Below are 57,671 nucleotides of genomic sequence, written 5' to 3'. Positions count from 1 at the left end.
GTACAGAACTTGACTATTTGGCTGAAATCGTTGAAGCGGTCATTCAAGCTGGTGCCAAGGTCATTAACATCCCGGATACTGTAGGGTATGCAGCTCCAATCGAATACGGAAACATTTTCAGGTACCTTCGTGAACATGTTCCTTCTATTAATAAAGTTAGTTTATCCGCACACTGCCATGACGATCTTGGAATGGCGACAGCCAATTCATTGGCTGCCATCGAAGGCGGGGCTACGCAAGTCGAAGGCACAATCAACGGAATTGGAGAACGTGCCGGAAATGTGGCGCTCGAAGAAGTGGCTATGGCACTCTACATCCGTAAAGATTTCTATCAAGCGGGAACGGATCTTGTATTGAATGAAATTAAAAGGACCAGTGATTTAGTCAGCCGCCTTACGGGAATGCAAGTTCCTGCTAATAAAGCCATTATTGGTGCCAATGCATACGCACATGAATCTGGCATTCACCAGGATGGCATGTTAAAAGAAAAAACGACATACGAAATCATATCACCTGAGCTCGTCGGTGTTTCGTCCAATTCACTTGTTTTAGGAAAGCATTCAGGACGCCATGCTTTCAAAGAAAGATTACAAGAGTTGAACTTTACGGTAACAGATGAGGAATTGAACTCGTTATTCGTCCAATTCAAGGAATTGGCCGATAATAAAAAGACGATGACAGATGAAGATATCGTTGCGCTGGTGCTTGAAGAGAAATCGACGGATATCAGTTTTTATGACATGGTTTCCTTACAGATTTCCCACGGTACCCATCAGACGGCGACAGCTACGGTCACACTGAAAAAAGGCGATAATGAAGAGATTCAGGAAGCGGCTACAGGTGCCGGCAGTGTTGAAGCCCTATATAACACGCTTGAAAGATGTTTGGGCAGCGAGATCAGCTTGCTGGACTATCGAATTCAATCGGTGGGCGGCGGAATGGATGCCCTTGCCCAGGTTTTTGTGAAAATTGATTATAACGGAGTGGAAACAAGCGGCCGCGGTCTCGATCAGGACGTCTTGGAAGCATCCGCCAAAGCATATTTGAATGCTGTGAACCGTGTGATCATCATGAAGGAACTAGAAGAAAAAGCAGTATCACTATAGGAAGGGGAGATTTCGATGAAAAGGAATATTGCGGTGCTTCAAGGAGATGGCATCGGGAAAGAAGTAACAAGAGGCGCTGTAGAAATCCTCGAAGCCGTTGCCCAAAGATATGGACACGATTTTGAATTTCAATATGGTGAGATTGGCGGCGGGGCCATCGATAACACAGGTTCACCCCTGCCGGATGAAACAGTGGAGATTTGTAAAAACAGCGATGCGGTATTATTAGGGGCCGTTGGAGGACCTAAGTGGGATGACCAGCCTGCGCACCTAAGACCGGAACGAGGTTTGCTGAAAATCCGAAAAGATTTGAATCTTTATGCTAACATCCGTCCAATCAGCTATTATTCCAGCTTGTCGGAATCTTCTCCTCTTAAAAAGGAATTCATTGAAGATGTGGATTTCGTGATTGTCAGGGAACTAACTGGCGGCCTTTATTTCGGAAAGCCAAGTGAGCGCGTTGAAAAAGAGGGGAAAGAGGCGGTCGTCGATACACTTTTCTATCAGAAAAGCGAAATGAAGCGCATCATTGAACTTGCTTTTGAAATAGCATCGGATCGCAAGAAAAAAGTCACATCCGTGGATAAAGCGAATGTTCTTGAATCCAGCAGGATGTGGCGTGAGACGGCTGAAGAAATTGCCAAGGACTATCCGGATGTAATTCTTGAACATATGCTTGTTGATAATGCAGCCATGCAATTGATCAAAAACCCGAAACAATTTGATATTATCGTGACGGAGAATATGTTCGGTGATATTTTAAGCGATGAAGCGTCGGTATTGACTGGCTCGCTTGGAATGCTTCCTTCCGCCTCTATATCAACAAAAGGGCCAAATCTATATGAACCGATTCATGGCTCTGCCCCGGATATCGCGGGAAAAAATCTGGCCAATCCGATTGGGACGATTTTATCGGCGGCTTCCATGCTGCGTCTATCCTTTGGTTTGGAAGATGAAGCGCAAGCCGTTGAGCAGGCGGTGGAAACGGTCCTTGAATATGGTTTGAGAACAGGCGATATCGCAAATGGCCAACCGAATATTACGTCTACTTCAGAAATGATTGCAGAAATTAAAGCAAATCTTTTAGACCAGGAAGCCATTTCCAACATCATGGGAGCTTACGCATAAACTTCTTTCACGGCCTAACATTAGGCCGTGTTTTTTAAAAAAATACAAGATTGATCGAGGTGGGATAAAGATGGGAAAGTCGATTATAGAGAAAATATGGGATCGCCATATTGTAAATGAAGAGGAGAATAAACCGGATCTAATTTATATAGACCTTCAATATATTCATGAAGTGACCTCTCCGCAAGCATTTGAAGGATTGAGATTAAAAGGACGCACAGTCAGGAGACCCGACCGTACTTTTGCGACAATGGATCATAATGTGCCAACAGTTAATCGCTATTTCATCGAGGATGATATTGCAAGGAAACAATTAGAGGCGCTTGCGCAAAACTGTAAGGAGTTCGGTATCCGTCTTGCTGATTTAGACAGCCCGGATCAAGGTATCGTTCACGTTATCGGGCCCGAATTAGGGCTTACACAGCCAGGGATGACGATTGTCTGCGGAGACAGTCATACTTCCACACATGGTGCGTTTGGCTCGATTGCGTTTGGAATCGGTACGAGTGAGGTCGAGCATGTATTGGCCACACAAACCCTATGGCAAACAAAACCCAAAACATTAAGGCTTGAGGTTAATGGCAAGCTTGGTCATGGCGTGATGGCGAAAGATGTCATTTTATATGTGATTTCTAAATTCGGTGTCGATTTCGGTACGGGACATATCATTGAGTATTGTGGGGAAGTTTTCCGGGATATGTCAATGGAAGAGAGAATGACGGTTTGCAATATGTCGATCGAAGGCGGGGCAAGAGCGGGGCTGGTAGCTCCCGATGAAACAACTTTCTCTTATTTGAAAGGTCGTAAATATTTGCCGAAAGGAGAAGAGTTTGAGCGCTGTGTCCAGGATTGGAAGTCACTTTCCAGTGATGAGGATGCTGTATATGACCAAGAAATCATTCTTGATGGCAGTCTGATTTCACCAATGGTCAGCTGGGGGACAAATCCTGGAATGGCTAGTGGAGTGGACGGAAAAGTACCTACCTTCGCAGAAGATATCATGGATGCTAAGGAACTGAAACGGGCCATTGAGTATATGGGTCTTGAGGAAGGCATGCCAATCACGGAAATTCCCGTACAACATGTATTCATAGGGTCGTGTACCAATTCACGCATTGAGGACTTACGGCAAGCCGCAGAAATGATCGAAGGCCAAACTGTTCATAAAGGGGTTCGGGCGATGGTCGTTCCCGGTTCACAAAGCGTCAAAAGGCAAGCGGAAGATGAAGGGTTGGATGAAATTTTCAAATCTGCGGGCTTCGAATGGCGTGAATCGGGCTGCAGCATGTGCCTGAGCATGAATCCTGACGTTGTTCCGGCCGGTGAGCATTGTGCCTCCACAAGTAATCGGAACTTTGAAGGCAGGCAAGGAGCTGGAGCAAGAACACACCTGGTTAGTCCGGCCATGGCTGCCGCGGCCGCCATTCATGGGAAGTTTGTCGATATCAGGAATTTGAAAAGAACTGAACAAGTCCATTAAGAATACGAATTAACTGGAGGTGCAGAGAATGGAACCTATTACTATATATAAAGGAAGAGCGGCGGCACTTGACCGTAAAAACGTGGATACGGACCAAATCATTCCAAAGCAATTCTTAAAACGGATTGAGCGAAGCGGATTTGGCGAGTTTTTATTCTATAACTGGCGTTTTGATGAAAATGGAAAGGAACGTCCTGATTTTGAATTGAATCAGCCCCATAATCAAAACACGTCCATTTTAATAGCCGGTGAGAATTTTGGCTGCGGTTCTTCGCGTGAACATGCCCCTTGGTCATTGAAAGACTACGGATTCGATATCATCATCGCTCCTTCTTATGCTGATATCTTTAAAAGTAATTGCATGAAAAATGGCATGGTCCCGATCGCTTTAACCCAGACTGAAGTAAACTATTTAATGGAGAGGGTGTCGGCACCTGATTATGAGTTGACGATCGACCTTCCCAATCAGACATTGAAAGATGGTCAAGGGTTTGAAACAAACTTTGAAATTCATCCATATTGGAAGGAAATGCTCATCAAAGGCTGGGATGAAATTTCTATAACGCTTCAATATGATAAAGAGATTTCTGCCTATGAATTTCAAAAAAAGGCTGTATCGAATATTTAGTCGAAGAAGGTCATTTCCCGTTTTCCTTTCATAGTTGAAAGGATGCGGGATTTTTTTTATCGGGGAAAGACGAAAAGGCGTTCATAAGGCATATAATTTTTTGTGTTTCCTGCTATTACATGCTAAACTGTTTCTCAAAAAGCGAACGGTGAGGCGGAAAATAGGATGGATGATGAGAACTACGAAAAGAAGGCCGGAGAAACCAAAATTATCGCCTTTCCAAATCTCGGTGAAAGGCTGATTGTAAAAGGACTGGATGAGCTTGGAAACAGAAACTTTAAAGCGGCTGCACAGCTTTTCAGCCAAGCCAGGGAGTATGAGCCCGAAAATGATGAAGTTTGCATGGGACTAGTGGTCTCATTAGTCGAACTTGAGTATTACGAGGAGTCAAAAGAGTTGTGTATAGAGATGCTGAATAAAGGCATCGGCGACTATTTTCAACTGATTAATATTTATTTGATGGTACTGCTGCAATTAGGCGAGCATCAGGAAATGGTCACGACGATCGAACTGCTATTTGAAGAAAGCCAAATTCCTTTTGATAAAGAGGAGCATTTCGAAAAGATGCTTCAGTTCAGTAAAAGGGCCCTTGAGGATAAAAAAGAGGAGAAGGAAAGGCAAAATCAGCAGCTTTCAGAGGAATTGCAGGAGGATGAACTTTTTGAAGGGAAAACGGATAATGAACTGCTTATGGTCATTTCAAAACTCACGAATATCAATATTCGACCATTTATCCCTCAAATCGCAGAATTTCTACAAAAAGATGAGGGACACCCTTTCTTTAAAACGATGCTCCTTAACATCCTTTTCGACCAGGAATATAACGAGGAAGTGACGTTGAAAAAATTCAATCAATCAAAGACGGTCATACCAAGGGAATTGAAAAGTTTGAAGGATACGGACTTCTATAAGAAGGTAACCGGACTGACCGAAGAGGAAATCAGTCAGGATAATCCGAGCTTATTTGAAATGGTCCATAGTTTGATTGAACGTCATTCTTTTTTATTGTTTCCTTTTGAACCCGGACCAGAAAGCTTGCCTGCATGGGCAGCTGCCTACCATGCCTTGGCGGAAGAATACATGACCGGGGAAGTTTTCATGAGGGAATTAGCGGACCTTTACCAGGCTGATGAGGAAAGCGTTACGGATATTCTTTCCTATATAAAAGAAATTGAAGAAATTTCTTATCCCATTATTTAAGCTATTGCTGTTGTAACAGATTAATCCTGTGGTATAATGTAGTGGTTGTAATGTATAATCGTCTAATTTTGACGATTTCCCCAATATTTTTTGGGTATATTTGAAGGATGACTTGTTAACACTTGCAAAGCATATTCATCCAATGCTTATTATTGAAGTATATAGATTTTTTGGAGGGAAACACATGTCTGTAAAATGGGAAAAACAAGAAGGTAATCAAGGCGTACTAACAATCGAAGTTGACGCTGCAAAAGTAAACGAAGGTTTAGACGCAGCTTTCAAAAAAGTAGTGAAACAAGTAAATGTACCTGGCTTCCGTAAAGGTAAAATGCCACGTCAAATGTTCGAAAAAAAATTCGGCGTAGAATCACTTTACCAAGATGCGCTTGATATCATCCTTCCGGATGCTTATGCAAATGCTGTCGAAGAAGCTGGAATTCAGCCTGTAGATCGTCCAGAAATCGACATCGAGAAAATGGAAAAAGGCGAAAACCTGATCTTCACTGCAACTGTAACAGTTAAGCCTGAAGTTAAATTGGGAGATTACAAAGGTGTTGAAGTTGAAAAATTCAATACTGAAGTAACTGACGAAGATGTTGAAAACGAATTGAAAACTTTGCAAGAGCGTCAAGCTGAGCTTGTCGTTAAAGAAGAAGGACAAGCTGCTGAAGGCGATACAGTTGTTCTTGACTTTGAAGGATTCGTTGATGGTGAAGCATTCGAAGGCGGAGCTTCAGAAAACCATTCATTGGAAATCGGTTCAAACTCTTTCATTCCAGGATTTGAAGAGCAGCTTGTCGGTCTTGAAACTGGCGCTGAAAAAGATATCGAAGTTACATTCCCTGAAGAATACCATGCTGCTGAACTTGCAGGTAAACCAGCAGTATTCAAAGTGAAAATTCACGAAATCAAAACAAAACAACTTCCTGAGTTGGATGATGAATTCGCGAAAGATGTCGACGACGAAGTTGAAACTTTGGCTGAACTTAAAGAAAAAACAAAACATAAATTAGAGCATGACAAAAAACATGAAGAAGAAAACTTCATTCAAAACACTGTAATTGGTAAAGCAGTTGAAGGTGCAGAAATAGACGTTCCTGAAGCAATGATTTCAAACGAAGTTGACCGCATGATGAATGAGTTCTCTCAACGCATTCAATCTCAAGGTCTTAATTTGGAACTTTACTACCAATTCTCAGGTCAAGACGAAGAAGCTTTAAAAGCGCAAATGAAAGAAGAAGCTGAAGGACAAGTTCGTACGAGCCTAACTCTTGAAGCGATCGCTGAAGTTGAAAAACTTGAAGCTACTGACGAAGATGTAGAAGCTGAACTTGCACAAATGGCTACTATGTACAATATGGAAGTTGACGCGATCAAACAAGCTCTTGGAAACTTAGAAGGAATCAAAGGCGATCTTAAAATTAAGAAAGCAATTGACTTCTTGGTAGAAAACAGCAAAACAGTTGACGCAAAATAATTTTTATTAAATAAGTAGATTAAAATATTTTCTTTAAAAAAACAAGGCGCGAGTAATCGTGCCTTGTTTTATACATATTGAGAATTAGTGTAAATTTCAAATATCGGATATTTCCTGATTGATTTTTTTTGGATTTCGGTGTAGATTAGTTCTAATACCGCATATACATATTTATACAGCAAATCCTGCTTTTAAAAATCCAAAGTTTTGGGCATACTGGTAATGGGCAAATACATATTGATTGATTATTGTACTTATTTAACAACTCGGACCGTGAGCATTTTTGTTACTAAACTTCCAAGAACATGATAAAATGCAAAACATACTAGGGATTTTGGAATGTTTAAGTAGATGTGTGCCTAGTTTTTTTCATTACGATTGGGTACCGCTATGTAATAGAGTTGGAAGAGTATTTAAAGGGGTGAACGTACATGTTTAAATTTAATGATGAAAAAGGACAGTTAAAATGTTCTTTTTGCGGTAAAACACAAGAACAAGTCCGTAAACTGGTTGCTGGTCCAGGTGTCTATATTTGTGACGAGTGTATAGAACTTTGTACGGAAATCGTTGAAGAAGAGCTGGGCACTGATGAAGAAGTAGAATTCAGAGATGTTCCTAAACCTATGGAAATCCGTGAAATTCTTGACGAATATGTGATTGGACAAGAACAGGCAAAGAAATCTTTGGCTGTCGCTGTTTACAACCATTATAAACGTATCAATTCCAATAGCAAAGTCGACGATGTAGAGCTTTCTAAAAGTAACATTGCCCTAATCGGACCGACGGGAAGCGGGAAAACCCTTCTTGCTCAAACACTGGCGCGATTACTGAATGTTCCTTTTGCCATTGCTGATGCCACTTCTTTGACGGAAGCTGGATATGTTGGGGAAGATGTCGAAAACATCCTGCTAAAATTGATCCAAGCAGCTGATTATGATGTGGAAAAAGCGGAAAAAGGCATCATCTATATTGATGAAATCGATAAAGTTGCCCGTAAATCGGAAAATCCTTCCATTACACGTGACGTGTCTGGTGAAGGTGTGCAACAAGCTTTATTGAAAATACTTGAAGGAACGGTTGCAAGCGTTCCGCCTCAAGGTGGACGTAAACATCCACATCAGGAATTCATCCAAATCGATACGACCAATATTTTGTTCATCTGCGGCGGTGCCTTTGATGGCATCGAACCGATCATCAAACGCCGTCTTGGTCAAAAAGTCATTGGCTTTGGCTCTGACGTGAAAAAGGATGATATTGCAGAAAAAGAATTGCTTTCCAAAGTCCTTCCTGAAGACTTGCTTCGTTTCGGATTAATTCCGGAATTCATCGGACGTCTTCCGGTAATTGCGACTCTTGAGCAATTGGATGAAGCTGCTTTGATTGAAATCCTTACAAAGCCGAAAAATGCCCTTGTTAAACAATATCAAAAATTGCTTGAGCTTGACGATGTTGAATTGGAATTCGAACAGGAAGCGCTAAGTGAAATTGCTAAAAAGGCAATTGAACGTAAAACTGGTGCACGTGGTCTGCGTTCCATCATCGAAGGCATCATTCTTGAAGTGATGTTCGATTTGCCTTCACGTGATGATGTTGCAAAATGTGTAATCACAGGCAGCACGATTTCGAAAAATGAATCTCCAAAGCTCGTCCTAAAAGACGGTACAACCATCAAAGGACAAGAAAAGAAAACATCTGCTTGATTTATATGAAAAGCAAGACTGCCAGTTCATCCTGGCAGTCTTTTTCTTTGTCTTTTTTTCAAATTGTTGTTTTTTAGGATAAAAACGCCAAAATTTTCAACACGAATTTCTTGGATAATTTCGCCCTTCCAAAGGAGATACTAACAGAAATGATAAACTAGGAGAGTGCAGGAGGGAATACGATGAATTGGACAGGATTGGCGTTGTTTATCCAGCTGTTTTTTGGGATCATTATTGGATTGTATTTTTTGAACTTATTGAAAGGCCAGCGAACACAAAAAGTTTCCATTGACCGTGATTCACGTAAAGAGATGGACCAATTACGGAAGATGAGATCGATTTCGTTAACAGAGCCATTGGCAGAAAAGGTTAGACCAAGCACATTTAATGAAATCATCGGTCAAGAAGATGGGATTAAATCTTTAAAAGCTGCTTTATGTGGGCCTAATCCCCAGCATGTGATAATTTACGGTCCTCCAGGGGTAGGGAAAACGGCAGCTGCCAGACTTGTTTTGGAAGAGGCGAAGAAAAATGGCAAGTCCCCCTTTAAGAATTCGGCCGTTTTCGTTGAATTGGACGCCACCACAGCCAGGTTCGATGAACGAGGGATTGCCGATCCGCTCATTGGTTCTGTGCACGATCCAATCTACCAAGGAGCTGGGGCAATGGGACAGGCTGGCATTCCGCAGCCAAAGCAGGGTGCCGTCAGCAATGCTCATGGTGGCGTACTGTTCATAGATGAAATAGGGGAGCTTCATCCAATACAGATGAATAAACTGTTAAAGGTGTTGGAGGATCGTAAGGTTTTTCTTGAAAGTGCTTATTATCAAGAGGAAAATCAAAATATTCCCACTCACATCCATGATATTTTTAAAAATGGACTACCGGCTGACTTTCGGCTGATTGGAGCCACAACAAGAACGCCAAATGAAATCGCGCCTGCGATACGTTCAAGATGCATAGAAGTGTTTTTCCGTGAACTTGACCGGGAAGAAATAATCACCGTGGCTAAGAATGCCTCTGATAAAGTGGGGATCACCATCAGTGAAAAAGGCTTGCAGTCGATTTCGGATTATGCCCGAAATGGCAGGGAAGCTGTCAACATGATTCAGACTCTTGCAGGAATATCAATTAATGAAAACAGGACTTTTATCAGAGAAGAAGATATAGATTGGATGGCCCATAGTAGCCAGCTGTCCCAAAGAATGGACAGGAAAATAGAATCGAATTCTAAAATAGGCCTTGTCAACGGTCTTGCAGTCTATGGTCCCAACAGCGGGGCGTTGCTGGAAATCGAGGTTACGGTCATGGCTGCCTCTGATGAAAAAGGTTCGATAAACATTACCGGCATCGTTGAAGAAGAAAGTATTGGCGGCGGGAGTGGCAAATCGATTCGCCGCAAGAGCATGGCAAAAGGTTCGATAGAAAATGTCATTACGGTTTTACGGTCGATGGGAGTGCCTGCCGATCACTTCGATATCCATGTGAACTTTCCTGGCGGAAGTCCAGTAGATGGTCCTTCTGCAGGAATTGCAATGGCAACAGGCATATATTCGGCCATATATAAAATCCCTGTTGATCACACCGTGGCGATGACTGGTGAAATAAGCATTCATGGCGGCGTTAAACCGATCGGCGGTGTCATTCCGAAAATCAAGGCGGCTAAACTTGCCGGGGCAAAGAAAGTAATCATCCCAGCCGAGAACATGCAGTCACTTCTATCTGAAATCAAGGATATAGAAATCATTCCCGTTTCGAATGTAAAAGAAGTGCTGGATCATGCACTGAAAAAAGAATTGATGTCGGAACAAATCCTTACAACCTTGGACCTATCAAAAAAAGAAAGTGTATAAAGGAAATGCCCCGGCTAAAAATAGAACCGGGGCATTTTAAGGACCATATTGGCGTTCCCGACAAACCTGACATAAAAATAAACACGCATTCAGACGTGCTTTTTTATCTAATATTGGAGATAATAATAGCAGTGAAACGTGTTAAGGTAAACGAATAGACACTTCTATATAAATAGGATAGAATTGTTAAAAGGTTGAGAACATGGGTAAATAGTTTACAACGACGATACTAATTAGATGGAGGTGTCAGGAAATGACTGATAAAGAAATCATCGTCCCCCTCCTGCCGCTTAGAGGACTGCTTGTATATCCAACGATGGTACTTCATTTAGATGTAGGCCGAGATAAATCAGTGCAAGCCCTTGAGAAAGCAATGGTGGAAGACCATCTTATATTTTTGACGACACAACAAGATGTTTCGTTGGACGAACCAGGTGAAGAAGATTTATTTACAATGGGAACTTTAACAAAGGTAAAACAGATGTTGAAGCTTCCGAATGGTACAATCCGGGTGTTGGTGGAAGGGTTGAACCGCGCAGAAGTCATTGAATTTTACGATTATGAGACACATTATGGTGCCAAGATTAAAATATATGAAGACAGTGATGAAAAGGATGCTGAACATCAAGCATTAATGCGCACACTACTGGATTATTTTGAACAATACATAAAAATGTCCAAAAAAATAACCGGTGAAACATTTTCGTCCACTTCGGATATTGAAGAGCCTGGTCGATTAGCGGATATAATCGCTTCACATTTGCCTTTGAAATTGAAGGAGAAGCAAGAAGTGCTTGAGACCATTGATATGAAAGAGCGTTTAAGCCGTGTAATCGAGATCATCAATAACGAGAAAGAAGTTCTTTTTCTCGAGAAAAAGATCGGCCAGCGTGTTAAGCGTTCGATGGAACGGACCCAAAAGGAATATTATTTACGGGAACAAATGAAAGCGATCCAAAAGGAATTGGGCGATAAAGAAGGAAAAACAGGGGAAATTGAGGTCCTCAACGAAAAGATAGAAGAAGCGGATATGCCTGAGCACATCAAAGAAACGGCATTAAAGGAATTGGACCGTTATGAAAAAGTTCCTTCGAGCTCAGCCGAGAGTTCTGTCATCCGCAATTATATCGAATGGTTGATTTCTCTTCCTTGGACCAAAGCGACCAAAGATGACTTGAATATTCATAAAGCCGAAAGAATCCTGAACCGGGACCATCATGGTTTGGAAAAGGTGAAGGAGCGGGTGCTTGAGTATTTGGCCGTCCAGCAATTGACCAATTCATTGAAGGGACCGATCCTTTGTTTGGTGGGACCTCCAGGGGTCGGGAAAACCAGTCTGGCTAAATCGATCGCTTCATCCCTGAACAGGAATTTCGTCCGTATATCTTTAGGTGGAGTGCGCGATGAATCAGAAATCCGCGGACATCGCCGCACATATGTAGGGGCGATGCCGGGACGGATCATTCAAGGCATGAAAAAGGCCGGAACGATCAATCCTGTCTTTTTACTGGACGAAGTGGATAAGATGTCCAATGACTTTAGGGGAGATCCATCCGCAGCGATGCTGGAGGTGCTCGATCCGGAGCAAAATCATAATTTCAGTGATCATTATATTGAGGAAACCTACGATCTTTCCAAAGTCATGTTCGTCGCGACGGCGAATAATTTGGGGTCGATTCCAGGTCCGCTTCGTGATCGTATGGAAATCATTTCGATTGCAGGTTATACTGAGATAGAGAAACTTCATATAGCCAAGGATCACTTGCTGCCTAGACAGCTGGAAAACCATGGTTTATTGAAGACACAACTGCAAATCCGTGAAGAAGCTCTAACAAAAATCATCCGTTACTATACACGGGAAGCCGGTGTTCGGAGTCTGGAGCGACAGCTTGCAAGCATCTGTCGGAAGACTGCAAAAATCATCGTGTCCGGAGATAAAAAGCGGGTCGTCATTTCTGAAAAGAATGTCGAGGAGTTTTTAGGGAAAACCATGTTCCATTATGGACAGGCGGAAGTCGAGAACCAAGTCGGTGTAGCCAATGGTTTAGCGTACACGTCGGTAGGTGGCGATACGCTGCAAATCGAGGTTTCCTTATCACCAGGTAAAGGCAAGCTGATCCTGACAGGAAAGCTTGGCGATGTAATGAAAGAGTCAGCCCAGGCTGCTTTCAGTTATGTCCGTTCAAAAACCGAGAAACTTCAGATTGATGCGAACTTCCATGAAAAATATGATATTCATATTCATGTCCCCGAAGGTGCGGTCCCAAAAGATGGCCCTTCTGCAGGCATCACGATTGCAACAGCGTTAATATCGGCACTTACAAATAGGCCGATCAGAAAAGAGGTAGGCATGACAGGCGAAATTACATTACGCGGACGGGTTCTTCCGATCGGCGGGCTTAAAGAAAAATCTTTAGCGGCCCATCGCGCAGGACTTACGAAAATCATCATCCCGCAAAATAACGAAAAGGATATTGATGATATCCCGGAAAGTGTCCGTAAAGCATTAACATTTGTTCCAGTTTCACACGTCGATGAAGTCCTTGAGCATGCATTGGTAGGTGTGAACGAATGAAAGTGACGAGTTCAGATATTGTCATCAGTGCTGTGAAGCCTGAACAATATCCAAATACCCCAATACCGGAATTTGCCTTGGCAGGCCGTTCCAACGTTGGGAAATCCAGTTTCATCAACAAAATGATCAATCGAAAAAACTTGGCGCGCACATCCTCTAAACCGGGTAAGACGCAGACCTTGAATTTTTATATCATAAATGAAGCACTCCATTTTGTGGATGTACCGGGTTATGGTTATGCAAAAGTATCTAAGACGGAGCGTGATGCTTGGGGAAAGATGATCGAAACGTACTTCACTTCCCGTGACCAGCTCCGCGCTGCGCTTCTGATCGTCGATTTGCGTCATCCGCCGACAAAGGATGATATCGCAATGTATGGATTCCTGAAGCATTATGACTTGCCCCGGATCGTCATTGCCACCAAAGCGGATAAAATCCCGAAAGGCAAATGGCAGAAGCACTTGAAAATCACGCGCCAAACGTTAAATATGGAAAAAGAAGATGAATTGCTTCTATTCTCTGGTGAAACAGGCGAAGGTAAGGAACAAGCATGGGGCGTCCTTAAGAAATATATGTAAAAGAAAAGGGTATTCCGCATCTGGAATACCCTTTTTCATTATGGAATTCGAAAAAATTGCCAATCAAAAATTTTCACTTTTTTCGAACCAAAAAATAAATGCCGATTGCCATCAAGGCAAATGGCCAAAACCTTTCGATGTTCGCAGTAGTTGAATCAACAAACCCGAAAGACGTTTTGATTTTATCATAGAATAATAAAGTGATCGAGATGATGAATATTACCATGCCGTGAAACATTCCAGAATTTGTTTTACGTGCCCGGAGAATAAATCCCAGCGAGATGATTAAAATAAAGATACCTATATTATCCGGCCAAATATCCAGGTTCTCGACGATGTGGAAGTGAGCCCCGAACCCCAGTAATATGACGCCTGGCAGGATGGACTCATATTCATTACCGCTATATGCCTGAATCAGGAAGGCGGCACCAACTATACATAATAAAGTTGGCCAGGTGAAAAAGCCTGGAAAGATTTCGATTTGGGAATGTTCAAGAAAAAAATAGAGCCCGAAACCGATTAAAACGATTCCTGGGAAAATACGCTGCGTTTTCATTTTATCCTCCTATGCAATTCGATTACTTGAAGTTTTTTGCCATTTTTGATATGGTACTTTTGTACACAATGTCGAAATATGTATGTAACTTACACCGCTTAGACACCTTTTGTACAATTCAGGCGTTTTGGCTGTCTTTTCCATGGTAGCATACGTTTTCATAAACTGTTCATATTATTTGCGTGAAACCATTTTAGTACATGGTATAATAAATTTACATGAAAAATTTTGGGGGTGCAAAACAAAAGGATGCATATTCTAGCGGTTGGTATAAATTACAAAACTGCCCCTGTAGAAATTCGGGAAAAACTATCGTTTAACGAAGCCGAACTTGCCGAGGCAATGAAAGCTCTTAAAAATAAAAAAAGCATCTTGGAAAACATTATTATTTCAACATGCAACAGGACGGAAATATATGCGGTCGGTGACCAGCTTCATACAAGCAGGTATTATATAAAGGAATTTCTTTCGGAATGGTTTAATATCGATAAAGAAGAATTTTCTAAATATCTGTACATTTATGAAGGCGATGGGGCTTTCGAGCATTTATTTTCAGTTACCTGCGGCTTGAATTCCATGATACTGGGAGAAACTCAGATTTTGGGACAAGTACGTTCAAGCTATCTGTTAGGTCAGAAGGAAGATACGATCGGTACCGTTTTTAACCATCTCTTCAAGCAAGCCCTTACATTAGCTAAAAAAGCTCATTCGGAAACCGAAATCAATACCAATGCCGTTTCCGTCAGCTATGCGGCAGTCGAGCTTGCAAAAAAAATCTTTGGAGGCCTGAACGGCAAGAATGTCTTGATTCTTGGGGCCGGTAAGATGGGTGAGCTGGCCATTCAAAATCTTCATAGCAATGGTGCCGACAGCATTACAGTCATTAACCGTACCTTACAGAAAGCGGTCGACCTTGCCGAGAGATTCAATGGTACGGCGAAACAGCTTCAAGAGCTGCAATGCGCTTTAGTGGAAGCTGATATCCTGATTACTTCCACTGGATCAAAAGATCTTCTTGTAACAAAGGAAATGATGTCATTCGTCAATAAGCTTCGTAAAGGCCGTCCTATTTTCATGGTCGATATCGCCGTGCCGCGTGACCTCGATCCGACATTGGCGGAGCTTGAAAATGTCTTCTTGTATGACATTGACGATCTTGAAGGGATCGTGCAAGCCAATATCGAAGAACGTAAAAAAGCTGCCGAGAAAATAGAATTGATGATCGAATCGGAAATTGTGGACTTCAACCAATGGATTAATTTGCTTGGTGTGGTTCCAGTCATTTCTTCTTTACGGGAAAAATCCCTATCGATACAGAAGGAAACGATGGAAAGCATCGAAAGAAAGCTTCCTCATTTAAGCGAACGTGACAAAAAAGTTCTGAACAAGCATACGAAAAGCATCATCAACCAAATGCTGAAAGATCCGATACTTTATGCAAAAGAGCTGGCAGATGAGCCGAATGCAAAAGAGCAATTGAATAATTTCGTGAAAATCTTCCATTTAGAGGAATTGATTGAAGACCAGCTGGATGCGGATGAAAAAGAACGGAACAGCTCCAAGTCATCCCTATTGAATCCAGTTCCTGTCCAGTAATGGGGTAGATATGGAATTACTAATGACAAGATTGCATGAAGCCACTGTTTTGTTGTATGCCATCAGTATGCTTTTATATTTTATCGATTTCCTTAATAATAACCAGAAGGCGAATAGGGTCGCCTTCTGGTTGCTTTCTATTGTTTGGGTACTGCAAACAATTTTTTTGTTTCTGTATGTGTTGAAAACGGGAAGGTTCCCGGTATTGACGATTTTTGAAGGCTTATATTTTTATGCATGGGTCCTCATATCGCTATCTTTAATCATAAACCGATTGCTAAGAGTCGATTTTACGGTCTTTTTTACGAATGTATTAGGTTTCATGGTCATGGCCATCCATACCTTTGCACCTGTTCAGATAGAATCTCAAGTGCTTGCACAGCGCCTGGTTTCGGAGCTATTGCTCATACATATCACTTTTGCCATCCTATCATATGGGGCATTCACGCTTTCTTTCGTTTTTTCACTTTTATACTTAATTCAATATGATTTACTGAAAAGGAAGAAATGGGGAAAACGCCTGCTTCGACTCGGCGATTTAACAAAGCTCGAGCATATGTCTTATGTCCTCGCAGTAATAGGTGTTCCATTATTAGTGGTCTCCCTTATCCTGGGGATTCAATGGGCTTATATAAAAGTGCCTGGGGTATCCTGGCTGGACATGAAGATCATCGGCTCATTCATTTTGCTTATCGCTTACAGTGTGTTTTTATACTTGAAAATTCGGAAACAAATGTATGGAAGGACGCTAGCCTTTCTGAATATTGGATCTTTCATGATTGTGTTAATTAACTTTTTCCTTTTTGGAAGCCTTTCAACATTCCACTTTTGGAATACATAGGAGGAAACTATGAGAAAAATAATTGTCGGTTCTAGACGTAGTAAATTAGCGATCACCCAAACGAACTGGGTAATCGATCAACTTAAAGAGCTTGGGGTCCCATACGAGTTCGAGGTGAAGGAAATTGTCACAAAGGGTGACCAAATCCTTGATGTAACACTTTCCAAGGTAGGCGGAAAGGGCTTATTCGTTAAAGAAATCGAACAAGCGATGCTTGATAAAGAAATTGATATGGCCGTACATAGTATGAAAGATATGCCTGCTGTGCTGCCTCCAGGCTTGACGATTGGCTGCATACCACCGAGGGAGGACCATCGGGATGCCTTGATTTCAAAGAACCATGAAACCCTTTCCGAACTGAAGCCCGGTTCCATCATTGGTACGAGCAGCTTGCGACGCGGCGCGCAAATTTTGGCTAGAAGGCCGGACCTTGAAATTAAATGGATTCGCGGTAATATCGATACCCGTCTGAATAAGCTGAAAACGGAAGATTATGATGCTATCATTTTAGCAGCGGCCGGTTTATCAAGAATGGGATGGGAGCAGGACATCGTAACGGAATTTTTAGATGAAGATATTTGCATTCCGGCAGTTGGACAAGGAGCACTTTCCATTGAATGCCGGGAAGACGACAAAGAACTGCTGGCGGAACTTGCGAAATTGACCTGTGAAAAGACGAAAAGAACGGTTGAAGCGGAACGTGCCTTTTTGGATAAAATGGAAGGCGGATGCCAGGTGCCGATTGCCGGATTTGCGGTGGCAAAAGATAATGGATCCGTTTCGTTGACTGCTTTGGTTGCTGCCCCGGATGGAAAGGTGATTTATAAAGAAATGGTTGAGGGTGCTGATCCCGAGGCGGTTGGGCATGCTGCTGCCAAACAGATTAGTGAAATGGGCGGGAAAGAATTGATCGATCGCGTAAAAGAAGAGCTTGATCAGTAATGAATCCCGTTCAACCTCTTAAGGATTATCAGGTATTAATCACCAGAGGGAAAGGACAGGCAGATGGTTTAAAAGAGTCGATCGAAAAAAATGGCGGAACGCCGCTTCTTGTGCCATTGCTTGAGTTCACTCTTCCTGATCATATGGAAGATGTACAACAGCGGTTAGGAGAGTTGCTTACATATGACTGGATCATTCTGACCAGTCAAAATGGGGTGGATTTCTTCTTTAAGCTACTTGGAAACCAGCCTTTAAAGCTTCCGAAAATAGCCGTAATCGGCTCCAAAACAGAAGCGGCCCTGAAACGGCATGGATATAAGGCGGATTTCGTTCCAGCTCAGTTTGTTGCCGAAGGGTTCGTGGCGGAGTTCAATACCCGGCTTAATCCGGGGTCACGCGTACTGCTGGCAAAAGGAAATCTCGCAAGGGCGGTCATTGCCGAGGCGATCAATGAAGCTGGTGCATCATGTGATGAAGTGATTATTTATCATACAGTGCTTCCCCGAAGCAGTGAAAAAAAACTGGTGCATCTTATAAAGAACCATGAAATCGACATCATAACCTTTACGAGTTCATCGACGGTCAATCATTTTTTACAGATCGTGAAACGCCATGAATTGGATACATACATAGACCGGATCATCATCGCCTGCATCGGGCCGATTGCCGCTAAAACGGCTGAAAAACATGGGCTATCCGTCGATGTCTGTCCAGATGTTTATACGACGGATGCCATGGTTGCGGAGTTAATGCGCTTCATCTTGAAAAGAAGTAAAAAGGGAGGAACTTTAAAATGAAAAACATTCCATTCAATCGCCATCGCCGCTTGCGTGCAAGTGCTGGCATGAGGGCATTAGTCCGTGAAACACAATTGCATAAAGAGGATTTGATCTATCCGATCTTCGTCATCGACGGGGAAAATGTGAAAAATGAAATCAACTCTATGCCAGGCATCTATCAGCTTTCCATGGATAATCTGGGGGCCGAAATGGATGAAGTCGTGAGTCTGGGAATTAAATCAGTCATTTTATTCGGTGTCCCTTTTGATCATGATAAGGACGAACAGGGCACAGGGGCATTTCATCACAACGGACTTGTGCAAGAGGCAACCCGCTATATTAAAAAACAATATCCTGAAGTTATTGTCATTGCGGATACCTGCCTTTGTGAGTATACAAGCCATGGCCATTGCGGGGTCGTTGAAGGGGAAAAAATCCTCAATGACGCTTCTCTTGACCTTCTTGCCAAAACGGCAATCAGCCAGGCAGAGGCCGGCGCCGATATCATTGCGCCTTCCAATATGATGGACGGTTTCGTTGCGGCCATCCGTACAGGTCTGGATGAAGCGGGTTATGAAGATATTCCGATCATGTCCTATGCGGTGAAATATGCTTCGGCTTTTTACGGCCCATTCCGTGATGCTGCGAATGGTGCTCCACAATTTGGCGACAGGAAAACTTACCAAATGGATCCCGCCAATCGCCTTGAAGCGTTCCGTGAGGCTGAATCCGATGTTGCTGAAGGTGCGGACTTCCTAATCGTGAAACCAGCCCTTTCCTACATGGACATCATCAGGGACGTTAAGAATAACTTTAATCTTCCGGTTGTTTCCTATAATGTCAGCGGTGAATATTCAATGGTTAAGGCCGCTGCCCAAAATGGCTGGATTGATGAAAAAGCGATAGTGATGGAAATGCTGACATGCTTGAAACGCGCAGGTTCCGACTTGATCATTACGTATTTTTCAAAAGAGGTAGCACGCTGGATAAACGAAGATAATCAATGATATAAAAAATATAACCTGTAATGGAAAAAGGGGATTGAATCATGCGGTCATATGAAAAATCGAAAAAGGCGTTTGCCGAAGCAAAAAATTTGATGCCAGGCGGCGTGAACAGCCCGGTACGTGCCTTCAAATCTGTGGACATGGATCCCATTTTCATGGAGCGTGGAAAAGGCTCAAAAATGTATGATATCGATGGAAATGAATATATCGACTATGTTCTTTCATGGGGACCGCTTATCCTGGGTCACACGAATGACCGTGTCGTGGAATCATTGAAAAAGGTAGCGGAATCAGGTACAAGCTTTGGAACTTCTACGCTAATAGAGAATGAACTGGCCAAGTTGGTCATTGAACGGGTGCCTTCGATTGAAATGATCCGGATGGTATCTTCAGGAACCGAAGCGACGATGAGTGCACTAAGGCTGGCACGAGGCATTACAGGCCGTGATAAAATCCTTAAATTCGAAGGCTCCTATCATGGCCATGGCGATTCATTGCTAATCAAAGCAGGTTCCGGCGTAGCAACATTAGGTTTACCGGATAGCCCTGGAGTACCGGAAGGCATTGCAAAAAATACGATTACCGTAGCATATAATGATCTTGCTGCAACCAAATATGCGTTTGAACAATTTGGTGAAGACATCGCTTGCATCATCGTAGAACCTGTTGCAGGGAATATGGGAGTGGTTCCGCCACAACCTGGTTTCCTCGAAGGCTTGCGTGAAGTGACGACCCAATACGGGGCTCTATTGATCTTTGACGAAGTTATGACAGGGTTCCGTGTCGGCTATAATTGTGCACAAGGCTATTTTGGCATCGTACCTGACCTGACTTGCCTTGGGAAAGTAATTGGCGGCGGCTTGCCTGTCGGAGCATTCGGAGGCAAGCGCGAATTCATGGAACAAATTGCCCCGAGTGGGACAATCTATCAAGCAGGGACATTGTCTGGTAACCCTCTTGCGATGACGGCCGGCCTTGAAACGCTGAGCCAATTGACTCCAGAATCCTATGATGAGTTCACCCGAAAAGGGGATATGCTCGAAAAAGGAATTGGAGAAGCAGCGGAAAAGTACGGAGTTCCCCATACATTCAACCGTGCCGGTTCCATGATTGGACTTTTCTTTACTAATGAAGAAGTCGTAAACTATGATACAGCTAAAACATCCGACTTAGAGTTCTTTGCTTCTTACTATAGGGAAATGGCGAATCAAGGCATCTACTTGCCGCCGTCACAGTTTGAAGGTTTATTCCTTTCCACTGCACATAGTGATGAAGATATCGAAAAGACCATTGCAGCGGCAGAACAGGCTTTTGCAAAATTAAAAAAATGATGCAAGGCTTCATGAACTACCGCTATATTCAAAAAACTGGCTACCATTTTTCCAAAGGCTTTTGGAGAAAGGTAGCCAGTTTTTTTGAATTCAATCCGTAAATGGAAGAAACGAATCAAAAGTTGAAGGGCGAATTAATTGGTAGAAGAACGAATTAATACGAAATAATTGGTACAAGTCCCGAATGAAGATAGGCCGAATCATGCCGGATTTTTCAGGCAGATTGATACAATCCAGCTTAATTTTAGCCTGAAAATTGAATCTCCTTCTTTTTAAAAGGCTTATGAAATATGAGGAGTATTGCAAATTAATTTAAGGAATAATCAGCTTCCTTCCTTCATAGATTGATATTGGTATAGGTACCGTTTCCTGAAGCTGAAAGGAGGAGTTGTCTTGTCGCAAGAAAATGAATCGTATTTACGATTTTCTTTAGAGGAATCCGTTTGGTTCCAGAAGGGACAGGAAGTGGCTGAGCTATATTCCATTTCCCTTGATCCAAATGTGGCGATTCAAGAAAGTGATCAATATGTTTTTATACGAGGCTCGTTAGATTTAAGCGGTGAATACAAAGGCTCGCAAAATGGTGAAGAAGAGGAGTTTTCGCAGACCTTTTTGCCAAAAGCGGTTCAAAAGGTCGAGAGGCATCTCGATGGACTTAATGAGTTCACGCACCGTTTTCCGGTTGATATAACGATTCCGAATAATCGGATTGCCTCATTGGATGAGGTCGATGTCTCGATTCAAAGCTTTGATTATGCCATGCCAGAGCATAACTGTTTGAAATTGCAGGCGGACCTTTTGATAACCGGAATCTATAATGATTCATTTGTGGAAGAACGTTTCGATACCGGGCAGGAAGTTGGGGAAACAGAGGAACAGGAAGAAACGGATGGGGAAAATGAGTCATATATTCCTTATGCAGCTGCAGTGCCGCCAATTCCGGATTTTCAGCCTGTTTTCCGTGATGAGGAGGAAGAAGAGTTATATGCGCCTTTTTCTGCGGAGGCAAAACGAGTTTCTGAAGCAAACGAAGAAGAAGAAGAAGAACCGATTTATTTAAGCGATCAGCATAATGCCCCAGTTTTTGAAATGCCCGTTTCACCATATCCTGAAGAGGAGGAGTGGGAAACGGAAGTGCATAGAGAGGAAGAAGCTGTAGAAGAAGAAGTAATTGGCGATCCGCCTGACTCCACGGAAAAGGTACCTTCAATGGGAGAGGCGAAACTGGAGGAAGTACCAAGCAGGCAGGATTCCATGGAGAAGATGGAGATTCCTAGGGTGACATTGAGGGAAGAAGTAGTAGAAGAGCCAAGTCTTGCAACCAAGCATCAAAATAGCCCAGTTTCAAATTTAGAAACAGAGGATGTCATCCGGCAGGGAGAAGATGACGTTGCAGCGGGTCCTATCCTTAATGAGAATGTGAAGGTGGAGCAGGAAGAGGAATCCACTTCGTCCATAAGCGATCTATTCAAAAAGAGGGAAAGACCTGCGCCTCCGGCTAAGGAGGGTAAGAATTTCAAAGGCAGGAAACCAGCCGCGGAACGTGATGATAAAGAAACGGCCGATCATGATGAAAAGCAGCTATCCATCATGGATTTATTCGGACGGAAACAAGAAGAAGAATTGGTAAGGATGAAAGTTTGCATTGTTCAGCAAGGGGAAACGCTTGATGACTTGGCTCAACGATATGATGTTACGGTTCAATCGATACTTTTCAGCAATGAATTGGAGTCGAATCAGAACGTGCATGAAGGGCAAGTCATCTATATACCGAAGGCGGTTGCATATAAGAATTGACCAGGACAGAGAGCAGAGCATATGGTCTGCTCCTGTTTTTTAGGTGCTAGAGAAACGGATCGTTTAGTTTTTTCAGAGAAAGTGAGTGAGTCTCGTGAGGGAAAACGAGAATCAGCAGCCTGCCAATCGGGATCGGGACACGGAGACCGTATTGAAGGAATATGCCCTGTATGTACAATATATTGAGGACTTCGGACGTGTAAAAAAAATATACAGTGATCGCGGTACATTTGCCTTGAAATCCATGTTACCGCAGAACGGCATTAATTTTATCAAAAATGTTCAAAAATTGTACCATCGAGGCTATAACCGGATCGTTCCCATTTATCAAACGATGGATCAGCGTTACGCCGTTCTTCATAATGGACGTTTGTATTACTTGATGCCCTGGCTCAATAATGAAAAGGACGGGGAGCGTGATGAAAAACATAAGCAAATGTTCAGGGAGCTTGCTCGAATGCATACACTTTCCGTTAAGGAAATACAAGTGGATATCGAGGAACGGGAAGCCCATTATGAGCGGACGCTTGATGCTTGGAATAACGAGAAGGACTTTATGGATGAGTATATTGTCAGCTGTGAAAAGAAGTGGTATATGTCTCCATTCGAACTGACGGTTTGTTCTTTCTACACTGATATTTCACAGGCACTGAAGTACTCGATCAAGAAGTTTGAAACCTGGTATGAAAAAACGAAGGATAGTGAAAAGGTTCGAACCGTGGTCACGCACGGAAAGGTTTCCATGAAGCATTTCGTTTATGATGAGCGGGGATATGGCTACTTCATCAATTTTGAGAATTCGAATACGGCTCCGCCGCATTTCGATTTACTGCCATTTCTCGTTAAATCGGCAAGGACCTATCCTGTCCAATGTGATGACTGCGTTGACTGGCTATATAACTATTTTCGTTATTTTCCGTTGAAAGAAGAAGAATTGCTGCTCATGCAAAGTTATCTGGCATTCCCTGGGTCAGCGTTGGAATTAGTGAAGGGTTACTCCGATGGCAGGGGTCATCGTTCAGAGCTTGATAATGTTACACAACTGCAGCGGCAATTTTGGCTTTTGAAAAATATTGAATATATGGTGATGAAAATCGAAGAAATCGAACAGCAGAAAAAGGCTGCTGCCGAGGCTGCCAAAGAAGAACAATCCCCCCCAAGCTAAATATACATGATTGGATCATCTCCAGTCATGTATATTTTTTTGCTGTAAGGGAATACTTAAATCCAGTCGAAATACAAAGACAAGGCCAGGAAAATAAAGGCGATTAACAGGAGCATATCGAAGAAAGTCGGGAAAATCAACGTACGTAATCCTTGGAACACAATAAAGGGGACGATGAACTGCTGGCAGACACCGCGGAATTTCTTCACCCAAGGCGGTAAAGTATAGGGAGTATATCTTCGCTTCATATTATTACCTTCCTTTTTAGGACTTATTATATTCTATGGGTGGGCAGTGGAAAAGGTGAAACAGCCGTCACATTCACTGTTCCTGGAGGATAAAATAAAGAAAATGAACTTGAATGGTATCAAATGGGATGATTCCTGAGAAAGTAAGCGAAAAGATGATTGACTGGAGCCACATGTTTTCTATATACTATATGCATTCAATGATTTTACATATGAATATAAATCAACGCAAAGACCGGAAATAGTAAGATGAAATGCGCTTTTCAGAGAGGAAACCAAATTGGTGCGAGGTTTCCAGGCGGCAGCATCCGAAGTCGTCCGCGAGCAGTCTTCGTGAACCTCTTAGTAGCGAAGGCCGGTGAAGAGCCGTTATCCGATTTGAGAGCCGAAAGAGATTTTTTTCTTTTTCGGAAAAAAGGTGGCACCGCGAACAACTTCCTTCGTCCTTTTGTGATGATGGAAGTTTTTTTTATGCCCAAAAAGGAGGAAATGATATGGAAGAGAACCAAATTTCTATGCCGACTAAATATGATCCGCAGACGATAGAGAAAGGCCGCTACAAATGGTGGCTTGATGGAAAGTTTTTCGAAACGACGGGTGACGATAAAAAAGAACCATATACGATTGTCATCCCGCCGCCTAACGTGACAGGTAAGCTTCATCTTGGCCACGCTTGGGATACGACGCTTCAAGATATATTGACACGCATGAAGAGGATGCAAGGCTATGACGTTTTATGGTTACCGGGCATGGACCATGCCGGTATCGCCACTCAAGCGAAAGTAGAACAGAAACTTCGTGCGGAAGGCGTGAGCCGTTATGACCTTGGGCGAGAAAAATTCGTCGAAGAGACATGGAAATGGAAAGAGGAATATGCGAGCCATATCCGTGAACAATGGTCAAAGCTCGGTCTTGGACTTGATTATACACGTGAACGCTTCACTCTTGATGAAGGGCTTTCAAAAGCTGTGCGCGAAGTGTTCGTTTCGCTTTATAACAAGGGCTTGATTTATCGCGGCGAATATATCATTAACTGGGATCCATCAACGAAAACGGCGTTATCCGATATCGAGGTTATTTACAAAGATGTGCAGGGCGCCTTTTACCATATGAAATATCCTTTGGTTGACGGATCAGGTGAAATCGAAATTGCCACCACCCGTCCAGAAACGATGCTTGGCGATACGGCTGTTGCTGTACACCCTGAAGATGACCGTTATAAACACTTGATCGGCAAAATGGTCCGCTTGCCAATTACAGGCCGGGAAATCCCGATTGTCGGTGATGATTATGTCGATATGGAATTCGGTTCAGGCGCGGTCAAAATTACTCCGGCTCATGATCCGAATGACTTCGAAATCGGGAACCGTCACGATTTGGAGCGCATCCTTGTCATGCATGAAGATGGCTCGATGAATGAAAAGGCTGGTAAATATGAAGGCATGGACCGTTTTGAATGCCGGAAACAAATCGTCAAGGACCTTCAGGAAGAAGGAGTGCTTTTCAAAATCGAAGATCACCTTCACTCAGTAGGCCATTCAGAGAGAAGCGGTGCTGTTGTTGAACCATATCTTTCGACTCAATGGTTCGTTAAAATGCAGCCGTTGGCTGATGCATCCGTTGAGCTTCAAAAAGGAACCGATGAGGAAAAAGTTCATTTCGTACCGGACCGTTTCGAAAAAACGTACCTGCATTGGATGGAAAATATCCGCGACTGGTGCATTTCCCGTCAGCTTTGGTGGGGTCACCGCATTCCAGCCTGGTACCATAAAGAAACAGGTGAAGTGTATGTAGGTCACGAAGAGCCTGCGGACGCTGAAAACTGGGAACAAGATACAGATGTTCTTGATACATGGTTCAGCTCGGCATTATGGCCGTTCTCGACTATGGGCTGGCCTGACAAGGACAGTGTCGATTTCCAACGCTACTATCCAACCGGGGCACTTGTGACAGGCTATGATATCATTTTCTTCTGGGTATCACGGATGATTTTCCAAGCTCTTGAGTTCACGGGCGAACGTCCATTTGAAGATGTGCTGATCCACGGACTGGTTCGTGACGAACAAGGACGTAAGATGAGTAAATCGCTTGGCAATGGTGTCGATCCGATGGATGTCATCGATCAATACGGTGCCGATTCCTTGCGCTACTTCTTATCCACGGGCAGCTCGCCAGGGCAGGACCTTCGTTATAGCACGGAAAAAGTGGAAGCGGTTTGGAACTTCTCCAATAAGATCTGGAACGCATCCCGTTTTGCTTTGATGAACATGAATGGCATGACTTATGACGAAATCGATTTAAGCGGTGAGAAGTCTGTAGCCGATAAATGGATCTTGACGCGTTTGAATGAAACGATTTCAAACGTAACCAGACTTGCGGACCGTTATGAGTTTGGTGAAGTGGGCCGTGTGCTTTACAACTTCATTTGGGATGATTTCTGTGACTGGTATATTGAAATGGCGAAGCTTCCGCTATATGGCGAAGACGAAGCAGCTAAGAAAACGACGCGCTCGATCTTGGCTTATGTACTGGATAACACGATGAGATTGTTACACCCGTTCATGCCATTCATTACGGAAGAAATCTGGCAGAACCTACCGCATCAAGGTGAGTCCATCACTGTTGCCGCTTGGCCGGAAGTGAATGAAGAGTTGACGGATACAGCTGCAGCCGAGGAAATGAAGCTGCTTGTTGAAATCATCCGCTCCGTCCGTAATATCCGTGCTGAGGTGAACACACCGCTAAGCAAAAAAATCAATTTGATCTTAAAAGCGAAAGATGAGTCCATCTTAGGGACATTACAGAAAAACAGCAGCTATATCGAGCGTTTCTGTAATCCTGAACAATTGACGATTGGAATCGAAGTCGAAGAACCTGCTCAAGCCATGACAGCTGTCGTAACTGGCGTAGAACTAATCCTTCCGCTTACAGGACTGATCAATATTGACGAAGAAGTGAAACGTCTTGAAAAAGAACTCGACAAACTTAATAAAGAGGTTGAGCGCGTACAGAAAAAATTGGGCAATGAGGGCTTCGTTAAAAAGGCGCCGGCAAGCGTCATCGAAGAAGAACGTGCCAAGGAAAAAGACTATAGCGAAAAACGCGACTCTGTAATCCACAGGATCAGCGAACTGAAACAACTGTAAAACAAAAGGATGAACCAGCTTGAAGCCGGTTCATCCTTTTTGTGTTTACACGCTATTTAAGAAAAATATTCCGTTAGGAGGATATTCTTTCTTTTATGAATGTAAGGTACTCCCGTACGATATTCATATCACTTAGTGCACTTAATGTCCGGCTGCCGACGACATCCTCGATTTCGTTGAGCATGAGGCTGCCATCTTCCGCAAAAATGAAATCGATACCGACCATGCCACAATCAAACGACCTCATTACTCTTTCAACAAGGGCTAATTCAGAAGCAGTCAGCTCATATAGAGAAGCCGATCCGCCCAGCGTATAATTTGCCTTGAAACTGGAAGCGGATTCCCTAAGTACAGCACCCATCACTTTGTTCCCAACCACAAAGACGCGGATATCCCTTCCGAATATGCCAGGTTTTTGGACTATCCAGTTTCCATCATTCAGTTCGGCAAGATCATCGGCATGCTCGATTAAATATACTTGTTTCCCGCCGCGGCCACGTGTTTCTTTAGCAATGAAAGGGAACTCCATGTCATCGGCACTCGGCCTTCCGTTACAATATACGGTATCGGCCATTGGAATCCCGAGCGAGGACAAATATTGATGCGTCTTTGCTTTGTCATTCGCGATTTCCGATACGAAGGAGGAGTTAAAGCAAGCAATCCCCAGTTGCTCAAGTTGCTTTGTGAAAAAAGGGTCGATGGTCCGGACGATAGCAAAGTCCGGCAATGAAATTGGATGTTTCCCATGTTCCACGTACAACTCGTTGAAACGATGACCGATCCTAAGGTCTTCCCGAAAGTGAAAGTGTAAATCAAGATCAAGCTTACTTGCTTCGTCAAGCATCCAATCTATGTATCCCTTATTTTTCAAGGCATCCTCACGGTTATAAATCAACCAGCCTGCTTGTTTTTTCATCAGATGCACTTCCTTTTCCTAATTCTTTCAAGATATAATCGAACATGCTATCAGCGATGTTGATGCCTGTACATTCATAAATATTCAGTAAATGCGAATTCGAATTCACTTCGCACAAAAGAGGACCTTCTTCACCGAACAACAAATCGACGCCAGCGAAGTCGGCACCCAGAAATTGCGCACATCGGATGGCAAGTTGTGCTTCTTCACTGGTAGGTATATATGGTGCAGCCTGCCCCCCGGCAGTCATATTAGCTCGGAAGTCTTGCTCGGAATGGCGTTGCATCGCTGCTATGACTTGATTGCCCACGACATTCACACGAATATCCCGACCTTTACTGTGCTCGATGAATTCCTGGAGTATAAATGGTTTGTGGCCAAGATTACGGATCGTCTTTAGTAACTCATCCTCTGTTTGGATTAAATATACTTGTTCCCCAAAAGAACCGTATGCTTCCTTAACGACAAGGGGATACCCAAGTTCATTGCCGATTTGTATGAAAGCATCCATATTGACCCTTTCAATCCCTTCGTACGTAAAAGGGGGAAATATCGTTTTCGGCATCGGTATGCCATGCCCGGTCAATGCTTGATGAGTTTTTGCTTTGCTGTCGCAAATATCGATCGCTGTACTGCTGTTATATACGGGGATGCCGAGCAATTCCAAATGGCGCGCCAAATGAATGTCTTTATCCATGAACAGGACAAAATCAGGCAGCTTATCAAAGGCTCCTTTAAGCAGTGGCACTCCTTTTTCGATTATGGGAATGAGATCTGAATTGCGGATAAGGGTTGCCATGATATCTTTCCTTTCGGCCGCCTCTTTAATGAACAAAGCTAAACTGGAAAACTTATCATGCTGTAAATAGCCGTTAACGACAATCCAACAGTGGAAATCTGAAGGTTTCATGGTAAAACACTACCTTTCATCTAGGTTAATCGTTCATATATTGATAAAATAATCTTAACGCATAAGAGCGGTATAAAGAAAGAGGAGGCTCAACGATAATGGTTACAACCATGAAAGAAATCAATCATTTTTTTGAACGGCGCCAAGTTCAATTGGGCATGAATTTTGGCCTATCACGGATGGAAACATTGTTAACTGAATTAGGTGACCCGCACAAGGCGCTAAAGTATATTCACATTGCAGGATCCAACGGGAAAGGATCAACACTGCAATATATTAAAGAAATCCTGCTTGCCCAAGGCATTCGGGTCGCTTCCTTCACTTCGCCTTATTTAATACGGATGAATGAGCAGCTGAAGATAAAAGAGGATGAAATCAGTGATAAGGATTTTATCGCTGTCTTCCGGGAGCTTTGGCCGATCATCCAAGAGATGGACAGGAAGGGGAATGGTCCCACTCAGTTCGAAATTTTGACTGCGATGGCATTCTCTTATTTTAGCAAAAAGGAAGTGGATTTGGTTTTGATGGAAACCGGTTTGGGAGGCAGGCTCGATACAACGAATGTCATCCAGCCGTTTCTTTCGATCATTACCTCGATTTCTTTGGAACATACGAACATCCTGGGAAACACACTTGGGGAAATTGCTTTTGAGAAGGCGGGCATCATTAAAAGCGGGGCGCCGATCATCAGCGGAGTCACAGCCGGGGAACCAGCAAAAGTAATTGAAGAAAAAGCTTCGTCATTAGGCGTACCTTATTACCAATTAGGCAAAGACTTTCATGTCGGCAAAATAAAGCAAAGTGAACGAGGGCAAAGTTTCTCCTTTTCGCTTGCAGACAGGTCCATCGAAAATGTGGAAATGAGGATGTTAGGGCGTCATCAAATGGAGAATGCGGCACTGGCCATTGCTGCTGTCACATTAGGAATGGAAAATATCGATGAAAGAAGCATACTTAAAGGAATAGGGGAAGCGAAATGGGATGGCCGCTTTGAAAAAATATCGGATGAGCCGTTGGTGATCATTGATGGTGCACATAATCCTGCCGGCATCGACGTACTGAAGGAAACGCTAAAAGTGCATTACCCCGACTATAAGTACCGATTTGTATTCAGTTCATTTAAAGATAAAAATTATTCCGAGATGCTTCATGGACTGGAAACGGAAGCGATGGAAATCATCATTACCGAATTCGACCATGAACGGGCGGCGGATGCGAATACGCTTTATGAAAAGTGCAGCCATCCAAATAAAAGTATAAACAGGGATTGGCAGGCGGCAATAACGGAGGGCAGAAGGAAAACAGGGGAAAAAGAGATTCTTGTCATCACAGGGTCCCTTCATTTCCTTTCACTTGTAAGGGAGTTCCTGATCAGAGAAGATGCCTAAAGGGATGTGGCTTTACCGGACTAATTATTTTTCCCGAATGTTGAGAAATGAGGCGCTTTATCATGGGAACCAAAGCATAAGAACCACCGGTAAGCCATATTTGTTTCAACTTCTCAATTGTTTTGCGCATTGAACGAATACTGAAGGTATATTGAATGAAAGTCAGTTTGACTAATATAACTGGATCAATACTTGGGCGTCCCTATCTCTGAATACATATTTACGAAACAAATGGTTCGCAGGCACCAGTTGATCTAAAGTAATCATTTCAAGTTGATCATGCTGAATAGAATCATATTTAGAAAGCATCCTCATCACCTCAAGTTTTAATAATTCTATTTTAAAACAATAAAGACTTTAGGCAAAAGGGTTCTATCTATAAGTTAAAACAAAGTTGATTGGGGCGGGTGTACGAGACTCCTGCTTAGAAAAGCGCGTCCAGGGGAGGCAAAGGCGCCGAGGAGGCTCCTGGACCGCCCGCGGAAAGCGAGTGCCTGGAGAGGAAATCAACGTTCAAATTGAGAAAAGGATCTTTTCAAAGGTCCTTTTCTCTTGTTAACAGAGTCTCTTGAAAAGAAAAAACTCTAATAGAGTGATTGATAACAAATCACCAAGTATATTTGTTAAAATATGTTTATATATTGATTCTATATGACTGATGAATAGTAGGATCTACTTAATAAAATAACGGGAGGAATGATAATCATGAAGAACCGTAGTGATTATTACATAGCGGAAGGGACTTTTATATTAGGGTTTCAAAGAAAGGCAATCGAATCCTCATGCACATTGTATAAATGATGGTTATCCATATCTATCTCTTCGTTTTGGGCTTGATTTTAGGCTCATTCTTCAACGTTGTCGGTTTAAGTGTTCCAGCTAGTCATTCATTTGCGAATCGTCGCTCCGCCTGCCCTTCTTGCGGGCGTACATTGACATTCTTCGAATTGATACCGGTTATTTCTTATATGTTGCAAGGTGGGAAATGCCGTGGCTGTAAAACAAGGATTTCACCCCTTTATCCGGCAGTGGAAATGCTGACCGGTGTTTTGTTTACCTCTGCTCCCATATTCCTTGGCTGGTCGAACGAACTCTTGATTGGCTGGACATTGATTTCATTATTTATGATCATCTTCGTGACTGATGTCGCCTATATGCTCATACCTGATAAAATACTGCTTTTCTTTACGGTGATTTTTATCGTTCTAAGAGTCTCATTTCCGCTGTCGCCCTGGTGGGATTCAATTGTCGGGGCAGCGATTGGCTTTAGCCTGCTGCTATTGATCGCTGTCGTGAGTAAGGGTGGCATGGGTGGCGGTGATATCAAGCTATTTGCAGTGATTGGCTTTGTATTGGGAATGAAGATGGTGCTATTATCGTTTCTTTTTGCGTGCTTTTATGGGGCATTCCTTGGCATCATCGGGTTGCTGACCGGAATCCTAAAAAAGAAAACACTTATTCCTTTCGGACCGTATATCGTTTTTGGGACATTGACTGCTTATTTTTGGGGCGATTCCCTTTTACATTGGTATGTAACTTTTTTAAGATGAGCTAAAAGGGCCATCCTAATGCAAGAGGAATTTGTCAAAAATCACCTGAACGATAGCACAGTAGGGAACTATCCCCAAATGGCTGCAAGTGAAGATGACAGGAAAGAGGAATGTATGTAATTGGTGAGAGGCGATATTGAATGGTTCATGAACCGGAAGTACCAGTACCTGGAAATCCCGTTTGGTTACCCATATATGAATAGGGAAATTTGACGAAACCTATTAATGACAAGACGACAAAAGTCTTGTTATTTTTTTTTACCTCTATGTTAGGATGAACAAAATGATCTGGAGGGGAGGAAAAAAATTGGTCAAGCCGGAACAAAGCAAGGGTGTAACGATTAAAATAAATGGGGAAGAAAAAGTATTTCCAGATAAAAAGATTGAAAGTCAAGAGGCGGCGAGTAAGGAGCAGGAACAGGAACACACAGATGAGAGTTTCGAATGGATACTCCCTGAGGATTCAAACGAAAACAAAATCGTATTGGTTCCCTCACCGCCGAAGACTAAAATGCCGAAGTTCATCGGTTTTGGCACCAGTTCGCTGAAAAGCTCGGATAACAGACCGATCAAGACATTCATGATCGCTGTCATTTGTGCCGTTTTTTTTGGGTCGATTCTCGGCTTGATCGCCGTTAAAACGATTACAAAGGAAAAAGCAGAAGTATCTTCGGTCGAGACCCCGATTCCAACGGAAGCCACTGTTGAGGATAAAAAAGCGGCAGTGACTGAACCAGGAAACCAGCTGAAGACATTCCTTGTACAGGGAGGAGTATTCAGCAGCGAGGATGCAGCAAGGCAAATACAAAAGAAAATCATTGAAAAGCAGGTTCCCGCTGAAATTTTCAAATTGGAAGACAGCTATTATCTATTCTTGGGATCGGCAGAGAGTCTAGCTTCAAGTAAGGAGCTGGCCTTGTTCTTAAAGTCCTATAATGTGGACGTATATTGGAAGGAAATCAATTTTGAAGCGGCTGGGACAAGCCGGGAAGATGAGAAAACCCTCGATAAGATGAAGGCAGTATATGCTTCGTTGGCAGAAACATCCGCAACAATGCTTCGTGGAAAGGAAGGGACGGTAAACGAAGAAACCCTGAAAAAAAACATGGATGAACTGAAGGCAGTGAAATTATCGCCCGAGTTTTCGAAAATGAACGATGACCTGACTGCTGCCGCAAAGTCGATTGACGAATATGGGACTTCCCAAAATGAAAAAAAGCTATTCCAGGCTCAAGAAAGTCTGCTTGATTTTTTATTGAATTTCCAAAACATATCGAGTTAAGTAAAAAAAAAAGGGGGGCTGCCTAATGGGACAAGCTCCCCAATATGAAACCATCTGTGACACCTTTTTTATTTTCCGGGAAATACTTACAGGCATTTGTCGATTCCTAGTAAACAATAATTGTGGATTGCACCATAATTTGATAGGATAGATATTGTATCTCCCTATGTAAAGAAAGGTGACTTTTATATTATGCAGCCATTGATTTTAGCTTCTTCATCACCACGTCGTAAAGAACTTCTACAATTTCTTCAAATCCCCTTTGAAAGCATGAATTCCAATGTCGATGAAAGTATTGATGAAAACATGTGTCCTGATGCAGCGGTGAAAGAACTGGCCTCCCGTAAAGCGGAAGCCATCGCAGCAAAATTTCAGGAAAGCTGGGTGATCGGCTCGGATACCGTTGTTGTCCTTGATGGTGAGATATTGGGCAAGCCGACAAGCCGGGCGGATGGAAAAAGAATGCTGGAAATGTTATCAGGACGGACACATGAAGTATACACAGGTGTCGCCATCCTATTCGGCAAGCATCGCAGAGTATTCGCAGAAAAAACGGAAGTGACATTTTGGGAGCTGCCAGAAGCTGAAATCGATCGTTATCTGGATAGCGGGGAACCCTTTGACAAAGCTGGCGGCTATGGGATTCAAGGATACGGATCTCTTCTTGTCGAACAAATCAAAGGGGACTATTTCTCAGTCGTCGGGCTTCCGGTCTCAAGACTGGCCCGGGAACTTAAAGCGATGCAGGAAGAGTTAGGATAAGATAATTTGATTTCGTCTGGCATCTTCCCTTTTCTAAGGAAGGGTTGATCTTTTGAGCGAAAAAATGTTAATACGGGATTACCCGAAAGAAGAGCGGCCGCGCGAAAGGTTTCTGCAGGACGGGCCGCAGAGTCTCTCCAATCAGGAATTGCTTGCTTTGCTACTCAGGACGGGGTCAAGGGAGGAGTCAGTCCTGCAACTATCCGGCAGACTCATCAATTCCTTCAAGGGCCTGCGCTTGCTAAAAGAAGCCACTGTGGAAGAACTGACCGTGATCAAAGGGATTGGTGAAGCAAAAGCGATTCAAATCCTGGCCTCTGTCGAACTTGGCAGGAGAATTAACAATTTGAATGATCAAGACCGTTATGTGATTCGATCTCCTGAAGATGGAGCCAACTATTGCATGGAAGAAATGCGGTTTTTATCACAGGAACATTTCGTCTGTCTCTATTTAAATACGAAAAATCAAGTGCTTCAAAAAACTACGGTATTCATCGGCAGCCTCAATGCCTCGATCGTGCATCCGCGCGAGGTCTTTAAAGAGGCTTTCAAAAGGTCCGCTGCCTCTATCATCTGTCTTCATAACCACCCCTCCGGAGACCCCTCTCCCAGCAGAGAAGATATTGAAGTGACGAAAAGGTTAGTCGAATGTGGTAAAATAATCGGGATTGAAGTATTGGACCACATCATTATCGGGGAACATAAATATGTTAGTTTGAAGGAAAAAGGTTATTTATGACACTATCAAAATTTTTGACGATACGATATAATATTGTTTATGATTTTTAAAAGAGGAAACTTTTTCAAAACTCTTATTGTCAAAAAACGACAAATTATTATTTGAACTTATAAAAAGGCATTTTTGTTTACGAAAGGGAGATACCATAATGTTTGGAATTGGCGCTAGAGATATAGGGATTGATTTAGGAACGGCGAATACGCTTGTTTATGTGAAAGGAAAAGGTATCGCAGTACGTGAACCATCGGTTGTAGCTGTGCAAACAGATACAAAGCAAATCGTTGCAGTCGGAAACGATGCGAAAAACATGATCGGCCGTACACCTGGTAACGTGGTTGCCCTTCGCCCGATGAAGGATGGGGTAATTGCTGATTATGAAACGACGGCTACCATGATGAAGTACTATATGAAGGAAGCTCAAAAGAAGGGCGTATTCGGCAACAAGCCATATGTCATGATTTGTGTGCCTTCTGGAATTACGGCAGTTGAGCAGCGTGCAGTCATCGATGCAGCTAGACAAGCTGGAGCCCGTGACGCATATCCTATCGAAGAACCGTTTGCAGCAGCGATCGGTGCGGACCTTCCGGTTTGGGAGCCTACAGGAAGCATGGTCGTTGATATCGGCGGAGGAACGACGGAAGTGGCAATCATTTCCCTTGGCGGAATCGTTACAAGCCAATCGATCCGTATTGCCGGTGATGAAATGGATGATGCCATTATCGTTTACATCCGTAAGAACTACAATTTGATGATCGGTGAGCGTACTGCTGAAGCGATCAAAATGGAAATTGGTTCTGCTGGAGACACGGAAGGCGTAGAAAACATGGAAATTCGCGGCCGTGACCTATTGACTGGGTTACCGAAAACGATCGAAATCACAGCTGAGGAAATATCCAAAGCATTAAGCGACACAGTTTCTGCAATTGTGGATTCCGTGAAAAACACTTTAGAGAAAACACCACCTGAATTAGCCGCTGACATCATGGACAGAGGCATTGTATTGACAGGCGGGGGTGCTTTGCTGCGCAATTTGGATAAAGTCATCAGTGAAGAAACGCAAATGCCGGTGATCATCGCTGAAAATCCGCTGGATTGTGTTGCAATCGGAACGGGAAAAGCGCTGGACCACATTCATTTATTCAAGACTAAATCAAGAGATTCGCGATAAGCATTACTTCTCAAATAGGGCCGGCTCAACAAAAGGTGCAATTTTGAGCCGGTTTTCTTATGTTTTGCAGTTTAATTAAAATCCATAGTGTAATTTTAAGACCATAGAGTAAATTTTAGATAGAGGTGTAATCACCATGCCACAGTTTTTTAATAAAAAGCTCCTTCTCTTGCTCGTTAGTATTATCGTTCTCGTGGCATTGATCGGTTTTTCATTAAGGGAGAGAGAAGAGTTGACTTGGCCGGAGCAATTCCTGAAAGATACGACAGGCTGGGTAGGAAATGTGTTTAATAAGCCAGTATCGGGTATAACAGGTTTTGTAGGGGGCTTAAAAGACCTTCAACATACATACGATGAAAACAAAAAATTGAAAGCCCGCTTGGATGAATATGTATTATTGAAAACCCAAGTCCAAGATTTAAAGGAAGAAAATGAAGAACTTCGCGATAACCTCAAAAAAGAAGATGACCTGCGGAAGTATTCGCCCACTCAGGCGACGGTCATTGGACGTAATCCCGACCGCTGGCATGAAATGCTGACGATCAATAAAGGGAAGCGTAATGGGGTAGAAAAAAACATGGCAGTCATCACGTCCAATGGGTTAGTCGGTAAGGTGAAATCAGCGACGGATTTCACGGCCTCCGTTCAACTTTTAAGTTCGATCGATAAAGCCAACCGTGTCTCAGCCATCGTTCAAGGTGATGATAAAGCATATGGCTTGATTGAAGGATTCGATGATAAAAAGAACCTTTTGCTGATGAAACGGATTCCATATGATAAAAAGATCAAGGAAAATTCATTGGTCATCACATCCGGTTATGGAGGGATCTTTCCGAAAGGTCTGCTGATCGGGAAAGTTGTCGATGTCAAAGTGGATCAATATGGATTGAACCAGACCGCGTATATTGAACCTTCGACGGATTTTTATGATATTAATAATGTTATGGTCGTTCAGCGCGAAGTGGACGGTTTACCGAAAGAAAGTGAAGGGGAGGATGAAGCTGAGTGAGATATTTCATCCTTTCTTTTATAGCCTTGGTTTTTTTTGTTTTTGAAAGCATCTTCGCCCAGATGTTCGCTGGGGATTCATTCGGGACCGATAAAATCCTCGTGCCCCATTTCATGATGATTTTCGTTTTTTTCCTGACCATGTACGGGTCCAGGAAAATGGGTATGCTTTATGGGGCGATTCTTGGGTTGACTTATGATGTTGTATATACGGAAATCCTTGGGACTTACATGTTCCTGCTGCCTTTTCTTGCCTATCTGATATCGAAAAGCATGAAAATCCTGCAGAATAATATATTGGTTGCCTGCCTTACTGCGCTTTTATTCACGGCAGTTTTAGAGGTTGTCATCTTTCAGATGAATAGCATCCTATCTTTTGCACATATGGGATTTGGTGAATTTGCGGAACGGAGATTGATTCCGACATTATTATTGAATCTAGCGTTCATTATCATCAGCTGCTATCCTTTAAAGAGAATGATTGAAAAGCTTGATTTGCAAGGAGAAACGGAATAACTTTCCTGTGCCTTAAGAAGCAGGTGGGAAATGTAATTTCTCTTTTCCGTGTACGTAGAAAAAGGAAATTTGTTTTCCTATGTCGAATTATATTTCATTGAGGTGAAACAAACGTCATGAATAAAAGAATTCAGCAAAATGTCATGATTAAGGGAACAAAAGACGGGTTTATGCTTCATCTCGATGATTCTTGCTCATTTTCCGAATTATTGAAAGAGTTAGAAGTGAAGCTTTCGGCAAACTATCAGTTTCAAGAAAATGACCCGTCCATTTCCGTAAAAGTACATACAGGGAACCGCTATCTTGATGAACAACAAGAAGAAAAGATTAAAGAGGTCATCCATAAAAAGAAGAAGCTTTTCGTGGATGAGATGATTTCGAATGTCCTGACGAAGGATGAAGCGAAACGATGGAAAGAAGAAAACCAAGTGACGACCGTGACCAAGATCATAAGGTCGGGACAGGTTTTTGAAGTTCCCGGAGACTTACTTCTAATTGGGGATGTCAATCCCGACGGAACGGTTCGTGCGGGTGGCAACATATATATCATGGGACAGCTAAAGGGAATAGCCCATGCCGGTTATAAAGGGAATAATGAGGCCATAATAGCAGCCTCTGTCATGAAGCCTGCCCAGCTGCGCATTGCCGGACAAGTTAATTTATCTCCTGACCAATATACGAAATGGGGACATGACTTGGAATGTGCCTTCATGGATGAAGAAGAAAATATCATTATAGAAAAACTGCAAGTCTTAAAGAAATATAGACCTAATTTAAATAGATTAGAAGGGGGTCTCTAATCGTGGGAGAGGCAATAGTTATAACATCCGGTAAGGGTGGTGTCGGGAAAACGACCACCTCCGCCAATTTAGGAACATCTTTAGCTCTTCTAGGCAAGAAGGTTTGCTTGATTGATACGGATATTGGTCTTCGGAATTTGGATGTAATCATGGGATTGGAAAATCGGATCATCTATGATTTGGTCGATGTGGTCGAAGGGCGCTGTAAAATACACCAGGCGCTCATTAAGGATAAACATTTCGAGGATTTGCTTTATTTGCTTCCAGCTCCACAAAATAGTGATAAAACAGTGGTGAATGAAGAGCAGATGAGGAAACTCATAAGCGATATGAAGCCTGACTATGATTATGTCATCATTGATTGCCCTGCAGGCATTGAACAGGGCTTCAGGAATGCCATAGCTGGGGCGGATAAGGCAATCATCGTTACGACTGCAGAGAGACCGGCTGTCAGGGATGCAGACCGTATCATTGGCTTGCTTGAAAAAGAAGAGCATATTGAACCGCCTCAATTGATCATCAACCGGATACGCGGCCATTTGCTACATGAGGATGAAGAAATGGATATCGATGGAGTTGCCGATTTTCTTAAGATTGATTTGATCGGCGTCATTCCTGATGATGACCAAGTCATTGTGGCAGCGAATAAAAAGGAACCCATTGCCTATAATCCGGACAATAGAGTTTCGCTTGCCTATCGGAACATTGCCAGAAGGATCCTTGGTGAATCTGTGCCCTTGACTCCAATTGGCGGCGAACCAAAGGGCTTCATGTCCAAATTGAAAAAATTCTTTAGCGTGCGGTAAATCTATATTTCTTTTGTCAGGAAGCGGGGAGCATTTGATGCCCTCGCTTTTTTTTATGCTTCTTGCAAAATAAAAAAGGCAAGCCATGTACTGGCTTGCCTGATCTATATGCTAAAAATGCAGCGCGGGTTATCCGCGTCTTCCGCCTCTGCCGCCGCGTTTTGATTCGGTGCTGCGTTTAAGAGTCGATAAATTTTCTTCACTAGTCTTTAAAAAGCGAACCATTTTATCTTCGAAATTTTCCTTTGGTTGGAAATTACCTTTTGAACGAAAATCTTTAGAACGGCTATCCCCTTGGCGTGGTGGGCGTTTGGTATAAGAAGAGGTTTGCCCTTCGGGTCTATCTATAGCCTTTTTGATGGACAAGGCAGTTTTTCCGTCTTTCTCACTAATCACTTTTACTTCAATTTGGTCGCCTACTTTAAGATGGTCATTTACGTCTTTTACATAGCTATCTGCTACCTCACTGATATGCACAAGACCTGTTGAGCCTCCTGGTAATTCTACGAATGCTCCAAAATTAGTGATACCTGTTACTTTACCTTGTACTTTGCTGCCTATTTCGATTGACATAAAAAAATGTTCCCCCTCAATAATGTTAAAACCACTTTATTATAACAAATTTCGGGGAACAATATCAATCTCAATTATTCGATTTTCTGAATCGATACCCGAATCTCCTTGGAAATTCATAAGTTTTCGGATGATTTTTCATTGGAAAAAATTTTTTCAGGGATGTGCAGAAAGAAAATCTTTTCTCCGTCATAGTCTGGACAAGTTGCTCATAAGTTGTAATATAGCGCTTTGACATGAGCAGGGGGGGGAATCTTGAATGGATGATCGCAGGAAAGATATCCGAAATCGTATCGCCAAGAGACGCAAGTTCAATGATAAACCGGCAGGTGGCAGCAGTTGGACGGAGATCAACAATGAGGAACCATATGGGATTGATTCATATAACGGGTTTTCCGAGAAAGATCATCCGCTCTTCAAGAAAGAATATTTTTTCTTTAAAATCCTTGCGAGTGTATGCCTGTTCTTGATTATCGCTGTGATGTTCAAACACCCTTCTGTGCGGCTGGACCCTGCCAGAAGTTTTGTCACGGAGAACATGAACAAGGAATTTCAGTTCGCTTCAATCTCCAACTGGTATGAAAGTGCTTTTGGTAAACCGATCGCTTTTTTACCGAATGAAGCCGATAAGGAAACTGTTGATTCGAATGAAGAATATGCAATGCCAGCCTCTGCGAAGATTACCCAAAACTTCGAGACGAACGGTGAGGGGATCATATTGGAAACGAGCAAAGGTTCAAAGGTCGAGGCCGTCAATGAAGGGGTAGTCATTTTTGCCGGTGAAAAGGAGGGGATTGGAAAGACGGTCGTCATTCAGCATGCCAATAAAAGTGAATCTTGGTATGGGCAGCTGGAAGGAATTGATGTGAAATTGTATGAGTTCGTTAAAAAGGGCAATGAAGTCGGACAGGTTACACTAAGTGAAGATGGATCCAAGGGCAGGTTTTATTTGGCGATAAAAGAAAATGATGCTTTCGTCGATCCTAAAAAGGTGATTTCCTTTGAGTGAATATGGGAAATTACTGTTTAAAATCAGGGTGCACCCGACATTGTGGTTTGTCATTGGCATTGCCATCCTCACTGCCCATTTCGTTGAAGTGATGATGCTGTTGCTCATCGTCTTCATTCATGAAATGGGGCATGCTGTCTGTGCCCAGCATTTCAAATGGCGGATAAAGTCAATCCAGCTGCTTCCTTTTGGCGGGGCTGTCGAGACTGAGGAGTACGGAAATAAGAGTTTGAAGGAGGATTTGGCGGTGGTGCTTGCCGGTCCGCTTCAACATGTTTGGCTCATTGGTGCAGCTTTTTTGCTCTATTTCTTTTCTATCATCCCATATGAGCTGTATCAGCCATTTTTGTATATGAATCTTATGCTGCTGATTTTTAATCTGCTGCCAATTTGGCCCTTGGACGGGGGAAGGCTGCTATTCATCGGTGTATCCCTATACTGCACCTTTCTGGAAGCGCAGAAACATACACTTCACTTTTCTGCAGTATTCGCTGTCCTGGCTTTTTTGACCTGGATCATTCTGGATCCGCTCAATTTGAACATTTGGCTCATCATCTTTTTCATAAGTCTCTCACTCGTCATGGAGTGGCGGCAGAGGTATTATGCTTTCATCCGCTTTCTTTTGCAGCGCCATTACGGGCATACGAATGATTTGGCGAAACTGAAGCCGATCTCGGTGGATTCACAAGAACCGATTTATAAAGTGCTGGAACTGTTTCAACGCGGTTGTAAACACCCCGTCATCATCATGAAAAACGGGAAAGAGAGCGGCTCGTTGGATGAAACGGAAATCCTTCACGCCTATTTTTCCGAGAAAATGACAAACGGGAAAATAGGCGACCTATTATATTCTTATTAAATATGTTATCCTTTCTTCAAATTGAGGAGAGGATTTTTTTTGATGAAAAAAATGATCGCGAACCTAGCTTCACGCGAAAAAAGAGTGGCCGTACTAGAGAATGGTGTTTTACGTAAACTTGAAATCATGCCGCCTCAAAAGCGCAGTACGGTCGGTAATATTTATCTTGGGAAAGTGACGAAGGTTTTACCGGGAATGGATGCCGTCTTCATTGATTATGGTGCAGAGAAGAATGGTTTTTTACACCGTGACGAGGTTCCCTCTTTCCAGCTGACAAAAAAAAGTGATGGGAAAGCATCCATCGGTCAATTTGTCCATCAGGGAGAAAAGCTGCTAGTTCAGGTGACTCGGGATGAAACGGGCACCAAAGGAGCTAAATTGACTGGGCTGATCGAGTTTTCAACAAATTCCCTCGTATACATACATGGAATAGATTATGTTGGTGTTTCAAAGAAATTCAAAAACGATGATCTTCAAAAGCAATGGCGTGAAACGGCCTTGCAGTATAAAAATCCTGATGAGGGATTGATTGTCCGCACCTCGATGGAGAACGAAAGTGAGTCGGTATTCCTTGACAGGTTAACTGGATTGCGGGAGCTCTATAAAGAGCTTGAAGGTAAGGCTGCGTCCCTCAAGGCACCGTCCATACTCTATGAGAGGGACGCATACCTTGACATGATCATTTCTGAAATGTCGGGAACGGCGACAGGGGAACTTGCCATCGATGATTTCGAGGCTTATCGGGAGTTGAAAAAGTGGATACAGGAAAACCGTAAGGAGTGGGAAATATCCCATGTATCGGGTCCAAAGAATATTTTTTCCGAATGGAATGTCGAAGCGCAAGTTGAGAAAATGGCCAAGAAAATCGTTTGGCTTGAGAATGGCGGATATTTAATTTTTGAAGAAACGGAAGCTTTCACCGTAATCGATGTCAATTCAGGTAAGTTTACCGGTAAGGTGGCGAAGGAAGCAACATTGTTTGCCGTTAATCAGGCTGCGGCGAAAGAAGTCGCCCGTCAACTGAGATTGAGGAATATCAGCGGAATCATCTTGATAGATTTCATCAATATGGACAATTCACGGCATGAGCAGGAAATCATCGATATCGTCAAAAAGGAAGCGGTGAGGGATGAGAAGCGAATTCAGGTCATCGGCTTTACGGAATTGGGCATTTTACAAATGACGAGAAAACGAACCTCCCCGTCTTTAAGTGAAATGATGTCGGTACCATGCCCCGTGTGCAGCGGAAGTGGTAAAATCGAGAGCCCGGAAACGGTGGCGTTCCGGTTGGAACGGGAACTGCTGGAACACAGGAAGACGGATGATGAAGCGGTCTGGGTGGAGGTCAGTAAAGCGGTGGCGGACGTGCTGCTTGGCGAAAAGGAATCATATCGGCCGACACTGGAGGAATTGATCGCTAAAAAGATATTCCTATCTTTTATCCCAGGTTCGAGGAATGTCTATTCCATCAAGCGCTTCGGAAGCATTCAGGAAATCGGGCGGGCTTTCGAGTGAAGAGCGGGAATTCTAATAAATATATTGACAGCCTTTCCTGTTTCATGTTAGGATTTTAATGTTATGTTTGTAGCACCCGTGCTACAACCGCTCAACAACAGGTTTTAAGTTTTTGCCTTTCTGGTAAAACGCCTGTGATTGGCGAGTCTGAGACATTTAAGGAGGTGCAAGTATGTACGCAATTATCGAAACTGGCGGTAAACAAATTAAAGTAGCAGCTGGCGAAGCGGTTTACATTGAAAAATTAAACGCAGAAGCAGGCGAAACTGTTACATTTGACAAAGTTTTATTCGTAGGTGGCGAAGACGTGAAAGTCGGTGCTCCACTAGTTGAAGGCGCTACTGTAACAGGTACTGTCGAAAAACAAGGTAAGCAAAAGAAAATCACTGTTTTCAAATACAAAGCGAAGAAAAACAATCGTAAAAAACAAGGTCATCGTCAACCATACACAAAAGTTGTTATCGAAGCAATCAACGCGTAAGGGCTGATTCTAGATGATTAAAGTTGTATTTGATGCTCCGCAGGAACGGATTACTTCGTTCACCTTAAGCGGACATGCTAATTTTGCTAAAAAAGGTTCTGATATCGTTTGTGCAGGTGTATCGGCTGTTTCCTTCGGGTCAGTCAATGCGATTATGTCCTTAACGGATGTAGAGCCTGAGATTGAGCAAGGGAGAGAGGGCGGCTATCTTCGCTGCGTCATTCCGGCGAATCTTTCACCGGAATCCGAAGAAAAGGTGCAGCTGCTCTTGAACAGTATGCTCATATCACTGCAAACTATCGAACGTGATTATGGTAAATACATGAAAATTATCCTCAACCAATAGGAGGTGGAACAAATGTTAAGATTAAATCTTCAGTTCTTCGCTTCGAAAAAAGGAGTAGGTTCTACAAAGAACGGACGTGACTCTCAATCTAAGCGTCTTGGCGCTAAACGTGCAGATGGTCAATTCGTTTCTGGTGGTTCTATCCTTTACCGTCAACGCGGAACAAAAATCTATCCTGGTGAGAACGTAGGCCGTGGTGGAGACGATACTCTATACGCTAAAGTAGACGGTGTTGTTAAATTCGAACGTTTCGGACGTGACCGTAAAAAAGTAAGCGTATATCCAGTTGCACAAGAAGCATAATTGGCATCTTTGAACAGAGGCTGACTCAAAAGGGTCTGATTCCTTCTACAAGACACTATATACCGCGCATTTTTAATAATGGTATGTTATATAGTGATGAAGGGGTCCGGCCCTTTATTTATACTATAGGAACGGACCAGCATTTTGCAGGAGACTTTAGTCATTAGTATTTAGGAAAACAACCTCTGACTTACAAATGGCTCGCCAATAGGCGGGCTTTCTTAAACTTTCAGGGGGGAAATCCAAGAATAATCATCCATCCGATTTGGTTAAACCAAATAGACACTCCAATTCAACTATAATATCTCCAATTGGTGCATAAATAAGGCCCATTCTCTTTTTTAGTTCAAATGGCTCTACCATCGTCCAAAGAACTCAGGGTGTGCGGCTGTATTTTTTGGACGGGGGCCTTTCATGTGAAGGCATGTGAATCAAGCTTCATTTCCTGTTTATTGTTTTTTTGATATACTGTACAAATGGAAGTATTCAACATGATAGAGCCAAAAAAGTTTCTTTATCATAATTGAAGGTGTTAATAATGGATAAAAATTGGACGACTATTGAAACTCTGCGTCAAACCAGGCATGACTGGCTGAATAAAATTCAAATCATAAAAGGGAATCTGGAGTTGAACAGAATCGACCGTGTCAAGGGCATCATTGATGAAATCATTGTTGAAACCCAGAATGAAGCACGCCTTTCCAGTTTGAATTTACCTAAATTCACCGAGATGTTGTTGACGTCGAATTGGAATAATGGATCCTTTTATTGCGAATATGAAATCATTGATGTTTTTGAAGGCTCAACTGAGATGGACGGGCTGATGTATCGCTGGACAAACGATTTTTTTAAAATTCTGGATAAGAATCTGGATCCATTTTTTGAAAATATACTGGCTGTTTCCATGTGTAAAAAAGAAGTGAGCGATATGCATTGTTCATTTCATATGCAAGGCAGGTTCATTGATCAATCCCCAGTGATCGAGTTTTTGGAAAGTTCATTGACGGCCGAGCAATCAATTGAAATTCTTGAATGTAATGAGGATGAAATATTTTTTAAGATGGATATTAACTTTTAGAGAAGTATACAGCAAGAAATGACTTGCAGAAAACAAGGAAGTGATAGCATGTTTGTCGATCAAACGAAAGTCTATGTAAAAGGCGGAGACGGTGGTAACGGGATAGTTGCTTATCGTCGTGAGAAATTCATACCTAAAGGCGGACCTGCTGGCGGAGATGGCGGTAATGGGGCCAATGTCGTTTTTGAAGTGGAAGAGGGCTTGCGTACATTAATGGATTTCCGTTATCAACGTCACTTTAAGGCACCTCGCGGAGAACATGGCATGTCCAAAAACATGCATGGTGCGGCCGCAAAGGATATGGTCATCAAGGTACCACCTGGCACGGTTGTCATTGATGATAAAACGAAGGAAGTCATTGCTGATTTAGTTGAGCACGGGCAACGCGCCGTTATCGCCAAAGGTGGCCGCGGAGGCCGGGGAAATTCCCGTTTTGCCACACCTGCCAATCCTGCACCTGAAATCGCGGAGAACGGCGAACCGGGCCAAGAACGCGATATAGTCATGGAATTGAAACTATTGGCTGATGTCGGTTTGGTTGGTTTCCCAAGTGTAGGGAAATCCACGTTGCTTTCTGTCGTATCAGCAGCAAGGCCTAAAATTGCCGAATACCATTTTACGACGATCGTACCGAACCTGGGAATGGTGGAAACGGAAGATCACCGCAGCTTTGTCATGGCCGATTTACCTGGTCTGATCGAAGGCGCTTCAGAAGGTGTGGGCCTTGGACATCAATTCCTGCGCCATATTGAAAGAACAAGGGTAATCGTTCATGTAATCGATATGTCGGGTCTTGAAGGCCGGGATCCATATGAAGACTATCAAACAATCAATAAAGAGCTGGAAGAGTATAACCTGCGCTTGACTGAACGTCCGCAAATCATTGTAGCAAGTAAAATGGATATGCCGGACTCAGAAGATAACTTAGCGGCATTCAAAGAAAAGCTGGATGAAGACTATCCTGTCTTCCCGATTTCTGCCGTGACGCGTGAAGGGATCCGTGAGCTTCTTTATGCAATTGCCGATAAAATCGAAGAGACGCCTGAGTTCCCTCTTGAACATGAAGAAGAGAATACTGGAATCCACCGGGTTCTATATAAACATACATCACAGTCTGATGAATTTAACATCGAACGCGAACCCGATGGCAGCTTTGCCGTATCAGGATTCAAGATCGAGCGTCTATTCAAAATGACTGACTTCACCCGTGATGAGTCCGTGCGTCGTTTCGCCAGACAGCTTCGTTCATTCGGAGTCGACGAAGGCCTACGCCAAAAAGGTGCGACAAATGGCGATATCGTCCGTATCCTTGAATATGAATTTGAATTTGTTGATTGATTGTAAACCATGATGGCAGGCAAAAGGAGGCGTGCGGAGTTTGAATAAGGCCGATCAGAAGTTTTTCCTCGTTCGAGAGGATGTCCTTCCCGAAGCGATGAAAAAAACGCTGGATGCAAAAGAAATGATTGAACGGGGAAAAGCAGAATCAGTTTGGGAAGCGGTACAGCGAGTGGACCTAAGCAGGAGTGCTTTTTACAAATACCGTGACACGGTTTTTCCGTTTCATACAGTAGTTAAGGAAAAGCTGATTACACTGTTCTTCTATCTCGAAGATCGTTCTGGTACTCTATCGGAGCTCTTGCGGCTCGTCGCCTCATCCGGATGCAACATCATGACCATCCACCAAACGATTCCTTTGCAGGGACGTGCAAATGTCACCCTATCCCTGAATACAGGCGGGATGACAATGAATATTGATGAACTGCTTACTAAACTGCGTAAAATGGAGTTCGTCGAAAAAGTCGAAATCATTGGTAACGGCGCATGAAAACAGCCTGTACATTTCAGATGTACAGGCTGTCAGTTTGTAGACAAAAAGGTTTCGGAATGGTCTCATTCCGAAACCTTTTCCAACTGATTCTGAGAGTGGCTACTATGTTAAAGAGATGAACGAACAGTTTGCCTATTCGTTTCATGCAGTCATTCATTTCAAGTTGATCTCGTTGAATACAATAAAGTTTAGAAAACATCCTTATCATCATTTTAAAACGAAGTTAATTGGAGAGGGTGTTCGAGACTCCTGCTTAGAAAAGCGTGTCCAAGAGAGACCCAAGCAGGCGCATTGCGCCGAGGGGGCTCCCGGACCGCCGCGGAAAGCGAGTGCCCTACGTTCCAATCAACGGTCAAATTTAAAAAATCTAAAACAGCCTGTAGACATCCTCAATTATTATCGAGTTTGTCTACAGGCTGTTTGCATTTGTAAGAGGAAATTAACGATTAAGTATTGTAAAAAATCAGAAAATGGCATAACATAAACAGTAGATTTTCCGTGAAAAGGAGTTTATAATATGACATCAAAAATTGCATTTCTTGGACCAAAAGCAACGTTCACGGATTTAGCTGTATCGCGACTATTTCCTAATGATATAAAAATACCGATGAACACGATTCCGGACTGCCTTGATGCTGTTCGGGACGGGGAAGTGAATCACGCGCTCGTGCCGATCGAGAATGCTTTGGAGGGTTCGGTAAATATAACGATGGATTACTTAGTCCATGAAGTCACATTACCGATGAAAGGCGAAGTGACGATTCCAATCCAACAGCATTATATGGTGCATCCGGATCATGCATATCCTGGTTTCAAACCTGACATGGTTTATTCGCATTCCCATGCCATTGCTCAATGCCGCAAATTTCTACATAATGAGTTAAGGGGCATTCCATATGAGTATGTCACATCCACTGCAGCCGCTGCGAAGATGGTGATGGAGAATCCCGATATCAATATTGCTGCGATTGCAAATGATATGGCTGCTAAAGAGTACGGTTTGACGATTGTAAAACAAAATATTCACGATTATGAACATAATCACACCAAGTTTATCGTCGTATCCAACAGTGAAGTCGACTATGAAGGGCATTTGACCGTTGAAGGGGACAAGAAAACGACCTTGATGATTCAGCTGCCTGCCGACCATTCAGGACAGTTGCACCAAGTCCTTTCCGCTTTTTCCTGGAGGAAACTTAACCTTTCAAAGATTGAATCAAGACCAATGAAAACGGGATTGGGCAATTACTTCTTCATCATCGACATCGAAATGTCCCTTGACGATGTCCTCATCCCGGGAGCGATCTCTGAGCTCGAGGCCTTAGGATGTACGGTATCGATCATGGGAAGCTATTCATGCTTTAAAGTCCAAACTGGTGTACCGCAACGATGAACGATGAATGATATATGGTATAACCTCAGCTGAGTTTTATACAATGAATAAGAAGGGTGCCCCGGGAGTATTTCCGGGGCATTTTTGTGTTTGTTAAGATTTGTATTTCCCTTGCGTATAAGTTCCTAAAATGGTTGGCTGTCATTTGATGAAATATATAGCAATAGGCAGGAAGGAATGCTATTCATATTTTGATTTTGAGGAAGATGGGCGAAAGTTTTTCATGATAAAAAGATCCTATGATTCTGGATGGTAAACAAACACCGATTGTGATGAACACAAATACAATAAGTAAATCCCGTTAGGCCGCCTGTGGAAATAGGAACAGTAATACATACGTTGATGACTAAATCGGTGGAAGCACCTTTTTTATCAAAAATGCAGAGAGAGGGTGGTGGTCAGCAGAGATGGATAATCAATTCAAAGAAACTTTCGGTTCTTGGATCCAAGCAATAGGAACTGTCATTTCTGCTATAGCAGGTACACCATCCGATGTCTTGGACGAAGAATTTCGTAATAACTTGGATTTGATTGGAAATGAACTTCAAGCAACAGGAAATGCCTTATTGGCGGACGCAGAAGAAACCTGGTCGCTGAATAAATTCGGTAACCAATTACAGGCAATCGGAAATTCGACGGTTATCTTGGGATTAGTCATTGATTTCGATGAAGTAACCAAACAGGAATTGATCATCAAAGGTAATTTGATCCAAGCGTTGGGCGGAGGTACCGCTTTGGCGGGGGCATACGAAAATCCGGATGAACCGGAGCAGGCTTTCAATGTTACGGGAAATTTGTTGCAGGTGATTGGGAATTCGATGCAAGCGATAGGCGGAATTGCCGAACTTAAAAATAGTGTTCTAGAAAAAGACAAAGAAAAGGATCAAAAGGAAGAAGAGCAAGAAAAGGAGCAGGAACTACAAAAATATCAATATCCTTATTTGGAAGAGAAGCCATCTGATGCTGAATTAATCCAAGCGACGGGAGGCTGGGTTCAGGCGGTCGGTTCCGTCATTAGTCTTATCGGTCAGTTGAGAAGTAATGAGGAAGAAAACTCTGGGAAAGGCAGCTCAAATGAAAGCAATTCCGATGATGAGGGAGCATAATGGCCAATAAAAAAATCCTCAAAAGATATGGCTTCTGAGGATTTTACGTTCATTCAATCGACTAAAATGCCGGCATCCCTTAAAGCACACTCCGCTTCGTCGAGCAGTTCTTCAGATGTTGCGCTCAGTGTATGGAGATGGATGCCGCTCGTCAGTTCCGATAAAAAAGATGCGTTCGTTGCCGTCACCCTTGAAAGGAATTGCTGGACTTCCTTCCGGCTGCTGACCATGATGGAAGCGGTTAGGTCGCCGTATACGGGGTGCTCGATTTTGACATCTTTAACCGTGATGCCGATATCCACGAGTAAATATAGCTCTTCTTGGGTCCGGGAAGGATCGTGTTGGCAAGCTATGATCCTTTCCGGATTTTGCGTGCTCCCCGTTTGTAAGTACAGATAGCCTTGGCTCGTGGCAATGATAGGTTCCTTCCGCGCTTTCAGGAGGGTTATGTCACCAACGATAACCTGCCGGCTTACATTCGTTATCTGCGAAAGCTCGCTGCCCGTTACAGGCTCCGTGCTTGTTTGCAATAAATGTAAGAGTTTCGTCCGTCTTTCTTCCCCGAGTAATTTCTTTCTTTCCATAAACATTCACCTCTTTAATTACAAAAACATTCTAACACAGATTGGAGGGTTTTATCGAATGGCAGCTATTCCTTCGATGCAGTCCGCCAACTTGTGAATGTCGTCGGCCGTCGTGTTTTTGCCAAAGGAAAAGCGGACGAATTGATGGGCTTCATCTTCGCTTTTCCCAATGGCCATCATCGTTTTTGAAGGATCCTGTTTACCGATTTGGCAGGCGCTTCCCGTCGAAACCGCGAATCCTTTCTGGTTTAATTCCAGCATGATGTACTGTCCTTGCAATCCAGCGAAGGTCAGCGCCAAAATGTGAGGCAATTGCTCGTTTTTTGCTTCGATGATTTGAAAATCGATTTTCCTTTCCGTTAGCCGTTGGATCAATTGCATCCTAAGTGTGGAAATCCGTTTTCGTTCATCTTCCATGATATCCCCCAATTTCTTGGCAGCGGTTACGAAGGAAGCAATTCCGGGGACGTCCACTGTTCCTGGTCTGAAACCATATTCATGAGTGATATTCGGTACAGCAGGCTTCAACTGATGGATGGACGGGAAAATGACGGCCCCAGTCCCTTTTGGACCATAAACTTTATGACTGGAAACGGATAGTCCATCACATGAGGCAGCTATCTTCCCAAGTGGTAATTTAGCAAATGATTGGACACAATCCACATGAAAAAAAGCCTGGTGTTTTCGAACGATTTCACTTATTTGCTCAATGGGTTGAATGACCCCGATTTCCGAATTCACATGCTGGACAATGACCAAGCATGTTTTCTCCGACATACATTCCTGCAGATGTTCAATATCAACCCGGCCATCTTCCAAATGCCGTAAATAAGTAACCTCGAATCCTTCTTGTTCAAGTTTTGCCACGAAATTGGCAAGAGATGCATGTTCAGTTCGGCTTACAATCAAGTGGTTCTGCCAGGATGGTTTCGAAGCCATGAATGTATCGATGGCAAGCATGTTGCTTTCTGATCCGCCGCTCGTAAAGATGATTCCTTCCTTTTTTATGTTCAGCATTTCTGCGAGTTGCTGCCGTGACATATCCAATAAACGTGCCGCTTCAGAGCCGATATCATGCAAACTGCTCGCATTCCCGAAAAACTTCCGGGATGCTTGGCTGAATACGTCGAGAGCCTCCTCATCAATCGGAGTTGTAGCGGCATAATCCAAATAAATCAAGAAATCACTTCCATCCTTTAATCTTAAAAAACTCTTGATAATAGTTTAATAATATGTAAATATAGTTGTCAAGACACCTGTAATAAACAGGAGGAATGAAATAATGGTAAAAGCCGAAATCATCGTGATAGGCAGCGGGATTGCTGCCTTGAAAACGGCATTGGAAGCAAGTGAACATAAGCATGTGATACTCATCACAAAATCGAATATCCGTCATGGTAATTCTTATTTAGCTCAGGGCGGGATTGCTGCTGCAATATCTGATCGTGATCGAGTATCCTTTCATAAGAAAGATACGCTGGCGGCTGGCCAGCGATATAACAAGGTGAAGGCAGTGGAAAAACTCGTCGAAGAGGCACCTTCGGTTATAGCTGAACTTATTGATTCGGGTATGCGATTTGACCATGATCATGATGGAACTTTATTGCTTGGCATGGAGGGCGCCCACAGTGAACGAAGAATCCTCCATAGTCACGGGGATGCTACAGGAAAGTACATGATGGAACATCTTATAGGGCGCTTGCAAAAATCATCGATTACTGTGATGGAGCATGTTGCTGCAGTGGAGTTGATCATAGGGCAAGATGATTCTTGCATAGGCGTCAAAACACTTGATAAAGCAGGGGATCTTGTTGCCTATCATGCGGAACAGACGGTTTTGGCAACAGGCGGCTGTGGTTCCCTATACCATTTCACTTCAAATTCACAAACGGTTTCAGGTGATGGGATCGCACTTGCATTCAAGGCCGGTGCAAAAGTTCGTGACATGGAATTCATACAATTCCATCCGACCCTGCTTTTCGTCAATGGCAAAGCGAAAGGGCTGGTTTCAGAAGCGGTTCGCGGGGATGGAGCGAGATTAGTGACAGAAATGGGTAGGCCGATCATGGAGGATGTCCATAGCTTGAAAGATCTAGCACCAAGGCATATCGTTGCACAGACGATTTTTTCTTATTTGCAGCGCGGTGAAAAGGTATTTTTGGATATTACGATGATTAAGGATTTTAAAAATCGTTTTCCGACAGTGAGCTCATTATGTGAAAAAAGCGGGCTGGACCTTCAATTGGGGAAAATCCCGGTTGCACCAGGAAACCATTTTCTAATGGGAGGGATTGAAGTGGATGAATCGGGGCAAACCTCTGTACGCTCTTTGTATGCAGTTGGTGAAGTGGCATGCACTGGTGTACATGGTGCAAACCGATTGGCAAGCAACTCCCTTCTCGAAGGATTGGTTTTTGGAAATACGCTTGGCCGTTTCTTTGCTAACGTCCCGGCAAGGTCGATACCGGAAGAAAAAGAGCAGTCCAAGAGTTCCAGTCAAATTTCCTTTCTGCCTGATCTCACGACATTGCAGGAAAAATTAATGAACGAAGCGGGAATCGTTCGAAATGAAGCGGGTTTAACTCGACTGAAGGATTATCTTGAGACATTTAATATCGAAAAATTGCTGCATATGGAAGTAACGGCATTATCGATACAAGAAATAACGAAAATCAATGCCATAATCGTGGCGTGGCTGATTGCCGAATCCGCATTGACCAGAACGGAAAGCAGGGGAGGTCATTTCCGCAGTGACTATCCTAACGAAGATGACACCCAATGGCTTGAAAATTCGGTTATCCTTGCTTGCACGGATGTAAAAAACCGAGTGAAAGGGAGACGACTATATGAATATATTGAAGCTTAAGCAGATGCTGCAACAATTTTTAATGGAAGATATAGGGGAATGCGATGTAACGAGTGATACGATTTTTGATCAAGGTGAACAAGGAACTTTGACATTCATCGCAAAAGAAGGCGGGGTCTTTAGTGGCGGGGACGTCATCAAGACTGGATTTGCATTGTTGGATGAACAAATCGAGGTTTTCCTTTTTGTTCAAGATGGCGAAGTTTTCGAAGAAGGACAGCAGCTTGCGAAAATGACCGGCGATATGGCCTCCCTTTTAAAAGGGGAACGGGTCGTTTTGAATTTAGTGCAGCGTATGTCCGGCATTGCGACACAGGCTCATAAAGCTGCCATGATTTTAGCGGGGACGAAGACGAGAGCTTGTGATACGAGGAAAACTACACCAGGCCTGCGGATGCTTGAAAAATATGCGGTCCGTTCCGGCGGGGCATTCAATCACCGATATGGTCTGTATGATGCAGTCATGATAAAGGACAACCATATTTCTTTCGCTGGGTCCATAACGAAAGCGGTTCAAACGGTAAAATCCAAACTTGGACATACCACTAAAGTGGAAGTGGAAACGGAATCGCCACAACAGGTGCTTGAAGCAGTGGAAGCCGGTGCAGATATCATCATGTTCGATAACCGGAGCCCTGAAGAAATCAAGCAACTGATAAAATTGGTTCCCGCCCACATCATAACTGAAGCTTCTGGAGGGATCCATTTAGAAAATCTAGCCTCATATCGGGAAACAGGGGTAGATTATATTTCGTTAGGCAGCTTGACGCACAGTGTCAGGGCACTTGATATTAGCGCAAAGGTCAAAGAGCAGGAGGGGATATTGAAATGAACATATTGGAGATGGCTAAAACAGCAGGAAATGCATTGCCTGAAAAGTATAAAACGATGACAAAGGAAGAGATGGAGAATCGGGTCCATGACATTAAGAAACGACTGGGGAACCGTCTGTATATCCCAGGTCATCATTATCAACGGGAGGAAGTCATTCAATTTTCGGATTCAACGGGGGATTCACTTCAATTGGCCCAGCTTTCCGCGCAAAATCGCGAAGCGGATTATATCGTGTTTTGTGGCGTGCATTTCATGGCTGAAACAGCGGATATTTTGACGGAAGAAGGGCAGACGGTTATCCTTCCTGACATGCGTGCAGGCTGCTCCATGGCGGATATGGCGGATATTGAACAAACGGAACGGGCGTGGACAAAGCTTCAGGATTTATTTGGCGATACGATCCTCCCGCTAACTTATGTGAATTCCACTGCGGCCATCAAAGCTTTTGTAGGGAAAAATGGCGGGGCGACGGTGACGTCTTCCAATGCACAAGGGATGGTCTCGTGGGCCCTCTCGCAAAAAGAAAGAATCCTTTTTCTTCCCGATCAGCATCTTGGGCGGAATACCGCCTTTGACCTCGGAATCCCATTGAATGAAATGGCTGTCTGGGATCCGCATAAAGATGAATTGATCTATGAAGGGGAACTGGAAGATCTGAAGGTACTTCTTTGGAAAGGACATTGTTCAGTCCATGAAAATTTCACTACGGCGAATATTGAAACGCTTAGAGCGGAGCAGCCTGAAATGAATATCATCGTTCATCCCGAATGTCGCCGTGAGGTAGTCGGCCTGTCAGATTATGCGGGTTCGACATCGTACATCATAAATATGATCGAAAAAGCCGAACCAGGTAGTTCTTGGGCAATCGGCACGGAAATGAACCTTGTCAAGCGACTTATCGCCAATAATCCTGACAAGAACATCATCTCGTTAAATCCGAATATGTGTCCATGTCTTACAATGAACCGGATTGATCTGCCTCACCTGCTATGGGCGCTTGAATCCATTGAAGAAGGTATCATCATCAATCCGATAAAAGTGGAGAAAAACATTGCGGATAATGCCATCCTAGCATTAAACAGAATGCTGGAGCGCGTTTGAGTCAGTGCTTTCTAAAAAGATTTTGGATCATAAGAAAAAGGGGGATTAGACCCCCTTTTTCTTATGTAATCGAAACAGGTAAGAACTTTTAAAGGTTATTCGCTTTAAAAGTATTGCCTTCATTCATATCACCGGATTTAAATCCTTTATTGAACCACCGTTTCCTCTGTTCGGAAGTACCATGCGTGAAGCTGTCTGGAACCACGTACCCCTGTGCCTTTTCTTGGATACGGTCATCCCCCACACCACTTGCTGCATTCAAGGCCTCCTCAAGATCGCCTTTTTCAAGCAAATTCTCTCCTTGGACATGATGTGCCCAAACTCCAGCCAAATAATCGGCCTGTAATTCAAGACGGACAGAATACCGATTATATTCGGTCTCGCTGACCTTTGAACGATCGGGCATTTCCTTTTCCGTTGTCCCTAAAAGTGTCTGAACGTGATGTCCGACTTCGTGGGCAATGACATAGGCCATGGCGAAATCCCCGGGTGCCTGGAACTCTTGCTTTAACTCTTGATAAAAGCTGAGATCAATATATAGTTTCATGTCACCCGGACAATAAAATGGCCCTACCGAAGAAGCTGCCATCCCGCATGCTGATTCGACACTACCCGAATACAGGACAAGTTTCGGTTTCTTATAATCCAGTCCATTTTTACGGAATTCTTCTGTCCAGACCTGTTCCGTTTCTGCAAGGACGACTGATACGAACTGCGCAAGTTCCTTCTCTTCATCAGTTTCGACATAAGAGCCGCCATTGTTTGATTCAGTGGAATTCAAGCTGCCTAGCAATTCGCTTGGGTTACCGCCAAGGAGCGTCACGATCAAGACAATTACCAATCCGACCCCTCCGCCGATTCCGGCCATGCCTTTTCCGCTCATGCCTCTTTTGTCCTCGACGTTCGAGCTGCCCTGTCTACCTTTCCATTTCATTATAATTACCCCCAGGGATGTAAGATAAGTACCTGAAGACAAAGCCTTAGGTCATTTACTTTCTTATACCCGGATTTCCCTGAGTTTAGACAGAAGCCTGAAAGAAGCGTTTCAGGAATTGAATCAAAAGGGGGGAATTTCCTTTTTCGAGATGTCCCATCATTTATTTCCTCTCCAAAAAAGTACCTTCTATGTCCTAAATCATGGATCCAATCATAAAAGTCATTTTTCACGCATAAGTTTTCATGATAAAAATAATAGCATTTCACCCACTGCTTCATAGAATATATGGACATATGCACAGGAGGGGTTAACAGCGTGAAAATTCATATAGTCCAAAAAGGCGATACACTTTGGAAACTCGCCAAAAAATACGGCGTTAGTTTTGAAGAACTTAAAAAAGTTAACGCACAATTGAGCAACCCGGACATGATGATGCCCGGAATGAAAATTAAAATACCGGGGACATCCGGAGCTGTAATAAAAGAAACGGGTAAACCAAACGTGAATATTCAGCCGGGAATGAAAGAATCCCAAATTCCACAGTTCCAGCCTAAGTCAGCACCTATGAAAGAGCAGCAAATTATGCAACAACCGGTAAAAGAGCAGCCAAAATTTCAACAACCGGTAAAAGAGCAGCCGAAATTTCAACAACCGGTAAAAGAGCAGCCAAAATTTCAACAACCGGTAAAAGAGCAGCCGAAATTTCAACAGCCGGTAAAAGAGCAGCCGAAATTTCAACAGCCAGTAAAAGAGCAACCGATCATTCAAAAACCAGTAAAAGAGCAGCAAATCGTTCAACAAAAGCCAATCATTAAAGAAAAGCAAGTAATCGTTCCAAAAGAAGTACCGGTGCCCATGCCGGTGATTCCGGAGATCGACATCAATAATTATTATATGGTCAACATGACCAATATGAGTGTGCAAAAGCCTCCAGCACCACCACCTTTACCAAAGAAAAAAGAAGAGCCTGCAGCAACTAAAAAGAAGAAGAAAAAGCCAGCTGTACAGCCAGCACAGGAATATAGTGAGCCGGTGGATGATTGTATTCCAGTAACGCCAATCTTGCCTGGAAGCGGTTATTGTATTCAGCCGCCACCATGGGCGCATATGCAAATGCAAGCACCATATCAAGGCGCACAAGGGTATCAGGCGGCTCCGGAAATGCAAGGTTATCAAATGATGGAAGAGAGCTCTGATGTTTGGGAAGAATCTCCTGACATGCAAATGGATCAAGGATTCGTCCAAGGGGCGAGCATGAATGAAACAAGTCAGCAACATTATCCATATCAAGCCTCCGCACCGGTTCCGCACCATTATTATGGAGGGATGAATCAACAAGCTCAAGCAGCAGGTTCATATATGCAACAAGATTATGAGTCACCAGGCGAATCGCCTTCTTCATACAATCAAAACTTCCCTCCGCATTATTCCCAGACTGCCGGTGAGGATGAGGAGGATTGCGGCTGTAATAAGGGGTTACTTGGAACTTATGGGCCGGAAGTGAAGGGGCAGTATCAAGGAAGCCAACAAATGGATGCCAATGCACATCACCATCCAGATTATCACCAATATCAATCCGTTCAACCACAGCAGCAGGCCCCATACCCAGGGATGTCACCGAAAGAGTCTCAGATGGGAATAGAGATGCCATTCCAATATGAAGATGAGTCAGAAGAATCATATGATGGATTCATGATGATGGGCGGTCAAAACGGAGGCCAGCCAGGAATGATGGGCGGTCAAAACGGTGGCCAGCCAGGAATGATGATGGGCGGCCAAAACGGTGGCCAGCCAGGAATGATGATGGGCGGTCAAAACGGTGGCCAGCCAGGAATGATGATGGGCGGCCAAAACGGTGGCCAGCCAGGAATGATGAT

The 57,671-nt window shown here is 43.3% G+C and carries 52 protein-coding genes, 1 pseudogene and 2 other annotated features (1 of these 55 running past the window's edge); of the genes and pseudogenes, 44 read left to right on the top strand and 9 right to left on the bottom strand.

Translation table 11 applies throughout. The features are described from left to right. The 10 genes from ACFX4I_RS15630 to yihA all read left to right on the top strand — a co-directional run. Positions 1–1,106: the 3' portion of a 2-isopropylmalate synthase gene (locus tag ACFX4I_RS15630; protein ID WP_377421651.1), read on the top strand. It extends 430 nt beyond the left edge of the window; the window shows 1,106 of its 1,536 coding nt (coding positions 431–1,536); its start codon lies beyond the left edge, outside the window; it ends in the stop codon at positions 1,104–1,106. A gap of 15 nt (positions 1,107–1,121) precedes the next feature. Beyond that, positions 1,122–2,234 (top strand): 3-isopropylmalate dehydrogenase, encoded by a 1,113-nt coding sequence (leuB, locus tag ACFX4I_RS15625; RefSeq protein WP_230301726.1) that lies wholly within the window; start codon positions 1,122–1,124, stop codon positions 2,232–2,234. A 70-nt stretch (positions 2,235–2,304) separates the two neighbouring features. After that, on the top strand, positions 2,305–3,714 hold the full coding sequence (leuC, locus tag ACFX4I_RS15620; protein WP_230301725.1) for a 3-isopropylmalate dehydratase large subunit: 1,410 nt from the start codon (positions 2,305–2,307) through the stop codon (positions 3,712–3,714). Between the two features lie 28 nt (positions 3,715–3,742). Next, positions 3,743–4,342 (top strand): 3-isopropylmalate dehydratase small subunit, encoded by a 600-nt coding sequence (leuD, locus tag ACFX4I_RS15615; RefSeq protein WP_230301724.1) that lies wholly within the window; start codon positions 3,743–3,745, stop codon positions 4,340–4,342. A gap of 165 nt (positions 4,343–4,507) precedes the next feature. Further along, positions 4,508–5,542 (top strand): tetratricopeptide repeat protein, encoded by a 1,035-nt coding sequence (locus tag ACFX4I_RS15610; RefSeq protein ID WP_377421649.1) that lies wholly within the window; start codon positions 4,508–4,510, stop codon positions 5,540–5,542. 184 nt (positions 5,543–5,726) lie between these two features. Further along, on the top strand, positions 5,727–7,019 hold the full coding sequence (tig, locus tag ACFX4I_RS15605) for a trigger factor (protein ID WP_230303125.1): 1,293 nt from the start codon (positions 5,727–5,729) through the stop codon (positions 7,017–7,019). A 431-nt stretch (positions 7,020–7,450) separates the two neighbouring features. Continuing rightward, a complete protein-coding gene (clpX, locus tag ACFX4I_RS15600; RefSeq protein WP_134782382.1) occupies positions 7,451–8,719 on the top strand; it encodes an ATP-dependent protease ATP-binding subunit ClpX in 1,269 nt (422 codons plus the stop codon). 182 nt (positions 8,720–8,901) lie between these two features. Beyond that, on the top strand, positions 8,902–10,572 hold the full coding sequence (gene lonB, locus ACFX4I_RS15595) for an ATP-dependent protease LonB (protein WP_377421646.1): 1,671 nt from the start codon (positions 8,902–8,904) through the stop codon (positions 10,570–10,572). Between the two features lie 253 nt (positions 10,573–10,825). Next, on the top strand, positions 10,826–13,147 hold the full coding sequence (lon, locus tag ACFX4I_RS15590) for an endopeptidase La (RefSeq protein ID WP_230303123.1): 2,322 nt from the start codon (positions 10,826–10,828) through the stop codon (positions 13,145–13,147). Next, a complete protein-coding gene (gene yihA / locus ACFX4I_RS15585) occupies positions 13,144–13,725 on the top strand; it encodes a ribosome biogenesis GTP-binding protein YihA/YsxC (RefSeq protein WP_230303122.1) in 582 nt (193 codons plus the stop codon). Before lon ends, yihA begins: the two co-directional genes overlap by 4 nt. A 73-nt stretch (positions 13,726–13,798) precedes the next feature. Here the strand turns inward: yihA and ACFX4I_RS15580 are convergent, their stop codons facing one another. After that, on the bottom strand, positions 13,799–14,281 hold the full coding sequence (locus ACFX4I_RS15580; protein ID WP_230303121.1) for a LiaI-LiaF-like domain-containing protein: 483 nt from the start codon (positions 14,279–14,281) through the stop codon (positions 13,799–13,801). A gap of 249 nt (positions 14,282–14,530) precedes the next feature. Here ACFX4I_RS15580 and hemA point away from each other — a divergent pair, with 249 nt between their 5' ends. The 8 genes from hemA (at position 14,531) to ysxE (ending at position 23,739) form a co-directional block, all read left to right on the top strand. After that, positions 14,531–15,877: a glutamyl-tRNA reductase gene (gene hemA, locus ACFX4I_RS15575; protein WP_230303120.1), complete on the top strand. Its 1,347-nt coding sequence runs from the start codon at positions 14,531–14,533 to the stop codon at positions 15,875–15,877. Positions 15,878–15,887: 10 nt separating this feature from the next. Further along, positions 15,888–16,718 carry a cytochrome C assembly family protein gene (locus tag ACFX4I_RS15570; protein WP_048688893.1) on the top strand — a complete coding sequence of 277 codons (831 nt, stop codon included), beginning with the start codon at positions 15,888–15,890 and terminating at the stop codon, positions 16,716–16,718. 9 nt (positions 16,719–16,727) lie between these two features. Next, complete coding sequence (gene hemC / locus ACFX4I_RS15565; protein WP_230303119.1) at positions 16,728–17,660, top strand: hydroxymethylbilane synthase; 933 nt, start codon at positions 16,728–16,730, stop codon at positions 17,658–17,660. Continuing rightward, positions 17,660–18,457, top strand: a complete 798-nt coding sequence (locus tag ACFX4I_RS15560; protein ID WP_377421643.1) for a uroporphyrinogen-III synthase — start codon at positions 17,660–17,662, stop codon at positions 18,455–18,457. The genes hemC and ACFX4I_RS15560 overlap by 1 nt, the downstream gene beginning before the upstream one ends. Further along, positions 18,454–19,446, top strand: coding sequence for a porphobilinogen synthase (hemB, locus tag ACFX4I_RS15555; RefSeq protein WP_377421641.1), 993 nt, complete (start codon positions 18,454–18,456; stop codon positions 19,444–19,446). The genes ACFX4I_RS15560 and hemB overlap by 4 nt, the downstream gene beginning before the upstream one ends. 41 nt (positions 19,447–19,487) lie before the next feature. Beyond that, positions 19,488–20,777 carry a glutamate-1-semialdehyde 2,1-aminomutase gene (gene hemL / locus ACFX4I_RS15550; RefSeq protein ID WP_230303116.1) on the top strand — a complete coding sequence of 430 codons (1,290 nt, stop codon included), beginning with the start codon at positions 19,488–19,490 and terminating at the stop codon, positions 20,775–20,777. A 393-nt stretch (positions 20,778–21,170) separates the two neighbouring features. Further along, positions 21,171–22,574 carry a stage VI sporulation protein D gene (gene spoVID, locus ACFX4I_RS15545; RefSeq protein WP_377421640.1) on the top strand — a complete coding sequence of 468 codons (1,404 nt, stop codon included), beginning with the start codon at positions 21,171–21,173 and terminating at the stop codon, positions 22,572–22,574. Between the two features lie 94 nt (positions 22,575–22,668). After that, positions 22,669–23,739, top strand: coding sequence for a spore coat protein YsxE (ysxE, locus tag ACFX4I_RS15540; RefSeq protein WP_230303114.1), 1,071 nt, complete (start codon positions 22,669–22,671; stop codon positions 23,737–23,739). Positions 23,740–23,795: 56 nt separating this feature from the next. Here the strand turns inward: ysxE and ACFX4I_RS15535 are convergent, their stop codons facing one another. Then, a complete protein-coding gene (locus tag ACFX4I_RS15535; protein ID WP_309518650.1) occupies positions 23,796–23,987 on the bottom strand; it encodes a hypothetical protein in 192 nt (63 codons plus the stop codon). Between the two features lie 222 nt (positions 23,988–24,209). Then, positions 24,210–24,438: a binding site (T-box leader), on the top strand. Between the two features lie 43 nt (positions 24,439–24,481). On the opposite strand from ACFX4I_RS15535, the gene ACFX4I_RS15530 reads away from it, so the two are divergent. After that, entirely contained in the window at positions 24,482–27,133 is a 2,652-nt protein-coding gene (locus tag ACFX4I_RS15530) for a valine--tRNA ligase (RefSeq protein ID WP_377421639.1), read from the top strand. A 73-nt stretch (positions 27,134–27,206) separates the two neighbouring features. Here ACFX4I_RS15530 and ACFX4I_RS15525 read toward each other — a convergent pair whose 3' ends face one another. Both ACFX4I_RS15525 and ACFX4I_RS15520 read right to left on the bottom strand, forming a co-directional pair. Further along, complete coding sequence (locus ACFX4I_RS15525; RefSeq protein WP_230303111.1) at positions 27,207–28,049, bottom strand: ATP-grasp domain-containing protein; 843 nt, start codon at positions 28,047–28,049, stop codon at positions 27,207–27,209. Then, positions 28,018–28,959: an ATP-grasp domain-containing protein gene (locus ACFX4I_RS15520; RefSeq protein WP_377421638.1), complete on the bottom strand. Its 942-nt coding sequence runs from the start codon at positions 28,957–28,959 to the stop codon at positions 28,018–28,020. The genes ACFX4I_RS15525 and ACFX4I_RS15520 overlap by 32 nt, the downstream gene beginning before the upstream one ends. A gap of 98 nt (positions 28,960–29,057) precedes the next feature. Between ACFX4I_RS15520 and ACFX4I_RS15515 the strand changes: the two genes are divergently transcribed. Beyond that, positions 29,058–30,347 (top strand): bifunctional folylpolyglutamate synthase/dihydrofolate synthase, encoded by a 1,290-nt coding sequence (locus tag ACFX4I_RS15515; protein WP_377421637.1) that lies wholly within the window; start codon positions 29,058–29,060, stop codon positions 30,345–30,347. Between the two features lie 26 nt (positions 30,348–30,373). Here ACFX4I_RS15515 and ACFX4I_RS15510 read toward each other — a convergent pair. Then, a pseudogene (locus tag ACFX4I_RS15510) lies at positions 30,374–30,656 on the bottom strand (transposase); the annotation flags it as partial. 488 nt (positions 30,657–31,144) lie between these two features. On the opposite strand from ACFX4I_RS15510, the gene ACFX4I_RS15505 reads away from it, so the two are divergent. The 9 genes from ACFX4I_RS15505 (at position 31,145) to minD (ending at position 38,978) form a co-directional block, all read left to right on the top strand. Further along, entirely contained in the window at positions 31,145–31,897 is a 753-nt protein-coding gene (locus tag ACFX4I_RS15505) for a prepilin peptidase (protein ID WP_377421635.1), read from the top strand. 307 nt (positions 31,898–32,204) lie between these two features. After that, positions 32,205–33,179, top strand: coding sequence for a hypothetical protein (locus ACFX4I_RS15500; protein ID WP_377421633.1), 975 nt, complete (start codon positions 32,205–32,207; stop codon positions 33,177–33,179). Between the two features lie 192 nt (positions 33,180–33,371). Next, positions 33,372–33,941 (top strand): Maf family protein, encoded by a 570-nt coding sequence (locus ACFX4I_RS15495; RefSeq protein WP_283932009.1) that lies wholly within the window; start codon positions 33,372–33,374, stop codon positions 33,939–33,941. 64 nt (positions 33,942–34,005) lie between these two features. Continuing rightward, entirely contained in the window at positions 34,006–34,680 is a 675-nt protein-coding gene (gene radC, locus ACFX4I_RS15490; RefSeq protein WP_202311677.1) for a RadC family protein, read from the top strand. A 148-nt stretch (positions 34,681–34,828) separates the two neighbouring features. Beyond that, on the top strand, positions 34,829–35,848 hold the full coding sequence (locus ACFX4I_RS15485; RefSeq protein ID WP_034308871.1) for a rod shape-determining protein: 1,020 nt from the start codon (positions 34,829–34,831) through the stop codon (positions 35,846–35,848). A 136-nt stretch (positions 35,849–35,984) separates the two neighbouring features. Next, entirely contained in the window at positions 35,985–36,857 is an 873-nt protein-coding gene (mreC, locus tag ACFX4I_RS15480) for a rod shape-determining protein MreC (protein WP_377421631.1), read from the top strand. After that, positions 36,854–37,372: a rod shape-determining protein MreD gene (mreD, locus tag ACFX4I_RS15475; protein WP_377421629.1), complete on the top strand. Its 519-nt coding sequence runs from the start codon at positions 36,854–36,856 to the stop codon at positions 37,370–37,372. The genes mreC and mreD overlap by 4 nt, the downstream gene beginning before the upstream one ends. 116 nt (positions 37,373–37,488) lie before the next feature. Further along, positions 37,489–38,172 carry a septum site-determining protein MinC gene (gene minC, locus ACFX4I_RS15470; RefSeq protein ID WP_230303941.1) on the top strand — a complete coding sequence of 228 codons (684 nt, stop codon included), beginning with the start codon at positions 37,489–37,491 and terminating at the stop codon, positions 38,170–38,172. Positions 38,173–38,174: 2 nt separating this feature from the next. After that, positions 38,175–38,978, top strand: a complete 804-nt coding sequence (gene minD, locus ACFX4I_RS15465) for a septum site-determining protein MinD (protein ID WP_230303942.1) — start codon at positions 38,175–38,177, stop codon at positions 38,976–38,978. Between the two features lie 129 nt (positions 38,979–39,107). Here the strand turns inward: minD and ACFX4I_RS15460 are convergent, their stop codons facing one another. Next, positions 39,108–39,551 carry a S1 domain-containing RNA-binding protein gene (locus ACFX4I_RS15460; RefSeq protein WP_034308861.1) on the bottom strand — a complete coding sequence of 148 codons (444 nt, stop codon included), beginning with the start codon at positions 39,549–39,551 and terminating at the stop codon, positions 39,108–39,110. A 259-nt stretch (positions 39,552–39,810) separates the two neighbouring features. On the opposite strand from ACFX4I_RS15460, the gene ACFX4I_RS15455 reads away from it, so the two are divergent. The 11 genes from ACFX4I_RS15455 to ACFX4I_RS15405 all read left to right on the top strand — a co-directional run bounded on the left by ACFX4I_RS15455 (position 39,811) and on the right by ACFX4I_RS15405 (position 49,472). Continuing rightward, positions 39,811–40,560 (top strand): M23 family metallopeptidase, encoded by a 750-nt coding sequence (locus ACFX4I_RS15455; protein ID WP_230303943.1) that lies wholly within the window; start codon positions 39,811–39,813, stop codon positions 40,558–40,560. Next, positions 40,553–41,419 (top strand): M50 family metallopeptidase, encoded by an 867-nt coding sequence (locus ACFX4I_RS15450; RefSeq protein ID WP_098370075.1) that lies wholly within the window; start codon positions 40,553–40,555, stop codon positions 41,417–41,419. Before ACFX4I_RS15455 ends, ACFX4I_RS15450 begins: the two co-directional genes overlap by 8 nt. A 42-nt stretch (positions 41,420–41,461) precedes the next feature. Then, positions 41,462–42,934, top strand: coding sequence for an Rne/Rng family ribonuclease (locus ACFX4I_RS15445; RefSeq protein ID WP_283933097.1), 1,473 nt, complete (start codon positions 41,462–41,464; stop codon positions 42,932–42,934). A gap of 75 nt (positions 42,935–43,009) precedes the next feature. Beyond that, positions 43,010–43,093 (top strand) — a sequence feature (ribosomal protein L21 leader region). A gap of 13 nt (positions 43,094–43,106) precedes the next feature. Further along, on the top strand, positions 43,107–43,415 hold the full coding sequence (rplU, locus tag ACFX4I_RS15440; RefSeq protein ID WP_034308849.1) for a 50S ribosomal protein L21: 309 nt from the start codon (positions 43,107–43,109) through the stop codon (positions 43,413–43,415). Between the two features lie 13 nt (positions 43,416–43,428). Continuing rightward, entirely contained in the window at positions 43,429–43,761 is a 333-nt protein-coding gene (locus tag ACFX4I_RS15435) for a ribosomal-processing cysteine protease Prp (RefSeq protein ID WP_056525537.1), read from the top strand. A gap of 12 nt (positions 43,762–43,773) precedes the next feature. After that, the gene (gene rpmA / locus ACFX4I_RS15430) at positions 43,774–44,064 is read left to right on the top strand and encodes a 50S ribosomal protein L27 (protein ID WP_034308845.1); all 291 of its coding nucleotides are present in this window, start codon (positions 43,774–43,776) and stop codon (positions 44,062–44,064) included. A 538-nt stretch (positions 44,065–44,602) separates the two neighbouring features. Further along, positions 44,603–45,142, top strand: a complete 540-nt coding sequence (locus tag ACFX4I_RS15425) for a Spo0B domain-containing protein (protein ID WP_098370077.1) — start codon at positions 44,603–44,605, stop codon at positions 45,140–45,142. Positions 45,143–45,190: 48 nt separating this feature from the next. Further along, entirely contained in the window at positions 45,191–46,480 is a 1,290-nt protein-coding gene (obgE, locus tag ACFX4I_RS15420) for a GTPase ObgE (protein ID WP_377421626.1), read from the top strand. A 40-nt stretch (positions 46,481–46,520) separates the two neighbouring features. Then, a complete protein-coding gene (locus tag ACFX4I_RS15415) occupies positions 46,521–46,970 on the top strand; it encodes an ACT domain-containing protein (protein WP_063232841.1) in 450 nt (149 codons plus the stop codon). A 520-nt stretch (positions 46,971–47,490) separates the two neighbouring features. Further along, positions 47,491–48,366, top strand: coding sequence for a prephenate dehydratase (gene pheA, locus ACFX4I_RS15410; RefSeq protein ID WP_230303945.1), 876 nt, complete (start codon positions 47,491–47,493; stop codon positions 48,364–48,366). Positions 48,367–48,773: 407 nt separating this feature from the next. Beyond that, positions 48,774–49,472 carry a DUF6944 family repetitive protein gene (locus ACFX4I_RS15405; RefSeq protein WP_230304080.1) on the top strand — a complete coding sequence of 233 codons (699 nt, stop codon included), beginning with the start codon at positions 48,774–48,776 and terminating at the stop codon, positions 49,470–49,472. 53 nt (positions 49,473–49,525) lie between these two features. Here ACFX4I_RS15405 and ACFX4I_RS15400 read toward each other — a convergent pair whose 3' ends face one another. Together ACFX4I_RS15400 and ACFX4I_RS15395 are read right to left on the bottom strand one after the other, a co-directional pair. Beyond that, positions 49,526–50,056, bottom strand: coding sequence for a transcription repressor NadR (locus ACFX4I_RS15400; protein WP_377421623.1), 531 nt, complete (start codon positions 50,054–50,056; stop codon positions 49,526–49,528). 51 nt (positions 50,057–50,107) lie between these two features. Beyond that, on the bottom strand, positions 50,108–51,235 hold the full coding sequence (locus tag ACFX4I_RS15395) for an IscS subfamily cysteine desulfurase (protein WP_377421621.1): 1,128 nt from the start codon (positions 51,233–51,235) through the stop codon (positions 50,108–50,110). A gap of 103 nt (positions 51,236–51,338) precedes the next feature. Between ACFX4I_RS15395 and nadB the strand changes: the two genes are divergently transcribed. From nadB to nadA, 3 genes are read left to right on the top strand one after another with little or no spacing between them, the layout of a single operon-like run. Then, positions 51,339–52,922 (top strand): L-aspartate oxidase, encoded by a 1,584-nt coding sequence (gene nadB / locus ACFX4I_RS15390; RefSeq protein WP_377421619.1) that lies wholly within the window; start codon positions 51,339–51,341, stop codon positions 52,920–52,922. Further along, positions 52,903–53,754, top strand: a complete 852-nt coding sequence (gene nadC, locus ACFX4I_RS15385; protein ID WP_230304076.1) for a carboxylating nicotinate-nucleotide diphosphorylase — start codon at positions 52,903–52,905, stop codon at positions 53,752–53,754. The genes nadB and nadC overlap by 20 nt, the downstream gene beginning before the upstream one ends. Further along, positions 53,751–54,857: a quinolinate synthase NadA gene (gene nadA, locus ACFX4I_RS15380; RefSeq protein WP_230304075.1), complete on the top strand. Its 1,107-nt coding sequence runs from the start codon at positions 53,751–53,753 to the stop codon at positions 54,855–54,857. The genes nadC and nadA overlap by 4 nt, the downstream gene beginning before the upstream one ends. 88 nt (positions 54,858–54,945) lie before the next feature. On the opposite strand, the gene ypfJ is transcribed toward nadA, so the two are convergent. After that, entirely contained in the window at positions 54,946–55,791 is an 846-nt protein-coding gene (ypfJ, locus tag ACFX4I_RS15375) for a KPN_02809 family neutral zinc metallopeptidase (protein WP_377421617.1), read from the bottom strand. Between the two features lie 318 nt (positions 55,792–56,109). Between ypfJ and safA the strand changes: the two genes are divergently transcribed. Next, on the top strand, positions 56,110–57,671 hold a 1,562-nt coding region (safA, locus tag ACFX4I_RS15370; RefSeq protein ID WP_377421615.1), incomplete at its 3' end, for a SafA/ExsA family spore coat assembly protein.

This window comes from Peribacillus sp. YIM B13472 (assembly GCF_042788005.1).
Classification (GTDB): Bacteria; Bacillota; Bacilli; order Bacillales; family DSM-1321; genus Peribacillus; species Peribacillus simplex_E.
This window is presented reverse-complemented; position numbering and strand designations above follow the sequence as displayed.

Bases quoted from the DNA above. Each gene is read 5' to 3' on its own strand.
- leuB (WP_230301726.1), top strand. From the start codon at position 1,122: ATGAAAAGGAATATTGCGGTGCTTCAAGGAGATGGCATCGGGAAAGAA.
- leuC (WP_230301725.1), top strand. From the start codon at position 2,305: ATGGGAAAGTCGATTATAGAGAAAATATGGGATCGCCATATTGTAAAT.
- leuD (WP_230301724.1), top strand. From the start codon at position 3,743: ATGGAACCTATTACTATATATAAAGGAAGAGCGGCGGCACTTGACCGT.
- ACFX4I_RS15610 (WP_377421649.1), top strand. From the start codon at position 4,508: ATGGATGATGAGAACTACGAAAAGAAGGCCGGAGAAACCAAAATTATC.
- tig (WP_230303125.1), top strand. From the start codon at position 5,727: ATGTCTGTAAAATGGGAAAAACAAGAAGGTAATCAAGGCGTACTAACA.
- clpX (WP_134782382.1), top strand. From the start codon at position 7,451: ATGTTTAAATTTAATGATGAAAAAGGACAGTTAAAATGTTCTTTTTGC.
- lonB (WP_377421646.1), top strand. From the start codon at position 8,902: ATGAATTGGACAGGATTGGCGTTGTTTATCCAGCTGTTTTTTGGGATC.
- lon (WP_230303123.1), top strand. From the start codon at position 10,826: ATGACTGATAAAGAAATCATCGTCCCCCTCCTGCCGCTTAGAGGACTG.
- yihA (WP_230303122.1), top strand. From the start codon at position 13,144: ATGAAAGTGACGAGTTCAGATATTGTCATCAGTGCTGTGAAGCCTGAA.
- ACFX4I_RS15580 (WP_230303121.1), bottom strand. From the start codon at position 14,281: ATGAAAACGCAGCGTATTTTCCCAGGAATCGTTTTAATCGGTTTCGGG.
- hemA (WP_230303120.1), top strand. From the start codon at position 14,531: ATGCATATTCTAGCGGTTGGTATAAATTACAAAACTGCCCCTGTAGAA.
- ACFX4I_RS15570 (WP_048688893.1), top strand. From the start codon at position 15,888: ATGGAATTACTAATGACAAGATTGCATGAAGCCACTGTTTTGTTGTAT.
- hemC (WP_230303119.1), top strand. From the start codon at position 16,728: ATGAGAAAAATAATTGTCGGTTCTAGACGTAGTAAATTAGCGATCACC.
- ACFX4I_RS15560 (WP_377421643.1), top strand. From the start codon at position 17,660: ATGAATCCCGTTCAACCTCTTAAGGATTATCAGGTATTAATCACCAGA.
- hemB (WP_377421641.1), top strand. From the start codon at position 18,454: ATGAAAAACATTCCATTCAATCGCCATCGCCGCTTGCGTGCAAGTGCT.
- hemL (WP_230303116.1), top strand. From the start codon at position 19,488: ATGCGGTCATATGAAAAATCGAAAAAGGCGTTTGCCGAAGCAAAAAAT.
- ACFX4I_RS15535 (WP_309518650.1), bottom strand. From the start codon at position 23,987: ATGAAGCGAAGATATACTCCCTATACTTTACCGCCTTGGGTGAAGAAA.
- ACFX4I_RS15530 (WP_377421639.1), top strand. From the start codon at position 24,482: ATGGAAGAGAACCAAATTTCTATGCCGACTAAATATGATCCGCAGACG.
- ACFX4I_RS15525 (WP_230303111.1), bottom strand. From the start codon at position 28,049: ATGAAAAAACAAGCAGGCTGGTTGATTTATAACCGTGAGGATGCCTTG.
- ACFX4I_RS15520 (WP_377421638.1), bottom strand. From the start codon at position 28,959: ATGAAACCTTCAGATTTCCACTGTTGGATTGTCGTTAACGGCTATTTA.
- ACFX4I_RS15515 (WP_377421637.1), top strand. From the start codon at position 29,058: ATGGTTACAACCATGAAAGAAATCAATCATTTTTTTGAACGGCGCCAA.
- ACFX4I_RS15505 (WP_377421635.1), top strand. From the start codon at position 31,145: ATGATGGTTATCCATATCTATCTCTTCGTTTTGGGCTTGATTTTAGGC.
- ACFX4I_RS15495 (WP_283932009.1), top strand. From the start codon at position 33,372: ATGCAGCCATTGATTTTAGCTTCTTCATCACCACGTCGTAAAGAACTT.
- radC (WP_202311677.1), top strand. From the start codon at position 34,006: ATGTTAATACGGGATTACCCGAAAGAAGAGCGGCCGCGCGAAAGGTTT.
- ACFX4I_RS15485 (WP_034308871.1), top strand. From the start codon at position 34,829: ATGTTTGGAATTGGCGCTAGAGATATAGGGATTGATTTAGGAACGGCG.
- mreC (WP_377421631.1), top strand. From the start codon at position 35,985: ATGCCACAGTTTTTTAATAAAAAGCTCCTTCTCTTGCTCGTTAGTATT.
- minC (WP_230303941.1), top strand. From the start codon at position 37,489: ATGAATAAAAGAATTCAGCAAAATGTCATGATTAAGGGAACAAAAGAC.
- ACFX4I_RS15460 (WP_034308861.1), bottom strand. From the start codon at position 39,551: ATGTCAATCGAAATAGGCAGCAAAGTACAAGGTAAAGTAACAGGTATC.
- ACFX4I_RS15455 (WP_230303943.1), top strand. From the start codon at position 39,811: ATGGATGATCGCAGGAAAGATATCCGAAATCGTATCGCCAAGAGACGC.
- ACFX4I_RS15445 (WP_283933097.1), top strand. From the start codon at position 41,462: ATGAAAAAAATGATCGCGAACCTAGCTTCACGCGAAAAAAGAGTGGCC.
- rplU (WP_034308849.1), top strand. From the start codon at position 43,107: ATGTACGCAATTATCGAAACTGGCGGTAAACAAATTAAAGTAGCAGCT.
- ACFX4I_RS15435 (WP_056525537.1), top strand. From the start codon at position 43,429: ATGATTAAAGTTGTATTTGATGCTCCGCAGGAACGGATTACTTCGTTC.
- rpmA (WP_034308845.1), top strand. From the start codon at position 43,774: ATGTTAAGATTAAATCTTCAGTTCTTCGCTTCGAAAAAAGGAGTAGGT.
- ACFX4I_RS15425 (WP_098370077.1), top strand. From the start codon at position 44,603: ATGGATAAAAATTGGACGACTATTGAAACTCTGCGTCAAACCAGGCAT.
- obgE (WP_377421626.1), top strand. From the start codon at position 45,191: ATGTTTGTCGATCAAACGAAAGTCTATGTAAAAGGCGGAGACGGTGGT.
- pheA (WP_230303945.1), top strand. From the start codon at position 47,491: ATGACATCAAAAATTGCATTTCTTGGACCAAAAGCAACGTTCACGGAT.
- ACFX4I_RS15405 (WP_230304080.1), top strand. From the start codon at position 48,774: ATGGATAATCAATTCAAAGAAACTTTCGGTTCTTGGATCCAAGCAATA.
- ACFX4I_RS15400 (WP_377421623.1), bottom strand. From the start codon at position 50,056: ATGGAAAGAAAGAAATTACTCGGGGAAGAAAGACGGACGAAACTCTTA.
- nadB (WP_377421619.1), top strand. From the start codon at position 51,339: ATGGTAAAAGCCGAAATCATCGTGATAGGCAGCGGGATTGCTGCCTTG.
- nadC (WP_230304076.1), top strand. From the start codon at position 52,903: ATGAATATATTGAAGCTTAAGCAGATGCTGCAACAATTTTTAATGGAA.
- nadA (WP_230304075.1), top strand. From the start codon at position 53,751: ATGAACATATTGGAGATGGCTAAAACAGCAGGAAATGCATTGCCTGAA.
- ypfJ (WP_377421617.1), bottom strand. From the start codon at position 55,791: ATGAAATGGAAAGGTAGACAGGGCAGCTCGAACGTCGAGGACAAAAGA.